We start from the raw sequence: 56,726 nt of genomic DNA, 5'->3' as shown, positions 1-56,726 counted from the left end.
GCTGGTGCTGCACGGCGGTCCGGCATCGCCGGACATGCCGCAGGCCTGGACGTTCGAGTCGCCGTGGCAGGACTACTTCACCGTGGTCGAGTGGGATCAGCGCGGCGCAGGCAAGACCTATGCCGCCAATACCGAAGCGCAGATGGCGCCGGGCATGAGCATCGAGGGCATGACCGACGATGCGGCCCAGGTCGTGGACTACCTGCGCCAGCGCTTCCACAAACAGAAGATCTTCGTGATGGGGCACTCCTGGGGCAGCGTGCTGGGCGTGGAACTGGCGCAGCGCCACCCGGACTGGTTCTACGCCTATATCAGCGTGGGCCAGGTCGTGAACATGCGCCGGAACGAAGAGGACGGTTACGCCTTCGCCATGCGCGAAGCCAAGGCGCACGGCAATGCCGCTGCCGTGCGCGAGCTGGAATCGATCGCACCCTATCCGGGTCCGAAGGACATCACGCTCGACCAGATCAGCGTGCGCGACAAATGGGAGATGTACTACGGCGGCCTCGCCTGGGGACGCCAGGATTACCAGTTCGCGGCGGATACCTGGGACCTGTCGCCCGACTACAGCGCAAGCGACGTCAGCGCCATCGGCAAAGGCAGCGTCTTCTCGCTGAAGCACCTGCTCAAGCCGCTGCTGTCGGTCGATCTCGACCACACCACCCAGTTCGGTTGCCCCGTGGTGATGTTCGTCGGCGCGCACGACAACACCACCTCGCACACGTTGGCCGAGCAGTGGTTCGACAAACTGCAGGCGCCGTCCAAGCGGCTGGTGGTGTTCGCCGATTCGGCGCACATGATCATGCTGGAGCAGCCTGGCCGCTTCCTGGTGCATCTGGTGGACGACGTGCTGCCGTATGCGCAGAAGGCGGGCGATGCGGCGCCCGCCGAAACGGAGCGTGACCACTGACCCTTGGAGAGGCCTCGCGACGCCTAGGCATCGCGGACAGCTGCCTCGGAAGGCCGCAGTACACACGTACATGGAGAAGAAGATGTTCGGCTATTACCTCGACATGGCATGGCGCAGCCTCAAGCGCACCCCCGTCCTCACCGGCCTGATGGTGCTGGCGATCGGCCTGGGCATCGGTGCCTCGATGACCATGCTGACGGTGCTGCACGTGATGACGGACGACCCGATGCCGGGACGCAGTGCACAGCTGTACACGCCGCATCTCGATCCGTTGCCGCTGAACCACAAGCAGGGCGGCGACAGTCCCGACGCCAGCGCCAACCTCACCTGGCCGGATGCGATGGCCCTGCTGCAGTCGCATCGCGCCACGCGGCAAGCGGCGATGGCGGGCGGTACCCTGCTGGTGCATCCGGCGCAGCCCGGACAGCAGCCGTTTTATGTGGATGGCCGCTACACCACGGCGGATTTCTTCACGATGTTCGGCGTGCCGTTCCAGCGCGGCGGCGGCTGGCGCGCTACGGACGATGCGGCCAGCGCGCACGTGGTGGTGTTGGCCGCGTCGCTGGCGCGCAAGCTGTTCGGCAGCGCGGATGCCGTGGGCAGGATGGTGCAACTGGGCGACAACGACTACCGCGTGCTCGGCGTGGTGGACGATTGGGCGCCCAAGCCGATGTTCTACGCCGACGCCACTGCCAAGCACTACAGCGATGCGGATCTGTTTTTCCTGCCGCTGTCGGTGGCGGTGGACAAGGACCTCCAGCTCAACGGCAATCAATCGAGCTGGAGCAAGGAAGCCTTGGGCAAGCACAGCGGCAGCATGAGCTGGCTGCAGTTCTGGATGCAATTGGACACGTCCGCGCAGGTGTCGGCATATCGGCAATATCTCGTGGACTACTCCGCGCAGCAGAAAGCGCTGGGCCGCTTCCAGCGCCCGCCCACCAACGCGAAGCTATATACCTTGATGGGTTGGTTGGCACACCAGAACCTGGTGCCCAACGACGTGCGCCTGCAGCTGTGGCTGGCGCTCGGTTTCCTGTTCGTGTGCATGCTCAACATCGTGGCACTGCTGCTGGCGAAGTTCCTGCGGCGCGGCGGCGAGATCAGCGTGCGCCGCGCGTTGGGTGCACGGCAGCGCGACATCTTCGTGCAGTTGGGTATCGAGTCCGCCTTGATCGGCATGGCCGGCGGCGCCCTGGGCGTGCTGATTGCGCAACTCGGTCTGTGGAGCATTCGCCAGCGTCCGGACGACTACGCGCATCTGGCGCAAATGGACGGGGCGATGTTGTTAGGCACCCTGGCGCTGGCCGTCGTTGCAAGTGTGCTGGCGGGCTTGTTGCCTGCGTGGCGTGCATGCCGCGTGGCGCCCGCGCTGCAGTTGAAAACCATGTAGGAGCGCGCCCTGCGCGCGATGGAGCCGGTGTTGACGGCTCCTGTCACTGGAGAAGGCAAAGCCATGCAGATCCGACCCATCCTTTCCACCCTGAGCCACCACAAGCTCACGGCCGTCCTGCTGACCCTGCAGGTGGCCTTCACCTGCGCCATCGTCTGCAACGTGGTGTTCATGGTGGCCAACCGCATCAACCGCATCAGCGTACCCACCGGCATTGCCGAGAACGAGCTGTCCGCGATCGTGAGCGTCGGCATCGAAAAGGGCGAGAACGCGCAGGCGCGGCACGCCGCCGACCTGGCGGCGCTGCGCGCGATTCCCGGCGTGAAGTCCGCGGCGGCGACGAGCTATTCGCTGCCGTTGAACCAGAGCGAGGATTCCAGCGGCATCTGCCCCAGCAAACAGGCGCTGGATCGGGCGATACAGCTCAATTCGATAGAAGGCAGCGGTTGCGTGCAACCGAGCGATTACGACGGCACACCCGGTCTGCTCGGCACGCTGGGGCTACGCCTGGTCGAGGGGCGCGATTTCCAGCCGGACGAGTACGTGAGCACGGGCAAACCAGCCGTTGCCATCGTTACCCGTGCGCTGGCACAGCATCTATATCCAGGCAAACAGGCGCTGGGACAGAGCATGTACGACGGCGACAACTACATACGCGTCGTCGGCATCGTCGACACGTTGCTGCGTCCCAACCTGCGCCAGCCCGGTGTGGACGGCGACAGCTTGATCTGGCCGAAGCTGCCTGGCGATTCCTACGTCACCTACGTGCTGCGCAGCGCACCGCAGGATCGCCAGCGCGTGCTGGCCGCGGCGCGGGATGCGCTGCTGAAGGCCAACCCCAATCGCGTCATCAACCCGAAGTCGACGCAGACCTACGCACAGATCCGCGCCGCCTATTTCCAGCGCGACACCACCATGATCGGCCTGCTGGTCGCCTCCGCGCTGGGCCTGCTGTTCGTCACCGCACTGGGCATTGCCGGGCTGGCGAATTTCTGGGTGCAGCAGCGTACGCGCACCATCGGCATCCGGCGCGCGATCGGCGCGACGCGTGGCGACATCCTGCGCTATTTCCAGGCCGAGAACTTCCTGATCGTCGGCGCCGGCGTGGTGGTGGGCGTGCTACTGGCCATCGGCCTGAATCTTCTGCTGATGACGCACTACGAGCTGCCGCGCCTGCCGCTGTGGTATCTGCCGATCGGCGCGCTGGTGCTGTGGGCACTGGGCCAGCTTTCGGTGTTGTCGCCTGCGTTGCGGGCGGCGGCGGTGCCGCCAGTGGTGGCGACGCGCAGCGTGTGAGTTCCGTTGCGGAATCCCCGATGGGAGGCTGGGGAAGACTTTAGATTACACATGTAATATCTTTGCCGGGCGCCTGGGTGGCGGCGCGTCGCAAACCGGAGAGGGATGGCATGCTTCGCTACAGTTTCGAACTGGCCGCGCTGGGCCTGCGGCGCTTTCCGAAAAGCACCGTGCTGGTGGTGCTGACGGCGGCGCTGGGCCTGGCGGCATGCATGACCACGCTGACCTTGCTGCATGTGCTGTCGGCCGATCCGCTGCCCGGACGCAGCCAGAATCTCTACCTGGCGTGGGTGGATACCGTGCTGGCGAAACCGTCGAATGCCGGCGCCGACATCATGGCGATGAACGGATTCAAGACGAACAACTATCACACCATCAAGCTGGCGGATGCGCAGGCCTTGCTCGCGGCGCATCGCGCGGCGCAGCAGTCGGTGGTGGTCGACGTGGTTGCGGACGAGGTGTCGGACGACGGCCGGCATGCGCAGAACCAGCAAATGGTCTTGGCCACCACCTCGGACTTCATCCCGATGTTCGGCGTGGCGTTGCGCTACGGACGTGACTGGACGCCGGCCGAGGATGCCGCCCGCGCACCGGTGGCGGTGATCGACACCGACCTGGCGCAGAAGCTGTTCGGCACGCCCAACGCGGTAGGGAAAAGCGTGCGGCTGAAGAAGACATTGTTCCGCGTGGTGGGCGTGATCCAGCCCTATGTGCTGCAGCCGCATTTCTATGCCTTGAGCGGCGGCGACTACAGCAGCGACGGCGGGGAAAACCTCTATGTGCCCTATGCCGCCGCGCTGGACGCGGGCTTGGCACCCTACACCACGGACGGCTGTGACGATGCCCGTCACGGCAAATTCGGCGATGCTCCCGATCCCGCGCACTGCGCCGTGCTGGGCCTGTGGGTGCAGCTCGATACGCCGCAACAGGTGGCGGCCTACCGCACCTACCTGCAGAACTACGTGGAGCAGCAAAAAGACCTGGGGAGCTTCGGCAAGCCGCCACGCTCGGAGCTCACCGGCGTGGCCGAGTGGATGAAGCAGAACAACGTGGTGCCCGACAGCGTGCGACTGAACGTGTGGCTGGCCGCCTCGTTCCTGCTGTTGTGCATGGTCAACGTGGCCGGGCTGCTGGCGGCGCGTTTCCTGCGCCGCAGCGGCGATGTCGGCGTACGCCGCGCGCTGGGTGCGCCGCGGCGCGCGGTGTTCCTGCAGCACGTGCTGGAGTCGGGCCTGGCATGCCTGGTGGGCGGTGTGCTGGCCTTGCCGCTGACATGGCTGGGCCTGTGGATACTGCGCCAGCAGAGCAGCGACTTCGCCGGGCTGGCGCATCTCGATCCGGCGATGTTCGGCTCGTTGTTCGCATTGGCGCTGGCCGTAGGCGTGCTGGTGGGGCTGCTGCCTGCGTGGCGGATGTCGCGGGTCGAGCCGGGCCTGCAGGTCAAGGGCGAATAGGGAGCCAGCCATGTCGATCCGGATTCTCTTTTCCAGCCTGCGCCGCAACAGCCTGATGCCTTCGCTGGTATTGCTGCAGGTGGCCCTGGCCTGCGCCATCCTGTGCAACGTGCTGTTCCTCGCGTGGCAGCAGATGGAGCCCATGCTGGCGCCCAGCGGCGTGGACGGGAATGACCTGATCCTGGTCGACGGGCTGGACGCGCCCGATCGTGCCTGGACGGCAGCGGAGGTGCAGGCCGGCACCGATGCCCTGCGGACGGTACCGGGCGTACGTGCGGCAAGCGCCGCGCTCGGTCTGCCGATGGTCGTCAGCTTCGTGAACATGCGGGCGTTCCGCGGGCCGACCGGCGCCGCGGTGGGCGTGAATGTCTACGAGGGTTACGACCTGCTCGATACCTTGGGGCTGCAGCTGGTGAGCGGCAGGAACTTCCTGCCCGGCGAATACCGCGACCTCAACAGCGAGCAGGGCAAGGGCGTGCCGGAACCGGTCATCATCACGCAGTCGCTGGCGCGGCAGCTGTTCGGCGATGCCTCGCCGCTGGGGCAGGTGCTGCATTCCCCCGAGGAAACGAAGGGGCCGGGGTCCGTCGTGGTGGGTGTGGTGCGCCACCTGCTGCGCAACCGGATGAACGTGGCCACGGACGGTCGCGCGGACGATACGGTGCTCACGCCGGAGCGCGTGGCTACGTCGCCGTGGCTGGCCTATGCGGTGCGGGTCGATCCCGCCATGCGCGAAGCGGCGCTCCGTGGCGTGCGCAAGGCCATCGAGAGCCAGTTCGACTCCCTGCTGCCGGTGGGCTCGAAGCCCAAGGCGGAATCCTATGCCGCCCGTCGCGACAAGGTCTTCAAAAGCCGCCGCGCCACGCTGGAACTGTTCGCCGGCGTGGCGCTGACCGTGGTGATCGTCACCGTGATCGGCATCATGGGCCTCACGGGCTTCTGGGTGCAGAAGCGCACGCGGCAGATCGGCATCCGGCGGGCGCTGGGCGCGCGGCGCATCGACATCCTGCGCTACTTTCTCGCCGAGAATGCGTTGATCGTGGGCATCGGCGTGGTGCTGGGCATGACCCTGGCCTACTTCGGCAATGCGTGGCTGATGCGCTATTACGAACTGCCGCGCCTGCCGTGGACCTGGCTGCCCCTGGGGGCGCTGCTGATGCTGCTGCTCGGCCAGCTCGCCGTATTGTCGCCCGCGCTGCGCGCGGCACGGGTGCCGCCGGTGGTGGCGACGCGGAGTGTGTGACGTGTGCAACTTTTCGTGTACGTAGGTCGGTAGTCATGGCAACCTTTTCGTCCGGAGCCGCATCCAAGCGGACATGTGCAGGAACAAGATGCGTACCGTACTGATCATCGACGACAACCCCGCCGTGGGTGAGGCGCTGTCGCTGCTGCTGTCGCTGCATGACATCCGCCCGCTGGTGGCGCTGAACCAGGCCGAGGGCCTGGCCGCGCTGGAGCGCGAACGGGTGGATGTGGTGATCCAGGACATGAACTTCACCGCCGACACCACCTCGGGCGAAGAGGGTGTGGAGCTGTTCCGCGCGATCCGCGAGCGGCATCCCGACTTGCCGGTGATCCTGCTCACTGCGTGGACCCACCTGGAAACCGCGGTGGAGCTGGTGAAGGCCGGCGCCGCCGACTACCTCGCCAAGCCGTGGGACGACCACAAGCTGCTGGCCACGGTGGAGAACCTGCTGGAGCTGTCCGAATCCACGCGCGAGGTGAGCCGCGCACGCCGCGAGCGCCGCCGCCGCCGCGAAGTGCTGCAGAACACCTACGAGCTGGACGGCCTGGTGTTCGCCTCCGAGGCGATGGCGCGCACGCTGGACCTGGCCTGCCAGGTGGCGCGCGCCGAGGTGCCCATCCTCATCACCGGGCCGAACGGCGCGGGCAAGGAGCGCATCGCGGCGATCGTGCATGCGAACTCGCTGGTGAAGAAGGGCCCCTTCGTGGCGGTGAACTGCGGTGCGCTGCCGGGCGAGCTGATCGAGGCGGAACTGTTCGGCGCCGACGCGGGTGCGTACACCGGTGCGAACAAGGCGCGCGAAGGCCGCTTCGAGCTGGCCGACGGCGGCACGCTGTTCCTCGACGAGATCGGCAACCTGCCGCTGCCGGGCCAGATGAAGCTGTTGCGCGTGTTGGAAACCGGCCAGTTCGAACGTCTCGGCTCCGGCCGCACGCGGCAGGCGAAGGTGCGCGTGCTCAGCGCCACCAACGCCGACCTCAAGGCGATGATCCGCGCCGGCACGTTCCGCGAGGATCTCTATTACCGCCTCAACGTGATCGAGGTGAGCCTGCCGCCGCTGTCCGAGCGCGTGGATGACGTGCTGCCGCTGGCCGAGCACTTCCTCGCCGGCCGCGCCACCCTGGGCGACGCCGCGCGCGACGCGTTGCTGGCCTATCCGTGGCCGGGCAACGTGCGCGAGCTGAAGAACGCCATCGAACGCGCCGCGCTGCTGGCCGGCGGCAAGCCGATCACGCCGGAGCTGCTCAACCTGCCGCAATTCGCGGCGGCTGCCGCGCGCAATCTCGACGAGCCCAGCCGCGAAGCGGTGGAGGGTGCGCTGCACCAGGCCGATGGCGTGGTGAGCCGCGCCGCGCAGTCGCTGGGCCTGTCGCGCCAGGCGCTGTACCGTCGCATGGAGCGTTACGGGCTGATAGCGCCGGCCTGAGCTTGTGGCCGCCGTGGGTTGCGACGAAACTGCACGTGGGGATGCGCGTGCATGCGAATGTCCGTTCCGGTCGACGTATGGACGACGCATGCCGGGCGGGTTGTATTCCGATAGGCCACTTGGAGCACGTCATGCATATCCGACTGTTCGCTGCATTGCCGCTCTGCCTGTTCGCCTTCGCGGTATCGGCCCAGACGACGACGGCTTCCGACCAGTGGGCTCCGGTCGCGCCGGCAACCCACTATGCGTCCCAAGACAACCAGGCCGCGCGCGGCAACGAAGCCGCGGCCACGCCCTCGCCGTTCAAGTTCAAGGAACCGCGCAAGACATGGGAGCCGGAACCTCCGCCGCCGCGCGCCAACGACCAGCAGACCGTGATGGGCACCCAGCACGCCTGGATGGATGGCCAACCGCCGGTCGTCTGCGCGCAGACGCCGCGCGATCCCTCATGTCACTGAGTAGGCTTCTATGTGGCGCCACCTGAGCTCGCTGCAATTCCGGCTGACCATACTGCTCGCGGTGGCCGCGGTGGCCGGCGCGCTGGTCTACGTGGGCCTGACCCAGTGGCCGCTGCCGCAGTTGATCGGCTTGCTGCACAGAGACCTGTCGGTGTCGCTGCGCACGCCGGCGCAGATGGGCGTGTATGGCGCCCTCGTGGTCAGCGTGCTGGTTCTGCTGCCGCTGGCGTGGGGGCTGGCCTATCAGGTGATGGCGCCGCTGAGCCGGATGCTGCGCGCGCTGGAAGGCGCGGTGGCGAGCTATCGCGACGGCGACTTCAGTTTCTCCATCGCCACGCGACGCAGCGACGAGCTCGGCGAGCTGATCCGCATGCACAACGCCCTGGGCCAGACGCTGCGCGATCAGCGCCAGCACCTGGTGCAGCGTGAATTGCTGCTGGAGACGGTGGTGCAGAACACGCCGGTGGCGCTGGTGCTCGCCGATGTCAGCGGCCGCGTGGTGTATTCCAACATCGCTTCGCGCCACCTGTTCAACGACGGCAAGAGCCTCAACGGCTTGGATTTCGCCGAGGTGCTGACCTCCGCGCCGGAAGCCTTGTCGCGCGCCGTGGAAAGCGGCGAGGACGCGCTGCTGAGCGTGGAGCTGGACGGCAACGAGGAGACCTTCCACCTTTCGCAGCGGGCGTTCCGGCTGCAGGGCAGGCCGCACCGGCTGCACCTGTTCCGGCGCATGACGCGCGAACTGTCGCGCCAGGAAGTGGCGACATGGAAGCGGGTGATCCGCGTCATCAGCCACGAGCTCAACAATTCGCTGGCGCCGATCTCCTCGCTGGCGCATTCCGGCGCGGAGCTGGCGCGTCGGGGCAATCTGGAACGCCTGCCCGGCGTGTTCGCCACCATCGGCGAGCGCGCCAAACACCTGCATGGTTTCATTGCCGGCTACGCCAGCTTCGCCAAGCTGCCTGCACCGCAGCCGCAACTGGTGGAGTGGGAACCTTTCCTCGCCTCGCTGGCGTTGCATTGCCACTACAAGCTCGCCACGTCCGTCCCTGCGGAACCGGCGCGTTTCGATCCGGTGCAGATCGAGCAGGTGCTGATCAACCTCATCAAGAACGCGCACGAATCGGGCAGTGCGGAGGACGACGTGAGTCTCGGCATCCTCGACGTCGGCAACGAGCTGCGCATCGAAGTGGGCGACCGCGGTCCCGGCATGAGCGAGACCGTGCTGGCCCAGGCGCTGCTGCCGTTCTATTCCACCAAGCGTTCCGGTACCGGTCTCGGCCTTGCGTTGACACGCGAAATCGCCGAGGCGCACGGTGGGCGCGTGCTGCTCGCCAACCGCGAAGGCGGCGGGTTGAGCGTGAGTCTGCGGCTGCCGCAATACGGCGCGCGGTGAACGCGCATCGTGCAAATGCAATTGTCTAACACGCGTCGTATTGCCTAGCATGGGCGGATGCCTCGCTCCGCCAGACCACTGTTGATCCGCCTGCGCCACCATCGCGGCCTGTGGCTGATGGTGTGTGCGGTGCTGCTCATCAAGCTGGCGACCAGTTCCATTTGCCTGGGCGACGCGTCCGGCAAGCGCTTTGCCGTGACGCAGGCTCCGACGGTTGCGGCAGCCCTGACGGCGGATGCCGACACCGACGACGGTTGCCTGCTGGGCGAGGCCGGCGATTGCCATTGCGCTTGTGCCCACACGCTGACCCTGGTCAGCCGCGGCTTGGCGCTCGTACTCTCGCCGCAACCTGCGCGACTGGAAGCCGCCAGCGCTGCCGCAGACCGTTTGCCGACTCTCGTCGGCTCCTTGTTGCGCCCACCCATCGCCTGAAGACGCCGAGCCCCGGCGACGTCGCCGCCATGCGGCGCGTCGCTTCGTGACCGTTTTCAGGAGATTCGTATATGTCTTTGTTGCGATCGGTGCCTGTCGGCGCCGTGTGTTTGTTGTGGGCGACGTGGCTGGGTGCCACGCCGTCCGTTGAGTCGCCCGCGGCGCCCGTCGCGTTGCGCGAGGCCGTGCAGATGGTTTGGCAGGCCAGCCCCGAGGTAGCCGCGGCGCAGGCAGGGCGGGATGCGGCGCTAGCCCGGGCGCAAGCGGCGGGGCGCCCCCTGTACAACCCCGAATTGCAGTTCGAGGCCGAAAACGCCGACGTGGACAGGCGTGTGGCCGGACTTGGCCTGACGCTCGACCTCTCCGGCAAGCGCAGCGCCCGTGCCGCCCAGGGCGAAGCCGTCGCACAGGCGAGCGAGGCAGCCTATGCGCTGGCACGTCGGGACGTCGCTGCGCGCTGGCTCAAGGCGTGGGCCGCGCAGGCGCAGCTCGCACGCCAGGTGGCATTGGGTCGCGAGCGAGTGGAGCTGATGCGCCGCTTCGATGCGCTGGCGGCCGAACGCCTGCGCGTGGGCGACCTGGGTAGCCCGGAGCGCTATCTTGCCGCGCTGGCGCTGAGCGAAGCACAGATGCAGCAGGCCGTGTTGCAGGGGCAGGAGGCTGCTGCACGCGCCGCGCTTTCGGCCATCGCCGGTGCTGCACAAGCGCGCGAGTCTGCGGTACTGCCGCCGATGCCGGCCGAGCTGCCGACCACCGCGGATGGCGTGGCGCCACGTCATCCCGATGCATTGCCCGAATGGGCGCAAATGCGCGCGGAACAGCGGGCCGCTGCAGCGGGAGTACGGGTGGCCAGGCGTGCGCGAGTGCCCGATCCCACGGTGAGCCTCACGGGCGGCACCGTGCGCAGCGGTGCACGCCGCGATCGCGTGGCGGGCATCAGCGTGTCGATTCCGTTGCCGCTGCTCAATTCCGGTAGCGCGGAAGTGGCTGCGGCGCTGGCCGAGGAAAACGCCGCCGATGCGCGGCTTCGGGCCCGCGAGTTCGCCCAGCGCGCGGGCCTGCTGGAGAGCAAGGCGCGCTACGCCGCGCTGCGCGATGCCGCCAGCGCGTTCCGCGCGGGCCGTGCCGGTGCGCTGAACGAGCGCGCCATGTTGCTGGAAAAACTCTGGCGCGCCAGCGAGATCGGCACCGCCGACTACCTGACGCAACTCAAACAAAGCCTGGACACCGCGCTGTCCGGGCAGGAACTGGAAGCCCAGGTCTGGCAGGCCTGGTTCGATTACCTCGCTGCCGCAGGTCGCCTTCAGGACTGGCTGGCCGGCAGCCTTGCGGAGAACGCCCCATGAAGAACCGCTTTTTTGTCCGCGGCCTGTTGATGCTCGCGACGACCGTTGCCATTCCCGTGCCGATGCCGACGTTTGCCGCCGAGGCCGGACGCGCAGGCGAAGCCGACCCGTTGCTGCTCGACGCCGCTGCGATCCGCGAGGCCGGCATCGCGGTGGATACGCTCGCTGCGCGCAGGCTGGCCGACGAAATCAAGGCACCCGGCGACGTGCGCGCCGATGCGTATTCCACCGTACTGGTGGCACCGCGCGTGGAAGCGCAAGTAGTGGGGCGCATGGCGAAGCTGGGCGACGAAGTGAAAGCGGGCCAGCCCTTGCTTCGCCTGTCCAGCGTGCCGGTAGCCGAAGCGCAGGGCGCGCTGATCGTGGCCGAGCAGGACTGGCAGCGCATCGCCGCCTTGGGGCCGCAAGCGGTGTCGGGTCGCCGCTATGCCGAAGCGAAAGTGGCGCGCGATCAAGCGCGCGCGAAGCTGCGCGCCTATGGGCTTGCCGACGACCAGATCGCCGCATTGTTGCGCAAGGGTTCGGCCGCGGCGGATGGCAGCTTCGCGCTGCTAGCGCCGGTGGCGGCGCGCGTGGTCAGCGACGATTTCCTGGTGGGGCAGCGCGTGGAAGCGGGCAGCACCCTGTTCACGCTGGTGGAAGAGGGCACGGTGTGGGTGGTGGCGCACATGTCGCCGCGCGACGCCGAACGCGTGACGGGTGACGCCGTCGCGCGCATCGATGCGCACGGCCAGGTGGCGAGCGGCAAGGTGATCGGCCGCGCCCATGCCACCGACGAGCGCACGCGCACGGTGCCGGTGCGCATCGCGGTGGACAACCGCCGGGATCTGCTGCATCCGGGCGAGATGGTGGAGGCGCGCATCGTCACGGGCAGCGGCGACGACGCACTGGCCGTGCCCGCGGAGGCCATCGTGCTGCTGCAGGGCCAGACAACGGTGTTCGTGGATCGTGGCCAGGGCCGCTTCGCCCCGATGGCGGTTCTGGCGGGCGACACGCGCGATGGCTGGACGGTGGTCCGGCAGGGCCTGCCCGCCGGATCGCGCTACGTGCGCTCCGGCGCGTTCGCGCTCAAGGCGCGCCTGCTGCGTTCGCAATTGGGAGAGGAATGATGCTGGAACGACTCGTCGCGCTCTCGCTGCGCAACAAGCTGCTGGTATTGGTCGCTTTCGTCGTCATCGCCCTGCTCGGCGTGAAAGCCGTGCGCCAGCTGCCCATCGATGCCTTTCCCGATGTCACGCCGGTGCAGGTGAATGTCTACACCGAAGCACCGGGTCTCGCCGCCGAAGACGTGGAGCAATTGCTCACCACACCGGTGGAATCGGCGCTGGGAGGCTTGCCCGGCGTGGAGGAGGTGCGTTCCACCAGCCTGTTCGGCTTGTCCTACGTGTCGGTGAATTTCACCGATCGAACGGACGTCTATTTCGCACGCCAGATCGTCAACGAACGCCTGCAGCAGGTGGCGGAACGCCTGCCTGCCGGCTATGGCAAGCCGGAAATGGGGCCGAACGCCTCCGGGCTCGGCCAGGTGCTGTGGTACACGGTGGAGCGTAGCGACGACGGAGCGGCCACTCCCTCGGACATGGATCTGCGCACGCTGCAGGACTGGAACCTGCGCCTGGCCCTGCGCACCGCGCCGGGCGTGGACGACATCACGTCGTGGGGCGGCCAGGAGCAGCAATACCAGGTACGGGTGGATCCGCTGAAACTGGTCGCGCACCGGCTCGGCTTCAAGGACCTGATCGACGCCTTGCAGGCCAACAATGCGCAGGTCGGGGGCGGTTTCGTCGACGGCGGACACGAGCAGTATCTGGTGCGCGGGCTGGGCCTGGTGCGCAATGCCGGCGACATCGGCAACATCGTGTTGAAGACCGAGGACGGCACGCCGGTGTACGTACGCGACGTGGCCAGCGTGACGGTGGCAGGCGCGCCGCGCACCGGCGCGGTGACCCGCGACGGCAGGGAAGTGGTGCTGGGCATGGCGCTGGCGCGCATCGGCGAAAACGCCAAGGGCGTGGTCGATGCGGTGAAGACGCGGTTGGGCAAGCTGGCTGCGAGCCTGCCGGCAGGTGTGTCGCTCAAGACCGTGTACGAGCGCACCGATCTGGTTAACGCCGCGGTGGGCACTGCCGAGCGTGCGTTGGTGGAGGGAGCGCTGCTGGTGGCCTTGGTCCTGTTCCTGTTCCTCGGCGAACTGCGCAGCGCCCTGGTCGTGGTGATCGCGCTGCCGCTGGCCATGCTGATCGCCTTCGTCTGCATGCAGCAGGCAGGGTTGTCGGCCAACCTGATGTCGCTGGCGGGTCTGGCCATCGGCATCGGCATGATGGTCGACGGCGCGCTGGTGGTGGTGGAGAACGCGTACCGCACGATGGCCGAGCGCAAGGCGCACGGCCTGCCGGTGGACCGCACCGGCGCCGTGCTGGACGCCGTGCGCGAGGTGGCGCGGCCGGTCGCGTTCGCCATCGCCATCATCATCGTGGTGTTCCTGCCGCTGTTCGGTCTCGAAGGGCTGGAAGGGAAGCTGTTCAAGCCGATGGCATTCAACATCGCTTTCGCGATGGCGGGCTCGCTGCTGCTGGCGCTTACGCTGGTACCGGTGCTGGCCGCGCTGGTGCTGAAGCCCGGCGAGGAGAAGGACACGCGCCTGGTGGGTTGGCTCAGGCGTCGCTACGGCGGCCTGCTGGCATGGTCGCTGGCGCATCGCCGGCGGGTGCTGGGCATCGCGATGGGGGCCTTGCTGGCCAGCCTTGCGCTGTTTCCTTTTCTCGGCAAGGAATTCATGCCCGACCTGAAAGAGGGCGCCATCATGTGGCGCATCACCTCGGTGCCGTCCGCCTCGCTGGACGAATCCATCGCGCTTTCGAAGCAGGTGTCCGCGCTGGTCAAGCAGCGGTTTCCCGAAGTGGAAACCACGCTGGCGATGATCGGCCGCGCCGAGAAGGGCGAAACGGCGGATGTGAACTACATGGAGGTTTACACGCCGCTGAAGCCGAAGCCGCAATGGCGCAAGGGCGTGACGCTGGAAAGCCTGGAAGGGGAGATGCAGCAGGCACTCTCCGCCACGCTGCCCACGGCGGTGGTCAGCTACACCCAGCCCATCCAGATGCGCATCGAGGAGCTGGTCTCCGGCGTGCGCGCCACGCTGGCGCTGAAGCTCTACGGCGACGATCTCGGCGAGCTGGACCGCCTGGGCGGTCAGCTCAAGAACGCCATCGCCACGGTGCCCGGCGTGGCCGATCTCGCGCTGGAAGCGAACCTCGGCAAGCCGCAGATCCGCATCACGGTGGATCGCGGTGCGCTGGCGCGTTACGGCATCAATGCCGACGACGTGCTCACCGTGGTGAAGAACGGCATCGGCGGCGAGGCGGTGGGCAGCCTGCTCGACGGCGTGAGGCGCTTCGACATCGCGGTGCGGCTGGACGATGCGGACAAGGCTTCGGCCGATGCGGTGAGACGCATCCCGATCCTTTCGCCGTCGGGCGCGCTGGTGCAGTTGTCGCAGGTGGCGCAGGTGGATGTGGCCGAGGGTTATTCGTTCATTCGCCGCGAAGGCTTGCGGCGCCAGGCGGTGATCCAGATGGACGTGCGCGGACGCGATATCGACGGTTTCGTGCAGGAGGCGAACGCGAAGATCGCGCAGGTCGTGAAGCTGCCTCCCGGCTACACCCTCGAATGGGGCGGTGCGTTCGAGAACCAGCGGCGCGCCTTGGCGCGTCTGGCGTTGATCGTGCCGCTCACCATCGCCTTCATCTTCCTGCTGCTCTACACCGCGTTCGGCTCGCTGCGGCAAGCCGCGCTGATTCTTGCCAACGTGCCGTTTGCCGCGGTGGGCGGCGTGCTGGCGTTGGCGTTCACCGGGCAATACCTGTCGGTACCTTCGGCGATCGGTTTCATCGCGGTGTTCGGGGTGGCGATGCTCAACGGCATCGTGCTGGTGGGCTTTCTCAACGATCGCCGCAGGCAGGGCGCCAGCGTGCGCGATGCCGTGCTGCACGGTGCGGTGCTGCGTTTGCGCCCGGTGCTGATGACCGCCAGCGTGGCGATCCTGGGCCTGTTGCCGATGCTGCTTTCCAGCGGCGTGGGCGCGGAAACGCAGCGTCCGCTGGCCACCGTTGTGGTGGGCGGCCTGGTCACCTCGACCTTGCTGACCCTGCTGCTGTTGCCGCTGCTGTACGACTGGCTGGAGGGCAGGGCGGACCGTCGGTCCTGACGGCGAGCGGGCGAGCCGCGAACCGGCTCGCCCGCCTATACTGCAGGCCTCACCGGAAAGAGGGGCAAGTCATGGGATCGATTCTTGCGTTGGTCATCGTGGTGCTGGTGGTCGTCACCCTGCTCAAGATGGTGCGCATCGTGCCGCAGGGCTACGAATGGACGGTGGAAACCTTCGGCAAATACACGCGCACGCTCGAGCCCGGGTTGCACCTGCTCATTCCGGTGTACCAGACGGTCGGGCGCAAGATGAACCTGATGGAGCAGGTGCTGGACGTGCCTTCGCAGGATGTCATCACCAAGGACAACGCCGTGGTGCGCGTGGACGGCGTGGTGTTCTACCAGGTGCTGGATGCCGCCAAGGCGGCGTATGAAGTGGCCCAGCTGGAGCAGGCGGCGCTGGCGCTGGTGATGACCAACATCCGCACCGTGCTCGGCTCGCTGGACCTGGACGAATCGCTCAGCAAGCGCGACGAGATCAACGCACGTCTGCTCAAGGTGGTGGACGAGGCGACGCACCCGTGGGGCGTGAAGGTCAACCGCATCGAGATCAAGGACATCGCCCCGCCGCGCGACCTGGTGGATGCGATGGCGCGGCAGATGAAGGCCGAGCGCGAGAAGCGCGCCAACATCCTCGATGCCGAAGGCCTGCGCCAGGCAGCGATCCTCAAGGCGGAAGGCGCCAAGCAGTCGGTGATCCTTGCCGCGGAAGGCGAGAAGGAGGCGGCGTTCCGGGCCGCCGAGGCGCGCGAGCGCACCGCCGAAGCCGAGGCCAAGGCCACGACGATGGTGTCCGATGCCATCGCCGGCGGCAACGTCAACGCGCTCAACTATTTCGTCGCCAACAACTACATCGAGGCGCTGAAGGCGATGGCCGCTTCGCCCAACCAGAAGATGCTGTTGCTGCCCATCGAGGCCACCGGTGTGATCGGTGCCATGGCGGGCATCGCCGAGCTCGCCAAGGAGTCGCTGGGGCAGCAGCAGGCAGCGGTCAAGGCGGTGCCGCCGCCGCGTTGAGGCATGGCCCCTTCCTCGTTCGCTGGGGAAGGAGCTCCTCTCAAGCTCCCGGGCGACTGCCAAGACTTCGCTGCCTTCGCAAAGGTAAGGTCGACTCTTCCGCTGGTGCGCGACATGGGTACCGACCGGGAAAGAGCGGCTCCACGAAGCATCCATCGCCGCCCCATCAATCTGGCCTATGATCATTCGCGGTCGGGACAAACGCCCCTTTCTTCTCCGGCAGGCATATCGGAGAAAGAATCCTTCACCTGGATGCTCCCCATGCTCGGACAGATCGCAACGCATTACCTGTGGTGGATCCTCGCCCTGCTGCTGATCGCGGGCGAGGTGATGGTGCCCGGCTATTTCCTGCTGTGGATCGGCATTGCCGCCGCGGCGATGGGCGTGCTGCTGTGGCTGTTCCCGGGGCTGGGCCTGCTGACCCAGGCGGTGCTGTTCGCTGTGCTGGCGCTGGCAGCGTGCCTTGCCTACGCGCGTTGGCTGAGGCCGCGCATCGAGCGTCGTGTGCCGGGTCGCGAGCGGCTCAATCGCCGCGGCGAGCAGATGGTCGGCCAGCGCTACGTGTTGATCGACCCCATCGTCAACGGCCGCGGCAAGGTGCGCGTGGGCGACGGCCAATGGTTGGTGAGCGGACCCGATCTGCCGTTGGGCAGCACGGTGGAGGTGACGGCGGTGGACGGCACCACGCTCAAGGTACGCGCGGCTCCATGAGTGCTACGGTCGCGGCCGCCCAACCACCGATCACCGCAGCGCTGAATACGCGCATCGCCTTCCTGCTGGAGCTGGCGCGGCGACTGCATCAGTACGGTACCTCGGCGCCGCGGCTGGAGATGGCGGTCGATCGTTCCGCGCGGCGGCTGGGCCTGCAGGCCGACGTGTGGTCCAGCCCCACCGCGATCATCATTTCCTTCTCCGACCTGGGGCAGGGCGACGAAGGCGTGGCCCAAACCACCCAGGTAATGCGGCTCGCCCCCGGCGACGTGAACCTGGCGCGCTTGTGCGAGGCGGACGACATCGCCGACCGGGTGATCGCGGGCGAGCTGGACCTGCGCGAGGGTTTCCGCCTGTTGCGCGCGCTGGGTGCGCCGGACACGCGCCGGGCGAAGATCAATACCGTCGCCAGCTATGGGCTGTCCGCCGCCAGCATTGCCGCGCTGTTCCTGCACAGCTCGTGGGTGGACCTGGTGGTGGCCGCCGTGATCGGCGTACTGATCGGCTGCATCACCATCCTCTCCGCCACGCGGCCGCGGCTGGCGGTGGCCAGCGACGCGATCAGCGCGATCGTGGCGACCACGGTGGCGATCCTGGTCAGCGCCTTCGTGGTGCCGCTGGCGATCAAGTCGGTGGTGTTGGCGGCGCTGATCATCTTGGTGCCGGGCATGTCGCTCACGACCGCGGTGCGCGAAGTGTCCAGCGGGCATCTGGTCTCCGGCATGGCGCGCATGGGCGGTGCCACGGCGACCCTGCTCAAGCTCGTCTTCGGTACGGTGGCGGCCACCGAGGTCTGCGCCGCGTTCGGCATTTATGCGCGCGATTTCGCGCTGCCGCCGCTGCCGGGATGGACGGATTGGGTGGCGCTGCTGGTGGCGGCGGTGGCGTTCGCCATGCTGTTCCGCGCCGCGCGGCGCGACTGGCCGGCAGTCATCGTCGCGGTGATCGCCGGCTACCTCGCCACACGCTGGGGCGGCGAATTCTCCGGGCACCTGCCCAGCGCGCCGTTCGGCGTGTTCATCGGCGGCCTCTTGGTCAGCGCGCTGGCCAACCTGTATGCGCGGCTATGGCACCGGCCCGGCGCAGTGATCCGCGAGCCGGGCATCCTGCTGCTGGTGCCGGGCAGCGTCGGATTCCGCAGCATGTCCTTCCTGCTGGAGCGCGACACCACGCTGGGCATGGATACGGCCCTCCTGCTGATCACCCTGCTGGTGTCGCTGGTGGCGGGGCTGCTGTTTGGCGAACTGCTGGTATCGCCCCGCCGGTCGCTTTGAAGCGGAGCGATTACCAAGGTTCCAGGACCGGGTTGCAGCGCTCATAAAAGCGGCGGGTCCGGGCGACACCGTTGCACCGTTCTTTTCCGAGAGCGGGCTGGAACGAGAGAGCAATCCCGCGGGACTCCGGTTTCCCGTTACCCATAAAAAACGCCGGCGCAGAGGCCGGCGTTTTGGCAACTCGGAAAATGCCGGCAATCAGACCAGCAGATCCTTTTCCTTCTTGCCGGCCTTCAGCGCATCGTTGAACCAGCGCGGGCGCTTGCCGCGGCCGGACCAGGTCTGCTCGGCATCCGCCGGATTGCGATACTTCGGGGGAACCACGCCGCCAGTGCGGCGCTTGCCGCGCGTGCCGCCGAAAATGTCATCGAAGCTATAACCCTCGGCCTTGATCAGCGCGTGGATCTTTTCGCGCAGCTTGGTGACCTTTTCCTTCTTCATTTCGTGCTGGCGCGACTGCGCCTTGTTGATAAGGTCGTTGAGCTGGTTGTGGTTGAGGTTCTTGATATCGATGGCCATCGGAAACTCCAGTGACAATGAAAATGACGGTGGCACGGATGCGTTTGGTGGAATGGCATTGCCGGCGCGGGCGTTATTCTTACCCGAATAAATCGCATTTTGCAAAAAGATGCGGTGTCGAAAATGCCCAGTGTGCGCGTTTTGGCAATTAGCCCGGATAATCCCCGATGGGCTCCCGAAAGCAAACGGCCGCGCATGGCGGCCGTTTATCGTTGCATTTGAAACCGATTTCAGCCCAGCATGGCCAGCAATTCGTCGCGGGTCACCGCACGGCTTTCGGCCTCGTGGCGGGCGCGATATTCCAGCGTGCCGGCGGCGAGACCGCGTTCGCTGACCACGACTCGATGCGGAATGCCGATCAATTCCATGTCGGCGAACATGGCGCCGGGGCGCAGGCCGCGGTCGTCCAGCACGGTTTCGACGCCGCGCGCGGCCAGCTCCTGATAGAGCGACTGGGCGGCGGCCGCGATGTCCGGGTTGCCCTTGGGATTGATGACGCACACGGCCACGCGCCACGGCGCCATGGCCTCCGGCCATACGATGCCGGCTTCGTCGTGGCGCTGCTCGATGGCGGCCGCCACGATGCGGCTGATGCCGATGCCGTAGCAGCCCATCAGCATCACCTGCGCCTTGCCCTGGTCGTCCAGCACGGTGGCGCCCAGCGCTTCGGCGTACTTGTTGCCGAGCTGGAACACGTGGCCCACCTCGATGCCGCGCGCGAGGTGCAGGGTGCCCTTGCCATCGGGCGAAGGGTCGCCTTCGACCACCTGGCGGATGTCCTCGACGCGGGTGATGCGCGCATCGCGCTCCCAGTTGGCGCCGGTGTGGTGCGTGCCGTCGGTGTTGCCGCCGCAGACGAAATCCGCCAGCACGGCGGCACTGCGGTCCACGATCACCGGGATCGCGCCGGGCAGGCCGGCCGGTCCGATGAAGCCGGGCCGCACGCCGGTGGCGGCGAGGATTTCCGCTTCGCTGGCGAGTTCGACTTCGTCCGGCATTTCGGCCAGCTTGCCGGCCTTGATTTCGTTCAATTCGTGGTCGCCGCGCAGGCACAGTGCGACCAGGCCATCGCGGCCTTTCACCAGCAGCGTTTTCACGCATTGCGCGGGAGCGACCTTGAGGAAGGCGCTGACCTCGTCGATGGTTTTCTGGGCAGGCGTCTCTACGCGCTTCAGTTCCGCGACCGGGGCCGGGCGAGTGGCGACCGGTGCCAATGCCTCGGCCTTCTCCACATTGGCCGCGTAATCGGAGCCGTCGGAAAACACGATGGCGTCTTCGCCCGAATCGGCCAGCACCTGGAATTCGTGGCTGGCATTGCCGCCAATGGCGCCGGTATCCGCCTGTACCGCACGGAATTCCAAACCGAGCCGGGTGAAAATGCGCGAATAGGCGTCGTACATCGCCTGATAGGTTTCGCTCAGCGATTCCTGTCCGAGATGGAAGGAATAAGCGTCCTTCATCAGGAATTCGCGGGCACGCATCACGCCGAAACGCGGGCGGATCTCGTCGCGGAACTTGGTCTGGATCTGATAGAAGTTGACCGGCAACTGCTTGTAGCTGTTGAGCTCATTGCGCGCGTAATCGGTGATGACTTCCTCGGCCGTGGGCGCATAACAGAATTCCTGTTCCTTGCGGTCCTTGATCTTCAGCAGTTGCGGGCCGAATTTCGCCCAGCGGGCGGTTTCTTCCCACAGTTCTTTCGGCTGAATCGTGGGCATCAGCATTTCGATGGCGCCGGCGCGGTTCATTTCCTCGCGCACCACGTTTTCCACCTTGCGCAGCACGCGCAGGCCCAGCGGCGACCAGGTGTAAAGGCCGGAAGCCAGTTTGCGGATCATGCCCGCGCGCAGCATCAGCTTGTGGCTGGCGATCTCCGCGTCGGCAGGTATTTCCTTGACGGTGGCCAGGTGGAATTGGCTGAGGCGCATGCAGGGGATTCCGGCGTTGAAAGAGCCGGATTATAGCGGTGCAGGACCATCTCGACGGTTCTGCCATAGGCACGGCTTGCGTGAATCGCCAGCGATCCGCGCAGTAGCCTGCGCTCAGGAGCAGCCTAGTCCGGTCCCGTCATTTTTCCGCGCAATACTGTTGGTACTGGGTGTTCGCCGAATCGACCTGCTGCTTGCGCTGGCTGGCATCCAGCACCGAGGGCTTGCCGTTCTGCTGCATTACCACCGGGGCACTCCCCTGCAGCGTTGCGAGATTGGATTTCAGCGTGGCGCACATTTTGGCGCGATTGGCGGGCGTGTCCGCCATCGGGGCCGCAGGGGGCGGGGTAGGGGCATCGGTCGGTGCTGGCGTACTGTCGTCGCTCGGCTGCGGCGCCGCCTGGTCGGAGGATTCCACGCCGCCAGCCAGCGTCACCTGCTTGTACTTGGTGCCCTGGGGCGGCGCCGACTGCGAGTAATGGACCGTCCCCTGGGCATCGGTCCACTTGTAGATCTGCTGGGCGGTGGCCAGCGGGGCGAGCAGCAGCAACGCCACGGCAATCAGCGAACGGGACATGAGGTTCTCCGGAAGGCTCGGTTGGCCGGGGCTCCCCACCCCGGTGCAGGACACTAGTAGAACTCCCGCACCGTCCGGACTCAAGCGGGCGATGGTTTACACTTTCTGCACTCTGTCACGGATAGCTCCATGAGCGACTCGCTGCCCGCCCGCCAGCCCCGGCATCGCGGCATCTACCTGCTGCCGAACCTGTTCACCACCGGGGCGATGTTCGCTGGCTTCTACGCCATCCTCGCCAGCATCGGCGGCCATTACGCCGATGCGGCGGTGGCGGTGTTCGTCGCCGCGCTGCTGGACGGCCTGGACGGCCGCGTGGCGCGGCTCACCGGCACCCAGAGCGAGTTCGGCGTGCAGTACGACTCGCTGTCGGACCTGGTGAGCTTCGGCCTGGCGCCCTCGCTGGTGATGTACACGTGGTCGCTGTCCACGCTGCACGATTTCGGTCCGCTGTGGGGCAAGCTGGGTTGGGCCACCGCCTTCATCTATGCCGCCTGTGCTGCGCTGCGGCTGGCCCGTTTCAATACCCAGGTGGGCGTGGCGGACAAGCGCTATTTCCAGGGTCTGGCCAGTCCGGCGGCGGCGGCGGTGTGCATGTCCTTCGTATGGACGATGGACAAGTTCGGGATTCCCGGCGCCGAACTGTGCTTCATCACGCCGTGGATCGCCGCGATCACCGGCCTGCTGATGGTCAGCCGGATCCGCTATTTCAGCTTCAAGTCGCTGCCGCTGGGGGATCGCCAGCACGTGCCGTTCGGGTGGATCGTGGCGGCGCTGCTGATCCTGGTGCTGCTGTATCTCGACCCGCCGCGCGTGCTGTTTGCCGGCTTCACCATCTACCTGCTATCCGGTCCGGCGATGACGCTGTGGGGGCTGGCCGCGCATCGCCGGCGCGCACGTCGGGGCGGCGGCTGATGCCGGCGGTCGCGCATCGCGAGCGTGTGCTGCACGCACTGGGCTTGGTGCCCTGGCAGCGTCGGCAGGCCGCTGGCGCCGCGCCGGGCGCCATGGATGAAACGCCGCAACCGGTCGCCACCCATGCCGACTGCGTGGTGCTGCTGCCGGCGACCTGCGGTGCGCGCGAGCTGGACCTGCTGGGCCGCGCCTTGACCAGTGGCGGGGCATTGCTGGCGCGTGCCGCGCGCGTGCAGGTACGGGCCGGCGATGCCGACATCGCGGTACCGCAGGCGCGCACTTACCTGGCCTGCGGCGAAGCGCAGGCGCACGCGCTGGGGCGCAGCCTGCCGATGCAGGCGATGGCGCAGGCGCAAATCGTGCTGGTGGACGAACCGGCGCGCCTGCTGGGCGACGCCGCGGCCAAGCGGCGTTTCTGGATCGCGCTGCGCACCTTGCGCCGCAGTCTCGGGGCGGGACGGTAGGCGCGATGGCCGCGGTGGCCAAACCGGCCAGCCACATGCGCCTGATGCGCATGGATGACCTCGATGCGGTCGCAGCGATCGAGCAGGCCTCCTACGACTTCCCGTGGACACGCGGCATCTTCGCCGACTGCATCAAGGCAGGGCATCCGTGCTGGGTGCTCTGCATCGGCGAGGAAGTGGCCGGTTACGGCATCCTCTCCGTCGCCGCGGGCGAGGCGCACGTGCTCAACATCTGTATCTCCGCCGAGCATAGGGGCCTTGGCCTTGGCCGGCATCTGCTGGGGCGGCTGCTGGACGTGGCGCGCTGGAGCGGCGCGCAGCACGTGTTCCTGGAAGTACGGCCTTCGAATCCGCTGGCCAAAGTGCTGTACGAATCGGTCGGTTTCCACGAGATCGGACGCAGGCCGCGCTATTACCCCGCGAGGGAAGGGCGGGAGGATGCGATCGTGATGGAGCTTCGCCACATGGCCGGCGATATGGCCAAGGGCCATATCGCGAAATAGGCGAGGATGCTTTTGCCTGACGCGGAAGCGTTTCCTTCCCGGCCCGTTCCCGTCAAACGGGAACGGGCGGCCGCTCAGCCCTTCAGCTTCTCCGCCTGTTCCCGCATCGCCGCCAGCTGGGTGTTCCAATCCACGATGCGCTGCCGCTCCTGCGCCACCACTTCCGCCGGCGCGTTGGCGACGAAGTTCGCGTTGCCGAGCTTGCCTTCGCACTTCTTGATCTCGCTCTCGACGCGGGCGATTTCCTTGGCGAGGCGCGCCTGCTCGGCGCCGAGATCGATCAGGCCGGCCAGCGGAATCAGCACACGCAGCGAACCGACCACGGCGGCGGCCGCGGCAGGCTCCGTCGCGCCCGGCTCGATCCATGCCGGCGCTTCGGTGCGGGCGAGGAAGGCGATCTGCGCGGCGAATTTCGCGGCGCGCGTGCGATCCGCGGCCTCGCCACCGGCGAGCAGCAACGGAATGGTCTTGCCCGGCGCGATGTTCATTTCCGAGCGGATCCTGCGGATGCCGGAGAGCACCGCCTTGAACCACTCGATCTCGGCCGTGGCCGCATCGTCGGACGCGAAATCCGCCGCGTGCGGATAGGGGCGCGCGTAGACGCTGGATTCGGCGAGCCCCAGGCGCGGAGCCGCTTCCTGGTAAATCTCCTCGGTGATGAACGGGATCACCGGATGCAGCGCGCGAAGCACCGCTTCCAGCACCACCAGCAGCGTATGGCGGGTGGACGCGGCGGCCTGCGCATCGTCGCCGTTTAAGGCGGGCTTGGAGAGTTCGAGGAACCAGTCGCAGTACTCGTTCCACACGAACTCGTACAGGGCCTGCGCCAGATGGTCGAAGCGGTACGAGACGAAGTGCTGCTCCACCTCCGCCAGGGTCTGCCCGAGGCGCGTGAGGATCCAGCGCTCGGCTTCGGTGGCGGGTGCGCCGGCGGCCGCGGTCATCCCGCCCTCCGGCAGGTTCATCAGCACGAAGCGCGCGGCATTCCACAGCTTGTTGCAGAACGCCTTGTAGCCTTCGGCGCGCTTGATGTCGAAGTTGATGGTGCGGCTGTAGCTGGCCAGCGCGGCGAAGGTGAAGCGCAGCGCGTCGGTGCCGATGGCCTTGATGCCGTCGGGGTATTCCTTGCGGATGCGCTTTTCCACCTTCTCGCGCACCTGCGGGATGAGCAGCGATTTGGTGGATTTCTCCACCAGCGGTTCCAGCTCGATGCCGTCGATCAGGTCCAGCGGGTCCAGCGTGTTGCCCTTGGACTTGGACATCTTCTGGCCTTCGGCATCGCGCACGATGGCGTTGATGTACACCTCGCGGAACGGCACCTGGCCGGTGAAGTACTTGGTCGCCATCACCATGCGCGCGACCCAGAAGAAGATGATGTCGAAGCCGGTGACCAGCACCGCGCTGGGCAGGAAGATCTTGTCGGCCTGCCAGTCGGTGACGACTTCGCCGCGCTCGTTCTTCACCGGGCCGTTGGCCGGCCAGCCCAGCGTGGAGAACGGCCACAGCGCAGAGGAGAACCAGGTGTCGAGCACGTCCTCGTCCTGCTTCAGTGTACCCACCGGCGGAATCGCGGCATGCGCGCGTGCGTCGACCTCATCCTCGCCCACGAAAATGTTGCCCGCTTCGTCGTACCACGCCGGGATGCGGTGGCCCCACCAGAGCTGGCGGCTGATGCACCAGTCCTGGATGTTGTCCAGCCACTGCGTGTAGGTGGTGGTCCAGTTCTCGGGCACGAACCGGATTTCGCCCGAGCGCACGGCGTCCAGCGCCGGCTCGGTGATCGCCTTGCGGCCGCCCGGGCGGCCATCACTCTGGACGTCCGAAGTGAGGTCGACGAACCATTGGTCGGTGAGCATGGGTTCGATCACCGCATCCGAACGCTGGCTCACCGGCACCTGCAGCTTGTGCGCCTTGGTCTCGACCAGCAGGCCGGCGGCCTCCAGGTCGGCCAGCACGCGCTTGCGCGCGTCGTAGCGGTCGAGGCCGCGATAGGCTTCCGGCGCGTTGTCGCTGACCTTGGCATCCAGCGTGAAGATGGTGATCGGCGGGAGTTTGTGGCGCTGGCCGATGGCGTAGTCGTTGAAGTCGTGCGCCGGGGTGATCTTCACGCAGCCGGTGCCGAACTCGCGGTCCACGTAGTCGTCGGCGATCACCGGGATCTGGCGGTTCGACAGCGGCAGCGTGAGCGTCCTGCCGACGAGGTGCGCGTAGCGCTCGTCCTCCGGATGCACGGCCACGGCCACGTCGCCCAGCATGGTTTCCGGACGGGTGGTGGCCACCACCAGCGATTCGTCGCTGCCGGTGACCGGATAACGGATGGACCACAGGTGGCCGTCGCGCTCCACGTTGTTCACTTCGAGGTCGGAGACCGCGGTGCCCAGTGCGGGGTCCCAGTTCACCAGGCGGTTGCCGCGGTAGATCAGGCCGGCGCGGTACCACTCCACGAACACCTTGCGCACGGCGTCGGACAAGCCTTCGTCCATGGTGAAGCGCTCGCGCGACCAGTCGGCGGCGGCGCCGATACGGCGCATCTGGTTGGTGATGGTGGAGCCGGACTCCTCCTTCCATTGCCACACGCGCTCCACGAACGGCTCGCGGCCGAGGTCGTGGCGGGTCTTGCCCTGGGCGGCCAGCTGGTTTTCCACGATCTTCTGCGTGGCGATGCCGGCGTGGTCGGTACCCACCTGCCACAGCACGTTCATGCCGCGCATGCGCCGGTGGCGTACCAGCATGTCCATCACGGTCTGCTGGAAGGCATGGCCCATGTGCAGGGTGCCGGTGACATTGGGCGGCGGCAGCAGGATGCAGTAGGGCTCGCCCTGGCCGGACGGTTTGAACGCGCCGCTGGCTTCCCAGCGGGCGTACCACGTCGACTCGATCTGGGCGGGTTCGAAGCTCTTATCCATGGGGACTCGCAATGGCACACCGCCGGCAGTGGCGGGGTGCGGGGGAATGGCGTCAAAGCCCCGAATTGTACGGGTGCGGGCCTAGGCTGACAAAAACGCCACCCCCGCGGCGGACGAGGCGGCCTCAGCCTTCGACCAGCTCGCCACCCCAGCTGGCCGGGTCCGCGTCGGCGATCGTCTGCGTGAATACCCACCGGTGGCCACCGATGTCCATGGCCGAGTACTGGCGTTCGCCATAGGGCCAGTCGGTCAGCTCGCGGACGATGCGGGCCCCTGCTGCGAGCGCCACCGCATGGTGCGCGTTGGCGTCGTCCACCCGCACCATCACGGATTGCCGCGGGGGCTGGTCGCTGTTTTCCGGGCCGGCATCGCTGACCACCATGGCGCCGGCGCCGAAGGTGAGCTGGATGCGATGGTCGCCGATGCGCAGCCTGGGCCGGAACCCGAAGGCCCGGCACAGCCATTCGGCCGCCTCGTGCACGTCGGCGTAGCCCAGCACCGGGATGATGGTGGCGTCGGGAATGGATCGGTTGGTGCGCATGCGTGGATCTCCATGCGGGGAGCCTGACGTCGCGGCGAAGCAATCCAGGAGGCGCATCGCCGGTTGCCGCGATGCGGCGACGTCCACGCGGCAAATCATTCCAGTTTTCGCGCGATGGCGTAAGTGGCGATGGCGCAGGCGCTGGCGACATTCATGGAAGAGTTTTCGCCGCGCATGGGGATGTGCACGGTGGCGTCCGACACATCCAGCAGGGCCTGGCAGACGCCGGCGCTCTCGTTGCCGATGACCAGGCAGATGCGCTCGCCGGACGCGATGGAGAGCTCGGCCAGGTCGATGCTGGTCGAGCTGATTTCCAGGCTGACGATGCGGTAGCCGGCCTGCCGCAAGGCGGCCACGACGGGCAATGGATCGTCTATCTGCGCGAACGGCACGCGCTGCTCAGTGGTCCGTGCGGCTTTCCTGGCCTTGGGATGCGCCGGCGTGCAGCTGCGGCCGGTGAGGAAGATCTTTTCCACGCCCAGCGCGTCGGCGATGCGGAACAGGCTGCCCACGTTCGCGGGGCGCCGCACGTCGTGCGCGAGCAGGCAGAACGCGTGCTTCGCAGGCGTGGATTGGTGGGCGCGATGGTCGAGCTGGGTGTTCGACATGCCTTGGGGCGGGTGGTGGTCTTCCGGAGTCATCCGCGTAGCGGTGGGGCCTGCGTCGATTTCAGCAAATGCCCAACGGTTTTCCAGTCTTGCGGGACGTCGTTGTCGGAGTTACGTGGCGATCAACGGCGATGGCGATTGATGTCGTCGCGCAACGCCTGTGCGGCGGCGCGCGCGGCTTGCGCGAAATCCTCGCCGCTGCCGGCATAGAGGATGGCGCGCGAGGAGGAAATCATCAGGCCGTCGCCGCCGGCGGCGAGGCCGTGCCGGAGCACGGCTGCCACATCGCCGCCCTGTGCACCGATGCCGGGCACCAGCAGGGGCATGTCGCCGACGACGGTGCGTACCTTGCCCAGTTCCTCCGGCCAGGTGGCGCCGGTGACCAGCGCGCAGTTGCCGTGCGCGTTCCAGTCACGGGCGATGGTTTCGGCCACGCGCAGGTAGAGCGGGGCGCCGCCGCAGTCCAGCGCCTGGAAGTCGGCGCCGCCGGGGTTGGAGGTGCGGCACAGCAGGATCACGCCCTTGTCGGCGCGCTCGAGGAAGGGTGCGATGGAGTCGCGGCCCAGGTACGGGTTCAGCGTCACGGCGTCCGCCCGGTAGCGCTCGAATGCCTCGCTGGCGTAGTGCTGCGCGGTGCTGCCGATGTCGCCACGCTTGGCGTCGAGGATCACCGGCACGCCGGGGTGCTTGTCATGGATGTGCGCGATCAGCCGTTCGAGCGCATCCTCGGCGCGCAGCGCGGCGAAGTGGGCGATCTGCGGCTTGAAGGTGCAGACGAGGTCGGCGGTGGCGTCGACGATGTCGCGGCAGAACTCGAACACCGCGTCACGGCGGCCCTGCAGTTGCGCTGGGAATTTCGCGGGTTCGGGGTCGAGGCCGACGCAGACCAGTGACTGGTTGCGGTTCCATGCGTTTTGCAGGGATTGCATGAAGTGCATCGGAATCTCCTCGTCGCGTTTTTGCTCCCTCTCCCCTCCGGGGAGTGGGTCGGGGTGAGGGGACAATCTTGCGTTGTCGCCTTGATGATGGTGCTGTTCTTCTGGAGATCGGGGCCAGCCGTGGCCCCTCACCTCAATCCTCTTCCTCGCTCCTCAGAGCAGGGCCATCCATGGCCCTTCCCCGCGTCCCGGAGGGGAGAGGAGGCAGACGCAAAGAGCCGTGCTTAAGCCAGCTTCTTGTACTTCACGCGATGCGGCCTGGCCGCTTCGTCGCCGAGGCGGCGCTTCTTGTCCGCTTCGTACTCGTTGTAGTTGCCGGGGAAGAACTCCACGTGCGAGTCGCCTTCGAACGCGATGATGTGCGTGGCGATGCGGTCGAGGAACCAGCGGTCATGCGAGATCACGATGGCCGCGCCCGGGAATTCCAGCAGCGCGTCTTCCAGCGCGCGCAGGGTTTCCACGTCGAGGTCGTTGGACGGTTCGTCGAGCAGCAGCACGTTGCCGCCCTGCAGCAGGGTCTTGGCCATGTGCAGGCGGCCGCGTTCGCCGCCGGACAGGCTGCCGACGATCTTCTGCTGGTCGGTGCCCTTGAAGTTGAAGCGGCCGATGTAGGCGCGCGACTGGATCTCGAAGTTGCCGATGGTGAGGATGTCCGAACCGCCGGAGACTTCCTGCCACACGTTGTTCTTCGGGTCCAGCGCGTCGCGCGACTGGTCGACGTAGGCCAGCTTGGTAGTGTGGCCCAGCTTCACCTCGCCCGAGTCCGGCGACTCCTTGCCCATGATCATCTTCATCAGGGTGGATTTGCCGGCGCCGTTGGGGCCGATCACGCCGATGATCGCGCCCGGCGGCACCTTGAATGACAGGTCCTCGATCAGCACGCGGTCGCCGAACGATTTGGTGACGTTCTTGAACTCGATCACCTCCTGGCCCAGGCGCTCGCCCGGCGGGATGAAGATCTCGTTGGTCTCGTTGCGGCGCTGGTAGTCGACCGAGTTCAGCTCCTCGAAGCGGGCCAGGCGCGCCTTGCCCTTGGACTGGCGTCCCTTGGCAGCCGAACGCACCCACTCCAGTTCCTTCTCGATCGCCTTCTGGCGCGACTTCTCCTGGTTGGCTTCCTGCTTCAGGCGCGCGTCCTTCTGCTCCAGCCATTCGGTGTAGTTGCCCTTCCACGGGATGCCGCGGCCGCGGTCGAGTTCGAGGATCCACTCGGCGGCGTTGTCGAGGAAGTAGCGGTCATGGGTGACCGCCACCACGGTGCCGGGGTAGTCGTGCAGGAACTGCTCCAGCCAGTCGACGGACTCGGCGTCGAGATGGTTGGTGGGCTCGTCCAGCAGCAGCATGTCCGGCTTGGACAGCAGCAGGCGGCACAGCGCCACGCGGCGCTTTTCGCCGCCGGACAGCGGGCCGACCTTGGCGTCCCACGGCGGCAGGCGCAGCGCGTCGGCGGCCACCTCGAGCTGGCGTTCCAGCGCGTGGGCGTCGTTCGCGGCCAGGATGCCTTCCAGCTGTTCCTGCTCCTTGGCGAGCGCGTCGAAGTCGGCGCCGTCCTCGGCGTAGGCGGCATAGACCTCCTCCAGCCGCTTCTGCGCATCGAGGATCACCGACACGCCTTCCTCGACCACTTCGCGCACGGTCTTTTCCGGGTTCAGATCCGGCTCCTGCGCCAGGTAGCCGACCTTGGTGCCGGGTTGCGCACGCGCCTCGCCCTGGAAGTCGGTATCCACGCCGGCCATGATTTTCAGCACGGTGGACTTGCCCGCGCCATTGACGCCGAGCAGGCCGATCTTCGCGCCGGGGAAGAAGCTCAGCGAGATGTCCTTGATGATCTGTCGCTTCGGCGGGACGATCTTGCTGACCCCGTTCATGGTGTAGATGTATTGCATGGGTGCTCCTCAGGGCAGCCCGCAGGCCGCGAAGGCGGTCTGGGCAGGCAGGGGAAAACAAAGACCGCCAATTATCGCCGATAGCCCCTTTTCCCGCCATGGCGGGCGCGCCGCGCTGGCAGAATGGCGTCTCGTTGCCTATGGACCCGATGCCGATGCCCGCCGCCTGGTCGCTGCCCCTGCTCATCCTCGTCTCGTTCGCCGCCGGCGTGCAGAACGCGCTGGCGGGCGGCGGTTCGTTCATGACGTTCCCGGCGCTGCTGTTCGCCGGCCTCGACCCGCGGGCGGCGAACATCGCCTCGACTATCGCGCTGTTCCCGGGGCAGGTGACCACCGGGCTGGCCGGGCGCAAGCAGGTTTCCGGCGCCGAGGGGCTGTCGTTCCGCACGCTGTTCTGGATCAGTCTCGCCGGCGGCGCGGCGGGCGCGGTGCTGCTGCTGGTGACGCCGGTCAGCCTGTTCACCCGGCTGGTGCCGTTCCTGGTGCTGTTTGCCACCGTGGTATTTGCCTGGGGCAGTTTCTTCCGCAAGCCGCGCAAGGAAGGCGAGCCGCCTGCGCTGGGGCGGAAGGCCGCGCTGGCCGCCCAGATCGGCATTGCCATCTACGGGGGCTATTTCGGCGCCGGCATCGGCATCCTGATGCTGGCGGCACTGACGGCGGCGGGGCTGGCCGTGCGCGTGGCCGGAGCCACCAAGAACGTGCTGGCGGCCGTGATGAACGCGGCGGCGGTGGTGATCTTCATGCTGCAGGCGCATACGCTGCCGTGGCTGCTGATCGCCTGCGTGGCGGTGCCGGCCATCGTCGGCGGCCAGATCGGCGCCTACCTGCTGCGCCGGGTCAACGAAAAGGTGCTGCGCGTGATCGTGGTGTGCATCGGCATCGCGCTGACCGTGGGGCTGTTCGTCAAGCAGTGAACCGCGTCCGGACGGCTATTCGCAGCCGGGTGCACCGGCTGCGCTATCATGGGCGGCCCCTTTTCCCATCCCCGGATCCACGAGGTTCGAATGTTCCCGAAGGACTGCACCATCGCCGGCTACGACCCCGAGCTGGCCAAGGCCATTGCTGACGAAGGTCGCCGCCAGGAAGACCATGTCGAATTGATCGCCTCCGAGAACTACGCCAGCCCGCGGGTGATGGAAGCGCAGGGCTCCAAGCTCACCAACAAATATGCCGAAGGCTATCCGGGCAAGCGCTACTACGGCGGCTGCGAGTACGTGGACGTGGCCGAGAAGCTGGCCATCGACCGCGTGAAGCAGCTGTTCGGCGCCGACTACGCCAACGTGCAGCCGCACTCCGGTTCGCAGGCCAACCAGGCGGTGTACTTCGCCCTGCTGCAGCCGGGCGACACCATCCTCGGCATGTCGCTGGCGCACGGCGGTCACCTCACCCACGGCGCCAAGGTCAACCTGTCGGGCAAGATCCTCAATGCCGTGCAGTACGGCGTGGACGCCAACGGCATCGTCGACATGGACGAGGTCGAGCGCCTCGCCGTCGAGCACAAGCCGAAGATGATCGTGGGCGGCTTCAGCGCCTATTCGCAGGTGATGGACTGGGCGCGCTTCCGCGCCATCGCCGACAAGGTTGGCGCCTACCTGTTCGTGGACATGGCGCACGTCGCCGGCCTGATCGCCGCCGGCGTGTACCCCAGCCCGCTGCCGCATGCGCACGTGGTCACCTCCACCACCCACAAGACCCTGCGCGGCCCGCGCGGCGGCATCATCGTCGCCAGCAAGCAGGGTATGGGCGAGGGCGCCGAGGAGATCGAGAAGAAGCTGCAGTCCATCGTGTTCCCCGGCATCCAGGGCGGCCCGCTGATGCACGTGATCGCCGCCAAGGCGGTGGCCTTCAAGGAAGCGCTGGAGCCGGCCTTCAAGGACTACCAGGCGCAGGTGGTGAAGAACGCCAAGGCGATGGCCAAGACCATCATCGCGCGCGGCTACAAGATCGTTTCCGGTGGTACCGAGAATCACCTGATGCTGATCGACATGATCGGCAAGGGCGTCACCGGCAAGGACGCGGAAGCGGCGCTGGGCAAGGCCCACATCACGGTCAACAAGAACGCCGTGCCGAACGATCCGCAGAAGCCTTTCGTCACCTCCGGCCTGCGCGTGGGTACGCCCGCCGTCACCACCCGCGGCTACCAGGAGGCCGACTGCGTGGATCTGGCCAACTGGATCTGCGACGTGCTCGACGCGCCGAGCGACGAGGCGGTGATCGCCGCCGTGCGCGCCAAGGTCGAGGCGCAGTGCAGGAAGTTCCCGGTCTACGGCTGAGCGCCCCGGCATGCCAGCCCTGCAGGTCGGACTGATCGGCGATCGCAACGATGGGGTGATCGCCCATCGCGCCATCCCGCTGGCGCTGCAGCTGGCGGCCGAGGCTTGCGAGGCGACGATCGAGCCGGTGTGGTTGCCGACCGATGCGATCGGCAACGGCGCTGCGCTGGCGGAGTTCGACGGGCTCTGGTGCGTGCCGGCCAGCCCTTACCGCGACATGGATGGCGCGCTGGCGGCCATCCGCATGGCGCGCGAACGGCACGTACCCTTCCTGGGTACGTGCGGCGGTTTCCAACACGCGGTGATCGAATACGCGCGCAACGTGCTGGACTGGCACGACGCCGAGCATGCCGAGACCGCGCCGGATGCGCAGCGCCAGGTCATCGTGCCGCTCTCGTGCTCGCTGGTCGAGGTGACCGACGACCTGCGGCTGGTCGAGGGCTCCCGCCTGGCGAAAGCCTATGGCGTCACCGAGATCGCCGAGGGCTACCACTGCAACTACGGGTTGAATCCCGAATTCCGCGCCGTGCTGGCCGATGGCCCGCTGCGCATCAGCGCGATGGATCGCGCCGGTGACGTGCGCGGCCTGGAATTGGACGGCCATCCGTTTTTCGTCGTTACGCTGTTCCAGCACGAGCGTGGTGCGCTGCAAGATCGGCTCCCGCCGCCGGTACGTGCATTCGTGCAGGCAATGATCGACACTCGCTGACATGCACTGTCCCTTCTGCCAGCACGAAGACACCCGCGTGATCGACTCGCGCCTCACCGACGACGGCTCCACCGTGCGCCGTCGCCGCGAGTGTCCGCAGTGCGGCGAACGCTTCAACACCTTCGAGACGGCGGAGCTCAAGCTGCCGGCCATCGTGAAGAGCGGCGAGCGGCGCGAGGCCTTCGACGAGCGCAAGCTCAGGGTGAGCTTCGAGCGCGCGCTGCAGAAGCGCCCGGTGGCCAGCCACAACGTGGACAGCGCGGTGCGCGAGATCATCAACGACCTGCGCCGCAGCGGCGAACGCGAGATACCCTCGCGCCAGGTCGGCGAACTGGTGATGCGCGAGCTGAAGAAGCTCGACCAGGTGGCCTACGTGCGTTTCGCTTCGGTCTACCGCAAGTTCGAGGACGTGCAGGCCTTCCTCGAGGAAATCGCGCGGCTGGAGCACGACCTGCCCGAGCTGGAGAAGCTGCAGCTGTCGCTGCTGGGCGGCGGCGAAGGCGCAGAGCCGCGCCGTCCCCGCAAGAGCTGACCCCTCTTTCTCCCTCTTCCCTCCGGGCGGAGGGCTGGGGTGAGGTGCCAATCTTGCCTCTAGCAGCCTTCGAAGCGCACTCCGATGCGACACTATCGGCAGCCCCGTCCCCTCACCTCGCTCCTCTCCCCGGAGAGGAGAGGAAGACAGGCATGACTCCCCGGAGGGGAGAGGAAGACAAGCATGACCTTTACTGCCGTCGATCACCTGCACATGGCGCAAGCCCTGCGCCTTGCCGCGCGCGGCTTGAACACCACGCAGCCCAACCCGCGCGTGGGCTGCGTGATCGCGCATGGCGCCGACGTGGTGGGCAGCGGCTGGCACCAGCGCGCAGGCGGCCCGCATGCCGAGGTGCATGCGCTGCGCGAGGCCGGCGAACGTGCGCGCGGTGCTACTGCTTACGTGACGCTGGAGCCCTGCGCCCACCACGGCCGCACGCCGCCCTGCGCGGACGCGCTGATTGCCGCGGGAGTGGCGCGCGTGGTGGTCGCGGCGGAGGACCCGTTTCCGCAGGTGGCGGGTCGCGGCATCGCAAAGCTGCGTGCCGCCGGCATCGCCGTCGACACCGGGCTGCTGCGCGACGAGGCGCGCGAACTCAACGTCGGTTTCTTCAGCCGCATCGAGCGCGGCCGTCCCTTCGTACGGGTAAAGCTGGCGATGAGTCTGGATGGCCGCACCGCCTTGGCCAACGGCGAATCGAAATGGATCACCGGCGAAGCCGCCCGTGCCGATGTGCAACGCTGGCGGGCGCGCAGCAGCGCCATCCTCACCGGCAGCGGCACCGTGCTGGCGGACGACCCGCATCTCACCGTGCGCCTGCCGCCGGACGAAGCCTTCACGCCGCCGTTGCGGGTGGTGCTGGACCGCGACCTGCGCGTGCCGGCGCACTTCCACGTGATGGACGCCGCTGCGCCCACCCTGTGTATCCACGATGCGCGACGGGCACCGCCGCCCGATGCGCCGGAGGGCGTGCGCCATGCCGGCGTGCCACTGGACGGAAACGGGCGGCTCGACCTGGACGCCGTGCTGGCGCTGCTGGCGACTCTCGACGTCAACGAACTCCACGTGGAAGCCGGCTCCCGGCTGAGCGGCGCCCTGCTGGGCGCCGGCCGCGTGGACGAGCTGCTGCTCTATATCGCCCCGGTCCTGCTCGGCGACCATGCGCACGCGTTGCTGGAACTTCCGCCGCTGGCGTCGATGGCCGAGCGCTGGCGGCTCACGGTGACGGACCAGCGCTCGCTTGGTGCGGACTGGCGGCTGCGCCTGCGGCCGCAGGCGGCACAGCCCCAAGCTGCGTTGCCCGACTGAACGGCACCCAACGTCCGGAGCGGCGGAGACAACGCTGAAACATTCGCGGCGTTGGATGAACCGAGAGTCTCCGATACTGCCGTCCGCCATGCCGTCGATATACGCCGATACTGCCTTGCGCCCCCCGTTGCCCTCGTTCGTGGGGGAGCGACGGCCCGTGGCGGGCGGAGCCGGCTGGTCCATTCGCGACTGGGCGTGGTTGGTGTTGCTGTCGCTGCTGGCCTTGGCCGCCCGCTGCATCCGGCTGGGCCATCAGCCGTTCTGGCTGGACGAGGTGTTCACCTACCAGCGCATCCACCTGGATACCGCGGCGCTGATCGCCGACAGCTTCGCCAACCGACACATGCCCAATTATTTCCTTCTGCTGCGCTCGTTGATGCCGCCGCAGCCGGATTTTGCCGCGCTGCGCCTGCCGTCGGCGCTGTTCGGCGCGCTGTCGGTCGGCGTGGTGTTCGCGATCGGGCGACGCGTTGCCGGGCGTTTCGCCGGCGGCGTGGCCGCGCTGCTGATGGCGCTTGCGCCGACCCAGGTGCAGTACGGCCAGGAGGCGCGTTCGTACACACTGCTGCTGTTGCTGATCGCGATCGCACTGTGGGGCCTGGCTGGGCTGGCGCGGCAGCCGGCACGCGCCGCCCTGGGCTGGCGCCGTCCGGGCGGCCTGAGACTGGAATGGACGGCCTGGCTTGCCGGGACCATCGGCGCGCTGGACCTGCTGGGCGACGCGATGCCGTGGCTGCTGGCGTCCAATGCGGTGCTGTTTTGCATCTGGAGGTACCTGCGCGCGGCGCACCCGCCTGCCGCAGCGCATGGATTCCGCCGCATCTGGCTATGGACGCAGGCACTCGTGCTGGCGTGTTGCCTGCCGTTCTACCTGGCGATCTATGTGGCCAGCAGCGCGCGCATGCTCGATGTCTTCGACTGGGTACCTGCGTTGAGCTGGCACGGGCTGTGGGTGGTGGCCGGCAGCACCTATCTGATGCGTCCCGCCGAGGTGGTGCAGTTCGGCCTGATGCCGGCCGGGGTGGCCGTGCTTTCGCCCTGCGTGGCGGCGCTCTGCGGGCTGGGGCTGTTCCGTCTGCGCGGGCACCTGGAAGGGCGTGTGCTGGGCCTGGCCTTCGCCGTGCTCCCCCTGTCGCTACTGGCGGTATCGCTGGTCAAGCCGATGCTGGTGCCGCGCTACCTGCTGTGGAGCGCGGTGCCGTTCTTCGTGCTGGCCGGCATAGGTGCCGCCGCGCTGCCGCGCCGGTGGCGGCCGCTCGCGGCGGTGGCGTTGTCGCTGCTGTGTCTGCTCAACCTGTGGCCGGTCTATCGCGTCGAGGCCAAGCCGCGCTGGGATCGCACGGCTGCCATGCTGGCGACGGTGGCGCAGCCCGGCGACACGATCTACGTGGACGATCCGAACGCCCCCACGATGCTGGCTACCCTGCAGCCGCGCGGCCAGCCGCCGCTGGACAGCAAGGCCCTGGTGACCGGTCAGCTGGATCTGGCCGTGGCGCGCTGGAAACAGGGCAGCCGGGTATGGGCGGTGAACGGACGCTCGGCGCTGGGGCAGCGTGAAAGTCTGGCAGGTTTCGAGGCGAAGCTTGTGGAGCTAGGCCGGCCGCAGCAGACGACGGCGCTGGGACGCGAGATCACCGTGCTGGAATTCGCACCGCCTCCGGCAGGCTGATCGTGGCGTCGTGCGCCAGCGGAAACGCTGCGTCGCGCTGTCGCCCGGGGTGGCCTCGAAGGCATTGATGCTAGACTTCCGCCGTCGGCCGTCGAGGCCGGCGTGATGTTCAACGTCTTCAGGGCGGGGTGGAATTCCCCACCGGCGGTAGGTGTCCACTAGGACACGAGCCCGCGAGCGCCTTCGCCGCACGGCGAAGGGTCAGCAGATCCGGTCCGATGCCGGAGCCGACGGTCAGGCCATTCCGGTTCGCCGGGGCGGCACACAGTCCGGATGAAAGAAGACGGTTCGACGCGCGGCCCTGCCGTGCGGCGGCCTCATGCCTTGGGGCGTTCTCGCTCGTTTGCACGGAGAACGTTTCATGATCCTGCTTGTACCCCATGCCGTGGCGGTCTTCTCCGGGAGGCTGCGCTGATGTTCACCGGCATCATCCAGACCGTGGGCCGCATCGCGCGGCTCGAACCGCGCGGCGGCGACCTGCGCCTGCACGTCGATACCGCCGACCTCGACCTTGCCGATGTGCAGCTCGGCGATTCCATCGCCGTCTCCGGCGTGTGCCTCACCGCAGTGACGCTGGAAGCGCGTGGTTTCGCCGCCGACGTCTCCAACGAAACGCTGTCGCTCACCACGCTGGGCGGGCTCAAGGCCGGTGACCCGGTGAACCTGGAAAAGGCGCTCCGCCTGGCCGACCGCCTGGGCGGCCACCTCGTTTCCGGCCACGTCGATGGCCTGGGCAAGGTGGCGGCGGTGACGCCCGACGGGCGCTCGCAGCGCTGGACCTTCGAAGTGCCGGCCAACCTGGCGCGCTACATCGCCGCGAAAGGCTCGGTGTGCATCGACGGCACCAGCCTCACCGTGAACGAGGTGGGCGGCAACCGCTTCGGCGTGAACCTGATTCCGCACACCGTCGAGCGCACCACCTTCCACGCGAAGCGCGCGGGCGATGCGGTGAACATCGAGGTGGACGTGATTGCGCGCTACGTCGAACGGCTGATCGGCGGCGGCGAAGCGCCCAAGCTCGACGAGGCCTTCCTCAAGCAGCACGGCTTCGCCTGACTTCGAAGGCCCTCTCCCGCCGGGAGAGGGGTTGGGGTGAGGGTCCGGGCGAAGTGTCACGCTTCGCTCTGCCCGCACCCTCATCCGCCCCTGCGGGGCACCTTCTCCCGAGGGGAGAAGGGACACACCACGGACATACCCATGAGCTTCAACACTATCCCCGAAATCCTCGACGACCTGCGCGCCGGCCGCATGGTGGTGATCCTCGACGACGAGGACCGCGAGAACGAAGGCGACATCGTGATGGCCGCGCAGATGGTGCGGCCGGAGGACGTCAACTTCATGGTGCGCGAGGCGCGCGGCCTGCTCTGCCTCACGCTCACCGAGCAGCGCACGCGGCAGCTCGGCCTGCGTCCCATGGTCAGCGACAACACCTCGCCGTACCACACCAACTTCACCGTCTCGATCGAGGCGGCCGAAGGCGTCACCACCGGCATCTCCGCGCACGACCGCGCGCGCACCATCCAGGTGGCGGTGAAGAGCGACGCGAAGCCGCAGGACCTCTCCCAACCGGGCCACATCTTCCCGCTCACCGCGCAGCCTGGCGGCGTGCTGACCCGCGCCGGCCACACCGAGGCGGGTTGCGACCTCGCAGCGCTGGCGGGACTGGAACCGGCCGCGGTGCTGATCGAGATCCTGCACGAGGACGGCTCGATGGCGCGGCGTCCGGAACTGGAGACGTTCGCGCAGAAGCACGGCCTCAAGATCGGCACCATCGCGGACCTGATTCGCTACCGGCTGGAAACCGAGAAAACCATCCAGCGCGTGCACGAGGAGGACGTTGATACCGAGTTCGGTCCGTTCCGGCTCGTCGCCTGGCGCGACGCGATCCGCCACGGCCTGCACTACGCCCTGGTGCGCGGCGCGGTGGACGACGGTGTGCCGGTACTCAGTCGCGTGCACGTGCGCAATACCTTGTCCGACGTGCTGCACCTCAGGCGCGACGACCTCGGCCTCACCGTCACCAGCGCACTGCGCCGCATCGCCGACGAAGGGCGTGGCGTGCTGCTGGTGCTTTCCGGCGAGGACACGCCGGACGCGCTGCTGGCCCGGCTCAAGCGCCAGCCCACGACGTTGGAGCCGGAGGCGGCGCAGCAGCAGGAGTGGCGCCAGCTCGGTCTGGGCGCGCAGATGCTGGCCGACCTCGGCGTGCACAAGCTGTGCGTGCTGGGCACGCCGCGCAAGCTGGTGGGGCTGGGCGGCTTCGGCCTCGAAGTGGTCGAGTACGTGTAGCGGTAGCGATTTTGCGCGATGGCCCGGGCCTGGTTCAGGCGGCCCGAGCCATCGCGCACAGGGCACGCTGCTGCGGAATGGGCCGCAGTGCGCCACAGGGTGGCCATGTCTTGCGCCCCGCCTGCCCGCATAATCCGGGAACTCCCGTAGCCCGACCGTTGCCATGCCTGCGACCCGCGTCCGATTGATCGCCCCTTCCGGTTACCCGCGCGACCGCGCCGCCATTGCACGCGGCGTGGCACGCCTGCGCGAGGCCGATGGCGCGCTGGACGGCCTGGACGTGCTGGATCGTGTCGAGCAGCGCTATGCCGGCAGCGATGCCGAGCGTGCCGCCGACATCAACGCGCTTGCCACGCTGGATGCGTTGCCCGACATCGCCCTGGCACTGCGTGGCGGCTACGGGGCCACGCGCCTGCTGCAACATCTCCAATACGACGCATTGCGCGAGCGACTGGCCGGTACGAATACCGTGCTGGTGGGGCACAGCGATTTCACCGCGATCCAGCTGGCGCTGCATGCGAAGTGCGGTCTGGTCACCTTCGGCGGCCCGATGTTCGACCCCGATTTCGATGCCGAGACCCTCAGCGAGCTGACCCTGCCGCACTTTTGGCGCACCGTTCGCGCAGCGCAAGGCCGTGCCGAATGGAACAGCAGCGGCGAGCATGCGCTGGATATCGAAGGCCCGTTGTGGGGTGGCAATCTCGCGATGCTGTGCAGCCTGCTCGGCACGCCGTACTTCCCGCGCATCGATGACGGCATCCTGTTCGTGGAGGACGTGGGCGAGCCGCCTTTCCGCATCGAGCGGCTGCTGTACCAGTTGCACCTTTCCGGCGTACTGGGGCGGCAGCGTGCGCTGATCCTCGGCGATTTCACCGATTGCCGATCTGGTGTCAATGACAACGGTTACGGCCTGGCGGCGGCCTTCGCGCAGATCCGCGGCGTGGTGGATATTCCAGTGCTGGATGGACTGCCGTTCGGCCATGTCCCGGACAAGTTCACTCTGCCGTTTGGCGTGCCGGCACGCTTGCGTGCGGAAGGGAGCGGAGTGCGGTTGGATTTCTCCGGGTATCCGCACCTGGCATAGCAGTCTCTTCAGAGGCACATGGCCGGCCGATTTTGTTCGCCACTCCTGTAGGCGGAGTAAAGGCGGGGCTACGTGTACCGGGCGATCAAAAGGCAGCCCCGGAAATAAGGGCGTCCGCCTGGTGTCTCCGTCCTCTGGATTGGCAGGTGCAGGACTGCAACTGGCCCATCGCGGTCTGTTGAAAAGCGTTTCCCCAGAATGGGGGTAAATCGGGAACCTTTAGCGATTCGCCGCCAAATCCAGGTAACGCCGATGCAGGGCGGCCACTTGCGCATCCAGCAGGGCCTCATCGCCGCTGTTGTCGATCACGTCGTGGGCCAGCATGAGGCGCTGCTCGCGACTGGCCTGTTGCGCCAGCATGCGCCGGGCCAACGCTTCGTCGATGCCGTCGCGGGCCATCAGCCGGGCCAATTGCAGCTCGACAGGGGCATCGACCAGCAGCACGCGGTCGATCCAGCGGTAATGATCGAGGTTCTCGGCCAGCAGCGGGATCGCCAACAGGCAGTACGGCGCCGTGGCGGCCAGCACGCGATCGTGCAGCCACTGGCGCACGCGGGGATGGACGATGGCTTCCAGCGTCTTTCGTGCGGAGGGATCGGCAAACACGCGGCGGCGCATTGCAGCGCGGTCCAACTGGCCCGCGGCGTCCAACGCTTCAGCGCCGAAGGCAGCTGCCACGGCGGCCAATCCTTCGCTGCCCGGCGCGACCACTTCACGCGCAGCCACATCGGCGTCGTAGATCGGCACACCCAATGCAGCGAAGCGTCCTGTCACCGCGCTCTTGCCGGCGGCGATGCCACCGGTGAGCGCGACCACGTAACTGTTCATCGTATACCCGTGAACTGCAGGTAGGCGTGCAGCAAGGTGTTGCCTGCCACGAACCACACCCAGCCCGCCATCGCGATGAAGGGGCCGAACGGCATCGGCACGCCGCTCTCATGGCGCTTCAGCGCGATCAGGCTGCCGCCCACGATGGCGCCGATCAGGGAGGAAAGCAGGATGACCGGCAGCAGCGCCATCGGCCCCATCCATGCCCCCAGCGCGGCCAGCAGCTTGAAGTCGCCGTGGCCCATGCCTTCCTTGCCGGTGAGCAGTTTGAACAGCCAATACACGCTCCACAGGCTGAGGTAGCCGATGGCTGCGCCGATGATGGCGGAAGGTGTGGCGACGAACATCGGCAGCAGCGCCAGCAGCAGGCCCAGCCACAGCAGGGGCAGGGTGAGCTGATCAGGCAACAGTTGTGTGCGGAAGTCGATGCCGGCGAGTGCGATCAAGGTCCAGGTGAATGCCAGGCCGGCCAGCGCAAGCCAGGTCGGGCCGAACTTCCACACCACGATGGCGCTGAGTACGCCGCTCAAGAATTCCACCAGCGGGTACTGGATCGAGATCTTCGTCTTGCAGTAGCGGCAGCGCCCGCGCAGCATCAGCCAGCCGAACAGCGGGATATTGTCCGCCGCCGACAACGGGTGTTTGCAATGCGGGCAGTGCGAAGGTTCGCGCACGATGCCGGGTGGCAGGGCTTCGTCGGCCGCCTCAAGCTCCAGCACGTCGCGGGCTTCACGCCGCCACTCGGCCGCCATGCGTTCGGGCAGGCGCAGGATCACCACGTTGAGGAAGCTGCCGACCAGCAAACCGAGTATGGCGGCGAGGGCGATCCAGGCGGAAAGGGGCAAATCGGGCATGCGCGTCGGACGTGGCTACGGGGTGTTCAAAGCTTACGGTGTGTTCCTACGCCAGGCGATCAGCCGCCCACCGTGCCGGCAAGCTTGAAGATGGGCAGGTATAGCGAGACCACCATGCCGCCCACCACGACGCCGAGGATCACCATGATCATGGGCTCCAGCAGAGTAGACAGGGTGTCGACCGCGTTCTCGACTTCCTCTTCATAGAACTCGGCAACCTTAAACAGCATATGATCCAGCGCGCCGGACTCTTCGCCGATGGCGGTCATCTGCACCACCATGTTCGGAAACAGGCCGGTCTGCTTCATCGCTAGCTGCAACTGGTGGCCGACGGAGATGTCGTCCCGCATCTGTTTCACCGCGTCGCCGTAGACCACGCTGCCGGTGGCGCCGGATACCGAGTCCAGCGCCTCCACCAGCGGCACGCCGGCGTGGAAGGTCACGCCAAGAGTGCGGGCGAAACGAGCGATGGCCGATTCGCGCATGATCTTGCCAAACACCGGAAGCTTCAGCGTGACGCGGTCGAGAAAGTGAGCGAACTTGACCGAGCGGCTCTTGGCCATCACCAACCCCACCACGCTGCCGATGATGATGACGAGCACCAGCCACCACCAGCTCTTCATGAATTCCGAAGCGCTAATCACGACCTGGGTGGGTGCAGGCAGGGCCGCACCCGCGTCCTTGAAGGTCTGCGCGAATACAGGCACTACGAACAGCAGCATGATCATGCTGACCAGGAACGCCACCGCCACCACCATGATGGGGTAGAACAGCGCCTTCTTGATCTTCTTCTTCAGCGCCTCGGTGCGTTCCTTGTAGGTGGCCACGGTGTCCAGCACCGTATCCAGCACGCCCGAAGCTTCGCCGGCGCGCACCAGGTTGCGGTAAAGCTCGTCGAACTGCACCGGGTAGCGGCCGAGTGCCTCGTGCAACGACTGACCGCCTTCCAGGCCCTGTTTTACGTCCGTCAGCATGTTCTTGAAGCGGACGTTCTTCTGTCCGTCGGCGATGATGTCGAAGGACTGCACCATCGGCACGCCGGAGGTCATCATGGTGGCGATCTGGCGGCTGAATACCGCTACGTCGCGTGGCGTCACCCGCTTGCCGGCGGAGCCGAACAACGGCTTGGAACGTTCGCGCACAGACTGCGGGTTCATGCCCTGGCGGCGCAGCTCGGCCTTCACCAGCGAGGCGTTCTTCGCCTGCATGTCGCCTTTCATGATCTTGCCGCGCTTGTCCAGCGCCACCCATTCGTAGGTAGTCAGCTGGCTGACCGCGGAGCGCTCGGCGCCGAGTGCGCGCGCGTCTTTCTTAGCGGTTGCGGAAGCCGTGGCCATGCGTTGATCCCCCTGGTGGTGCGTTCCGGCAGGTCACTTGAGGGCCTGCGGATCGGTTCTGATGCCGAAGCTTACGTCATTTCCAGCCGCCGAACCGTGGCGGACGCCCCAGCTTCGCAGCAAAGTCCGGCAATCAATCCTTGGTCACACGGTCGATCTCGGAAAGGCTGGTCAGACCCTGCTTCACCTTGAGCAGGGCCGAGGCGCGCAGGTCGTTGATGCCGGCGGCCTTGGCTACCTCGCTGATCTGCAGCGCATTGCCGCCCTGCAGCACGATTTTCTGGATTTCCTCCAGCATCGGCATTACCTGGTAGACACCCACGCGGCCTTTGTAGCCCTCGTTGCATTCGTCGCAGCCCGTTGCCTCGTAGAGGGTGAGGCCTTCGTCGATTTCCTGCTGGGTGAAACCGGCCGCCAGCAGCACCTGCGGCGGAAGATCCTGCTGCTTCTTGCAGCTGTGCAGCCGGCGCGCCAGGCGCTGGGCGATGATGAGGGTGACCGACGAGGTGATGTTGTACGGCGCGATACCCATGTTCATCAGGCGCGCGATGGTCTGCGCCGCGTCGTTGGTGTGCAGGGTGGAGAGCACCATGTGGCCGGTCTGTGCGGCCTTGATCGCGATTTCGGCGGTTTCCAGGTCGCGGATCTCGCCCACCATGATCACGTCCGGATCCTGGCGGAGGAAGGAGCGCAGCGCGCTGGCGAAGGTCATGCCCCGCTTGGCGTTCTGCTGCACCTGGTTGATGCCTTCCACGCGGATTTCCACCGGGTCTTCCACCGTGGAGATATTGCGTTCCGCGGTGTTCAGCATGTTGAGGCCGGTGTACAGCGACACCGTCTTGCCCGAGCCGGTGGGGCCGGTAACCAGCACCATGCCGTAGGGCTTGTGGATGGCGTCGATGTAGAGCTTCTGCTGTTCCGGCTCGTAGCCCAGTTTCTCGATGCCGATCCGCGCTGCCGAGCCGTCCAGGATGCGCAGCACGATCTTCTCGCCGAACAGCGTGGGCAACGTGCTGACGCGGAAGTCCACCGCGCGGTTCTTGCTGAGGTTGAGCTTGATGCGGCCGTCCTGCGGCACGCGTTTTTCCGCGATATCCAACTGCGCCATCACCTTTACACGGGAGGCGATGCGGCTGGCCATCTTCAGCGGGGGGCTGGCCACTGCGCGCAGCATGCCGTCCATGCGCAGGCGCACCCGGTATTGCGTTTCGAACGGCTCGAAGTGGATGTCCGAGGCGCCGCGGCGGATCGCATCCACCAGGATCTTGTTGACAAACTTCACCACCGGGGCGTCGTCATTGGCGTTGGCGTCGATACCGGTCGAGGTTTCCTCGCCATCGCCGCCTTCGGCGCCCAGGTCGCCGAAGTCATCGCTGCCCATGTCGGGCATGACGTCGTGCATGCTGCTCATCAAGACATCGATCGCCCGGTTGAGCTGGGAACGCTCGACCAGGATCGGGTCCACCATGCAGCCGGTATGGAACTTGATCTCCTCCAGCGCGTTCAGCAGCATGGGGTCGGCGATGCCCACGAACAGGCGCTTGCCGCGCTTGAACAGCGGCAGCGCGCGGTGCTTGCCGAGCAGCTCCTCACTGATGAGGTTGGACGGGAACTGCGCCGGGTTCATCGCCGCCACGTCGAGTATCGGCATGCCGAATTCCTGCGAGGCTAGCCGCAGCAGGCGCAGGCCATCCGTCAGGCCCTGGTCCAGCAGCCACGAGGTGAGGGTCACGCGCTGCTGGCTGCTTTCCAGCACGGCGCGGCGCGCGTCCGCTTCCGGCAGCAGCCCCTCGGTCACCAGCCGACGGGCCAGCCCGGTCAGCCCTGCGAGCGGAATTTGCGTTGCAGACATGTGCGATGGCCCCCGAGCCACGAATCATTGCGGGAACGAATCTACCCCAGTCCGTCCTACAGGTCATCCGTGCGGCCCGGTTTTTGGGGCGCAGTCGCGACATCTCCTTCACGTTATGATTTGCGGAGACTCCGGGAAATCGCCATTGAACCGCCTAAGCATCATCCTTCCCGCCAAGAACGAAGCCCCGGCGTTGGCCGATCTGTTGCCGCGCCTGCGTGCTGCCCAGCCGGATGCCGAAATCATCGTGGTGGACGACGGTTCCACCGACGACACGCGCCGGGTCTGCGTGGAGGCCGGCGCTTCCTGTCTTTCTTCGCCGTATTCGATGGGCAACGGCGCGGCAATCAAGCGTGGCGCCCGGGCGGCCCGTGGCGAGGTGCTGGTGTTCATGGATGGCGACGGCCAGCACGACCCGGCCGACGTGGCGCGCCTGATGGCCAGGCTCGACGAAGGCTACGACATGGCGGTCGGCGCCCGCGACTGGGGTAGTCAGGCCGGTGTGGGCCGCGGGGTCGCCAACACCCTCTACAACTGGCTGGCGACCCGTATGACGGGCCACGAGGTTGCCGACCTCACTTCCGGCTTCCGCGCCGTGCGTGCGGACCGGTTCCGCGAATTCCTGTATCTCTTGCCCAACGGCTTCAGCTATCCCACCACCAGCACCATGGCATTCTTTCGGAGTGCCTACCCGGTGGCCTACGTGCCGATCAAGGCGGCGCAGCGGGTGGGCAAGAGCCATATCAAGCCGATCAAGGATGGCGTACGTTTCCTGCTGATCATCTTCAAGATCGCCACGCTGTATTCGCCGTTGAAGTTGTTCGTTCCGGCGAGCCTGGTGTTCTTCCTGCTGGGCTGTGCCAACTATGCGTGGACCTACGCGCATTACGGGCGGCTGACGAACATGAGCACGCTGCTGTGGAGCGCGGCGGTGATCGTGTTCCTGATTGGGCTGGTGTCGGAGCAGATCACGGCGTTGACGTACCGACGCCATGAGTGAACCGACAGATCGTCAGCCCCATGCCAACCTGGATCCCGCAAGCCGCCAAGGCAAGGCCGAGAAGATCGAGCGCTTGCTGGGGAAGGTGGGTTTGCCGGCGCGTACGCCTCTTCGTTTGCTCGAAATAGGCACAGGAGGCGGTGGGATCGCCACCTATTTCGGCAGTCATGCCTCCCGTGCCTACGAGGTTACCGCCGTTGACACGGTCGATCAGCGCATTCGGACGGAAGGCTACCGTTTCCTGCAGGTTTCGGGAGTGGAATTGCCATTTCCCGATGGTTCGTTCGATGTTGTCGTCAGCAATCACGTCATCGAGCACGTGGGTGACGCCAGGAATCAAAAGGGGCACCTCAAGGAGATGTCGCGCGTGCTCAGTCATGACGGCGTGATCTACCTGGCATGCCCGAATCGCTGGCAATGGGTGGAACCCCACTATCACCTTGCCCTGTTGAGCTGGTGGCCGCGGAGTTGGCGCAGTTTCTATCTTGCACTGCGCGGCAAAGGGAGCTTCTACGACTGCGAGCCTCTATCCAAGAGAGCGCTGGAGCGGTTGCTCGGGGCCGTGCCGTTGGCGTTCCGCAACGCATGTCCCGAGGCGATGTCCGATGTCCTGGAGCATGAACTTGCCGGGCGGCCGGTGGCAGGAATACTGCGCTGGATGCCTGCCTGGGGGTGGCGCATCCTGGCGGGCGTCTGTCCCACCCATGTCTATTTGCTGGGCAAGCAGCCAGGATGAACGCTGTTTCATCGCCCCGGCCAGTGCTGTTGGTGCTGGCTTCCACTTACCCGCGCTGGCGTGATGACCATGAGCCGGCATTCGTGCACGAGTTGTGCCGACGTTTGGCACAGCGCTTCCGGGTGATTGCTTTGGTGCCCGATGCGCCGGGTGCCGATCCGTCGGGCGAGTTCCAGGGCGTGGAGGTGCGGCGCTTTTGCTATGCGCCGAGAAGATTCCAGACCCTTGTGAACAATGGCGGTGTCGCGGCCAATTTGCGCCGTTCGCCCTGGAAGTGGGGCTTGTTGCCGGGCTTCGTTATCGCCCAATATCTGGCGGCGCGCCGCATACTCCGTAGTGAACGGGTGGATGCGATTCACGCGCACTGGTTGTTGCCGCAGGGCTTGCTTGCGCGTCGATTGTCGGCGACCCGTGGCGTTCCGTTCGTGGTGACGTCGCACGGCGGAGACCTCTACGGGTTGCGTTCGCCGGCGCTAATTAGGCTCAAGCAGAAGGTCGCCGCCCACAGCACGGCCATGAGTGTGGTCAGCGCGGCGATGCTCGAGGAGGCTCATGTCCAGGGCATCCATGCACGGAGCATGGTCGTATTGCCCATGGGCGTTGACCTCGCTTCGCGCTTTTGCCCTGATCTTTTGGTGCGGCGCGACAATGATCGCCTGTTGTTCGTCGGTCGTCTGGTGCCTAAGAAGGGCGTGCGGTATCTGCTTGACGCGATGCCTGCAGTAATTGCGCAACGTCCTTCGGTAAGGCTCGGCATCGCCGGCTTTGGCCCCGAAGAAAGTGCTTTGCGCAGGCAGGCAGAAGAGCTCGGCATCCTAGGGCACGTGGATTTTCTTGGAGCCAAGCGTCAGGCCAGCCTGCCGGAGCTCTATCGGAGTGCCGCGCTGTTTGTAGCACCTTTCGTGCGCGATGCTTCAGGCGACCAGGAGGGGCTGCCCGTGGCATTGATGGAGGCGATCGGTTGCGGCTGTCCGGTGCTGGCCGGAAACGTAGCGGGTATCCACGAGCTTTTGGGATCATCTGCCGACGAAGTAGCGGTGACTCCGGAAGAAACCGGGCCGCTGGCATTGCGCATCCTCGACGTGTTGGCGCAGCCGGAGCGGGCCCGCGAACAGGCCGAGCGGCGGCGATTGGCGCTGGGTAGCAAAGTGGACTGGCAGGTTATCGCAAACGGATATGCTGACTGGATCGAGGCTTCGTGCTTAGGGTCCCGGGGGGGCTGTGCTTGAATATCCTGGTTTGTGGTGGTGCCGGCTATATCGGCGCCCACATGGTTAAGCGGCTGCTGCAGGAAGGCCACGAGGTTGTCGTGCTGGACAACTTGTCGACCGGGCATCGCGAAGCAGTGGGTGACGCGAGCCTGGTTGTGGCAGATCTGTTGGATGCAGAAAAGGTCGAGCGGACATTACGGACGACGGCTTTCGACGCCGTGCTGCATTTTGCCGCCATGTCGATCGTGGCCGATTCGATGCGTGATCCTTACGCGTATCACCAGAACAACGTTGTCGGCACGCTCAACCTGCTGCGCGCTATGCGTACCGTGCGTGTCGACAAACTGATTTTTTCGTCCACTGCTGCGGTGTACGGCATGCCAAGGCAGCACGTGTTGGACGAGCAGCACCCGGTTGAGCCGATCAATCCCTACGGCGCCACCAAGCTGGCGGTTGAGCGCCTGTTGGAGGATGCCTCTCGTGCATATGGTCTAAGTTCGGTGTCTTTGCGCTACTTCAATGCGGCCGGAGCCGACCAAGAGGGTGAGTTGGGCGAGTCGCACCAGCCGGAGACGCACCTGATTCCGAATATCCTGCGCTCGGCGCTTGGCATGGATCCTGCGCTCAGGATCTTCGGGAGTGACTATCCAACGCCCGATGGCACCTGCGTCAGGGATTACATCCATGTGGATGATCTCGTGGATGGCCATGCCTGCGCATTACGCTATTTGGATCGCAATGCAGGAGTCTTTCGCTTCAACCTGGGCAGTGGCGAAGGCTATTCGGTGGCGCAGGTGCTGGAGGCGGCCCGCCGCGTGACGGGGCGGCCCATATCGGTTGAAGTGGAAGCCCGGCGTGCTGGTGATCCAGCTACGCTGGTGGCATCGCGTGAGCTTGCCGGAAGGGAGCTTGGTTGGGAGCCGCGCAAATCGGATCTGGACTCGATCCTGTCTTCGGCGTGGCGCTGGCACTGCAAGCCGCGCTATTGATTCTGGGTGTCGATGGCTGCCAATGCACGCAGTCTTGGTTCGATGTCGGCAACCAGTTCCTCCCAGCCCCGAATGGGGCGATCGGGACGGATGGGGTGATCCAGTTGTCGCACGATGGCTTCTGCCATGTCCTGTGCATCGGCGGTGCGGAAAAGAGCTTCCGGTATATCGGCAAACAATTCGCTGGTGACGCCAATGTCGGCGGCGGTAACGGCTAACCCGCAGGCCAGCATTTCGCTGACCTTTTGAGGAAAGCAGTAACGTCCGAAAGGGCTGTCCATTACCGACACTATGCCGACGTCCAGTGCACTGAAAAGTTCGGGTACGCGGGTATAAGGCAGGTTGCCCAGGTAATGCACGCGGTTACCCTTAGGGAGCGTAATTCCCTTTTCAACGGGCCCGGCTAACACGAGTTGCACATCGTTGCGCGTAGCGGAGATCTTTTCCCACGCCGCGCAGAGCGGCGCGAATCCCTTTTCCAGATACAGGCTGCCAGCGGTACCAATCAGCTTTGCATCCATGGGCAGGCCGAACGATGCGCGCGCGGCAGCACGATCGCGCTGGTGGAACAGGGATGTATCCAGACTGTTGCCCATGACCAGGATCGGAGCACCGGGCTGGTACTTGCCTTCGACAAATTGGCGCAGCCCCTGGCTGACGACTATCACCAGGTTCGCCTTGCGCACGGCCCATCGCAACGCGGCGTGAAAACCGGGGATGCGCGCTTGCCCGAAACTTTCGAAGTTGTCGTAGAGGTCAACAGCGCAAGGCACGCGGAGTTTTTCCGCAAGCCAAGCTGCCAGGGCGACGTGTGGGATATCCGAAGCCCCGACGATGATGTCCGGTCGAAATGCCTCGAGCTCTTTCAGGATGCGCGACGGATAGCCTAGAAGGGTGGGGAACTTCAGCTTTCCCAGTGCCTGCGATTCCCAGTGCAGTACTCCCGGAGATGCCTGGTGCGACCAGTTTCCGTAGCCTTCGCGATGGTGATAGTCCATGCAGTAACCGTGCACCGTATGGCCAATTCGAGCCAGGTGCAGGGGGATTTCGTACAGCCGGCCGTAACGATCTGAAATCACGTCATGGCCGGTGTACTGGCGCTTGCAGAGAAAAGCTATGCGCATGGTTCGATTCATCGGCGCGGGAACAGCAGACGCACAAGCTTCGGCGGTGCGAATCGGATGAACGCGCGTTCGCTGCTGTTTTTCAAGTACAGCAGGTACGTGTACAGGAAGGTGGCATGCATTTGCAGCCATCGCATGTGTCCGGCCGGCGGCGGGACTCCTGCGACGGCATCGCGGCTCAGGCGTATCGATGCAGACCACGTGCGAAGGGGTTGATAGACGATGCGGCCGCACGCCTGCTGGAATGAATAGTGAGCGACACGTTGCCAGTAGGTGGTTTTCGTTCTGGCATACATGTCCGCGGCTTCTCTTGTCGTAGCTGCTATGTCGTCGATGTCTTGGGCACGCGGGCTGGCAAGTATGCTTTCAGCACGGACGCGGTAACCAATCAGCGGAGTTCCCACGCTAAGGGATTGGCGGCTGTCCCAGTAGTACCAGGGGGTGGTTGCGCTGTCTTCATAGCGCCGTCCACTGGGAAACGGGTGCGTGCGGACAAGGGCGGTGCGAAACACGCGAGCCCAGGAATAGCAGCGGAAGACATCAATGAACTTGTCGCGAGTGATTTGCTGGACCTCTCCCTCCGGGGCGGCGGCGACCTTCCATCGATAAAGTTGCCGTCCGTCTTCGGTCATGCGTATGGCGTCGTATTCCAGGATATCGACGTCATTGTTACTGTTGAGCAAGTAGGGCAGTACGCTCTCGAGATAATTATCGAGCCAGACGTCGTCGCCATCGAGAAAAGTGACGTAGTCAGTCGTTGCGAGCAGTAATCCCGCGTTGCGGGCCGCGCTCAGGCCGCCATTCTCTTGAAACCTGACTTCGGCCCGGGTACCGAAATGGTCCAAGGTGGAATCGACCATTTCCAGTGTGGTGTCGGTGGCGCCATCTACGATGACGATGACGTCGACGTATTTGTCCAGGTCGGGCTGCTTGAAGACGGACGCCAGGCACTCGGAGATGTAAGACTCGACGTTGTACGCAGGTATGACGACGCTCAAGAGTCTTTTGCCTGTCTCCTCTTGGGAGGGAGGACTCGTCGCGGCATGCTGGGCGGAAGCGTTGGGCGCCCTGGTCTCGGTGTGCGTCTCGGTTGTCTGCGACATGGGTTGCCGGTGGCGCGAGTCTGGATGAAAATTTTGACCAGCGGCTTCAGAGCCGAGCACTGATCAAGGTCCTGGCCGAGGCAAGCGCAGCGCCCACCACTTGATCCATATTGTAATAGCGGTATTGCGCCAAGCGCCCCACGAAAGTGACGTTGGGTTCGGCTTTTGCAAGAGCCTCGTAGCGCTTGAACAGTGCTTCATTCTCCTCACGCGGTATGGGGTAGTACGGTTCACCTTCGACCTGTGGATACTCCCGCACGATGGATGTGCCCGTGTGCTTCTGCCCGGTCAGGTGCTTGAACTCGGTGATGCGCGTATAGGCGTGATCGTTGGGGTAATTAACCGTGCCGGTTTCCTGGTACTGCGCCACGCCGGCCAGATGCTCATGCTCGAAACGCAGGGAACGATAGGGGAGGGGGCCGAAGCAGTAGTTGAAGTACGCATCGATGGGGCCGGTATACACCGTATGATCCTGTTCGAAACAGCCGCGCACGCTCTCAAAATCCACGCCCAATCTCGCTGTGATGTTCGGATGCCTCAGCATGGCTTCGAACATTTTCGTATAACCATGCAGCGGCATGGCCTGGAACGTGTCGGTGAAATAGCGGTCGTCGGTATTGGTTCGAACGGGTATGCGCGCGGCCACGCCGGCCTTCAACTCGGATGGCTCCAGTCCCCATTGTTTGCGTGTGTAATTGAGGAAAAATTTGTTGTACAGGTCGCGCCCCACCGAGTTGAGTACTACATCCTCGCTCGTTCGTACCTGGTCGCGTGGCTCGCGCACACACTCGAAATACGCCTGGGCTCCTGCCTCGTCCAGATCGAGGTCGTATAGAAGATTCAACGTGTCGCGGTTGATTGGGAAGGGGTAGTGCCTGCCGTCCACCACGCTGCGCACCCGGTGCTCATAAGGCCGCCATTCCGTGAAACGCGATAAATATTCGAAGATGCGCTCGCCATTGGTGTGGAAGATATGCGGCCCATAACGGTGCACGAGCACGCCATGGATATCGGTCTCGTCGTAAGCATTGCCGGCGATATGCGGACGCTTGTCGATGATGTGGACTGTGTATCCGGCCTCGGCCAGCTCTCGGGCCACGACACAGCCGGCGAAGCCGGCGCCGACTATGAGGGCGGACAGTTTCTGTGGAGAGGGCATGTGAGGAGTCAAGTGGGCCGGGATTGGACATGCTCGATGTAGCGGCGATAGCGGAATCTGTATCCTTGGAAACATGCACCAAAGATGGCGGCCCGTAGGTGCCAGTTGCGGCGTGCTCTAGACAGGCGCGCCAGCACCTTGCCTACAAAGAGCATTCCTTCGATGATGCCGCCATTTTCAAAGTGGTAGCTGCATTGGTTGCGAACGCCATACTTGAACTTCCAGAGCGACTTTTCGTCGAGCAGGTTGAAGTCGAGTGCGTCTATATTTTCCGGAGTTTTGTGGATGGCGATGCTGTCCGTTACCAAATAGCCTGGAAGCGTAGTGGAAATACGTCGACTATATTCAACGTCGTCAAACCAGATGAAAAATTCCTTTACAGGCAATCCATGGCGTTCGATGGCGGTGCGACTGATAAGCATGGAAACGAAGGATGAGCCTGCGATACGGGAGATTCGCGGATCGATGGCGTGAGGCTCAATCCATAATGGGTGCTGAAAGGGGAGATTCATGCGGCAGGGGGTGCCGTCGGTCCATAGTACGCGTGACGCGACGAAGCCGATTTCTTTCTGGTGATCCAGCATCAAGCTTTTTGCATTTATTAGTTTTTCGAGGCAATTGGGTTGTGGGATGCAATCATCGTCCATAACCCAAACCCAATCAGCACCTGCACTGTAAGCTAGTTTGATGCCTTCGTTGAAGCCGCCGGCACCGCCAGTATTTTGTGCAAGGCGGGCTACAAAAAACAGATCCGGATATTTTTTGACCAAACCATCTAGGCAGATGCGTGTATCCTGATTCGAAGCATTGTCGACAACAATTATGTTTTGGGGCGGGAAAGTCTGCGCCTGCACGGCCGCAACGCATTCCATGAGAAGTTGGGGGCGGTTGTAGGTCACAATCACCGCATGAATGTTTTCTTTTGATTTCATGGCACTAAACGATGCGTTTATAACCATCTTTGAAGATTGTCGATTTAAGCGCTCTGTAAGCAAGGATAATTTGCCAGATAGGGACAAGCCCCCATTCGCCAATCAATGGATTCAGATGGCCATTCAAAGTAAGCATCTTCGGCAATTGGCTTGGCTTTGAATTCGGGAATGTTTGGAGAACTTCTTTCCCAATCATGCTCCAATACCATGGCTGACGAGGAAACCCTTTGTGGACACATTCCCATAGGGCGTCTGCGGTAGCATTCCGTCGCTCCGATGTGAGTTGGCTTTTCGATTGTAAGTGTCGGAAAAGCTCGAAAAGTTCGGCTGCAATAATTTTTCTTCCGATTTGAAAGCCCTTGTGCGATGAAATGCGGCCAGTCTGGTGTTGGTACCAGGCCGCTGCGGGGTGCGTCAGCGAAACCCATCGTATTTCATGCAATCGGCACAGGCGGAGCAAGAAAACAGCGTCCTCGGCGCGCTTTACGTCTAGTGGCATTCCAACGGATTTTGCCGTTTCTGTTTTGAAAACATGCGCGAGAAATAGAGGGATTCTAGAGGGCAATAGAATTGATGTGACGAAATCATTCGTATTCGGTAGCTCTCGCGTACTGATGACAACTCCATCGCTGTCAACGATGGAGACTGGCGATGAGCAAACATCGAGAGTTGGTTCGGATAAGAGCGCGTCATACTGTTTTGCAGCTTGCGACGGTATCAAGTAATCATCGTCGTCGAGAAATCTTACGTATCTGCCGCGTGCTACCGATAGTCCCTTGGCGCGTGCGAGGTTTCGATCGGCTTGTTCTTGTTCGACAACGACTAGCTGGCACATATCGGCGTACTCTGAGCAGATATCGCGCCAACCGGGTCCAGCACCATTTGGAATCAAAACTATCTCGACATCTTCCTTAGATAGACCATCGATAGCGCTCTTGATTGCTCTGGACAAAAGAGCTGCACGAGGGCCATGGGTAGGAATGATGACGCTTATAAGTGGTCTGACCATGGTGTGAACCGGGATATTCGAGAGCATCTTCGGATTAATGAGGGGAATGCGCTATGGACATATGTCCAGTGACAGCCTAACGTTTACTTGGGTCCCATATGTTGCTGCTCAATTAGGCCCGGGCGCAATGTTTGGTGTGCCTATTTGCTAATTTTTTGCGCAATGGATTGGGTCCACGCCGAGCGGCACGGTATTTTCGAGGTGTCGCAACGCGATGAGTATTTGCTGGCGATATCCCTAATTTCCTCCATCAAACCATCAGCCAGTCGAACTGGCTGCAGACCCAGATGCAGGAATCGATCATTCGATACGTGTAGATCGTTTTCGTCTGCCTCGTTCCGAGGATTTGCAATGTAGTGCACTTCGACGCCCGATTGATCAGCGATCATTTTTGCCAAGTCTCGAACCCGATGTGTTTCCGTCATCTGGTTGAAGATTTGCACGCGATCTCCGTGTTGCGGCGGATTTTCCAGCGCCAACTGGACGCATCGTACGGTATCCTGAATATGGATGAAGGCGCGGGTTTGGCCTCCTGTACCATGTATCGTGAGTGGGTAGCCGATGGCCGCCTGCATCAGGAAGCGGTTAAGCACAGTGCCATAGTCGCCGTCATAATCGAAGCGGTTGATCAGTCTCTCATCAAGCTTAGTTTCCCGTGTTTGGGTTCCCCATACGATGCCCTGATGCAAGTCGGTAATGCGTATCTTGTCATTTTTGTTGTAGTAGAAAAACAGGAGTTGATCCTGTGTTTTCGTCATGTGGTAAATGCTTCCGGGATTGACTGGATAGAGGATCTCATTTTCGGTCAATTTTCCCTCGTCGGTTTCAACTTTCACCTTCAGATAGCCTTCCGGAATCTTCATTCCGGCAGTGCCATAGCCGTATACCCCCATCGTCCCCAGATGCAACACATGTATGTCGAGTCCGCTTTCGACTACAGCGGCAAGCACGTTGTTGGTCGCATTGATGTTGTTGCTGACGGTATAACGTTTGTGCTGACTGCTCTTCATGGAGTACGGTGCCGCACGTTGCTCGGCAAAATGAATGATGGCATCCGGATGCCATCCTATGAGAAGGTCCAGCAGGCGTTGATAATTTTCCGCTACATTGAAATTGTGGAACGCGATCTCCTTGCCGCTAATTTCCTTCCATGCACGCAAGCGGGCGCCAATAGGCTTGATAGGCGTGAGAGACTCACATTCGAGTTCTATGTCGATGTTCCGTCGTGATAGGTTATCGACGAGAGCAACCTCGTGACCCGCAGCGGACAGATGCAACGCCGTAGGCCACCCGCAAAACCCATCGCCACCTAACACAAGTACACGTTTCGTGCTTGTTGGCACTGTCATTTCGAATGGCCCTTGTATGTAAGTTGTTTTGATAAATGAATGCGGCCGTCGCCCATTGTTGACATGGCCGGGTGAGTCAATATCTATTGCTGTAATGCTGGTCCAGCTGAGCTGTTGGATGCCTGGATCGATATAACAGACTGACATCCTAGAATCGATGTTTCCTTGTGTGCGATCACCAAAATGGTCTTATTGCCAGAAAGGTTACGGATGGCTTCATTCAGCGCCTCCTCTGTTTGTGAGTCCAGCGCACTGGTAGCTTCGTCCATGAATAGCACCGATGGGTCGCGATACAAGGCTCGCGCAATGCCAATACGTTGGCGCTGGCCACCCGATAGGCGGATCCCCCGATCGCCGACCCTCGTATCGTAGCCCTGCGGCAATTCACGGGTCACGAATTCATGGATCTGCGCCGTGCGCGCTGCGCGCTCCACTGCGCGCATATTGACCTTGTCGGCAGGCACGCCAAAAGCGATGTTCTCGGTGACGCTGGCATCAGCCAGAAAAATGTGCTGTGGCACGTAACCAATGGCGCGCTGCCAGGCTGCGATGTTGTTGGCGGCGATTTTGGTGCCATCGACACTGAGCATGCCTGACTCGGGTTGCAAGAGCCCCAATAGCAGATCCATCAACGTACTCTTGCCAGCACCGCTCCTCCCTACGATGCCGATTGTGGTGTTGGCGGGAATGAGCAGGTCGAATTCATCGAAGACCGGTTTCTCCGGTGCAGAGGGGTAGGCATAGCGAATGCCCTGCAATCGGATCTCTTTCTGCGGAGCAAGTGCATATGTTCCGGTTGCCTCCTGTTCGATAGGCAGAGTCAGGTCGTGATGGATGGACTGCAACGCCGCTGAGGAAACCTTCAGTTTGGCGAAGCCCCGGTACATGATCTGCGCTGCAGGAAGCATCCGGTAGGCCGCGAAGCCGTACAGGCCAAGCGCTGGCAGTACATGAGCGACGTCGTTCGACCGCAGCAGGAGGGCGAGCGCGATCACGATCAGCATGCTGTATCCGGTGGCTTCCACCAGATAGAGC

At 65.1% G+C, this 56,726-nt stretch carries 50 protein-coding genes and 1 riboswitch (2 of these 51 cut by a window edge); of the genes, 31 read left to right on the top strand and 19 right to left on the bottom strand.

Going from position 1 to position 56,726, the window contains the following annotated elements; all coding sequences use genetic code 11:
- The 15 genes from IHE46_RS10210 to IHE46_RS10140 all read left to right on the top strand — a co-directional run.
- A protein-coding gene (locus tag IHE46_RS10210; RefSeq protein WP_192164519.1) for an alpha/beta hydrolase crosses the window boundary here: on the top strand, positions 1 to 910 show its 3' portion. Its footprint begins 251 nt before the window's first position; only the last 910 of its 1,161 coding nucleotides appear in the window; the start codon falls outside the window, past its left edge; the stop codon is at positions 908 to 910.
- Positions 911 to 992: 82 nt separating this feature from the next.
- A complete protein-coding gene (locus IHE46_RS10205) occupies positions 993 to 2,300 on the top strand; it encodes an ABC transporter permease (protein ID WP_192164614.1) in 1,308 nt (435 codons plus the stop codon).
- Positions 2,301 to 2,363: 63 nt separating this feature from the next.
- Complete coding sequence (locus IHE46_RS10200) at positions 2,364 to 3,596, top strand: FtsX-like permease family protein (protein ID WP_192164518.1); 1,233 nt, start codon at positions 2,364 to 2,366, stop codon at positions 3,594 to 3,596.
- Between the two features lie 110 nt (positions 3,597 to 3,706).
- Positions 3,707 to 5,050: an ABC transporter permease gene (locus IHE46_RS10195; RefSeq protein WP_192164517.1), complete on the top strand. Its 1,344-nt coding sequence runs from the start codon at positions 3,707 to 3,709 to the stop codon at positions 5,048 to 5,050.
- A 10-nt stretch (positions 5,051 to 5,060) separates the two neighbouring features.
- Positions 5,061 to 6,293, top strand: coding sequence for an FtsX-like permease family protein (locus IHE46_RS10190; RefSeq protein WP_192164516.1), 1,233 nt, complete (start codon positions 5,061 to 5,063; stop codon positions 6,291 to 6,293).
- An 88-nt stretch (positions 6,294 to 6,381) separates the two neighbouring features.
- Positions 6,382 to 7,722, top strand: a complete 1,341-nt coding sequence (locus IHE46_RS10185; protein ID WP_192164515.1) for a sigma-54 dependent transcriptional regulator — start codon at positions 6,382 to 6,384, stop codon at positions 7,720 to 7,722.
- Positions 7,723 to 7,853: 131 nt separating this feature from the next.
- Entirely contained in the window at positions 7,854 to 8,180 is a 327-nt protein-coding gene (locus IHE46_RS10180) for a hypothetical protein (protein WP_192164514.1), read from the top strand.
- Between the two features lie 10 nt (positions 8,181 to 8,190).
- Positions 8,191 to 9,576 carry an ATP-binding protein gene (locus IHE46_RS10175; protein ID WP_192164513.1) on the top strand — a complete coding sequence of 462 codons (1,386 nt, stop codon included), beginning with the start codon at positions 8,191 to 8,193 and terminating at the stop codon, positions 9,574 to 9,576.
- Positions 9,577 to 9,633: 57 nt separating this feature from the next.
- Complete coding sequence (locus tag IHE46_RS10170; protein ID WP_192164512.1) at positions 9,634 to 10,008, top strand: hypothetical protein; 375 nt, start codon at positions 9,634 to 9,636, stop codon at positions 10,006 to 10,008.
- A 71-nt stretch (positions 10,009 to 10,079) separates the two neighbouring features.
- Positions 10,080 to 11,354, top strand: a complete 1,275-nt coding sequence (locus IHE46_RS10165; protein WP_192164511.1) for a TolC family protein — start codon at positions 10,080 to 10,082, stop codon at positions 11,352 to 11,354.
- 62 nt (positions 11,355 to 11,416) lie between these two features.
- Positions 11,417 to 12,463, top strand: a complete 1,047-nt coding sequence (locus tag IHE46_RS10160; RefSeq protein WP_225562984.1) for an efflux RND transporter periplasmic adaptor subunit — start codon at positions 11,417 to 11,419, stop codon at positions 12,461 to 12,463.
- Positions 12,463 to 15,561, top strand: coding sequence for a CusA/CzcA family heavy metal efflux RND transporter (locus IHE46_RS10155; RefSeq protein ID WP_192164510.1), 3,099 nt, complete (start codon positions 12,463 to 12,465; stop codon positions 15,559 to 15,561). Before IHE46_RS10160 ends, IHE46_RS10155 begins: the two co-directional genes overlap by 1 nt.
- Positions 15,562 to 15,632: 71 nt before the next feature.
- Complete coding sequence (locus IHE46_RS10150; protein ID WP_192164509.1) at positions 15,633 to 16,577, top strand: SPFH domain-containing protein; 945 nt, start codon at positions 15,633 to 15,635, stop codon at positions 16,575 to 16,577.
- Positions 16,578 to 16,838: 261 nt separating this feature from the next.
- Positions 16,839 to 17,288, top strand: a complete 450-nt coding sequence (locus tag IHE46_RS10145; protein ID WP_192164508.1) for an NfeD family protein — start codon at positions 16,839 to 16,841, stop codon at positions 17,286 to 17,288.
- A complete protein-coding gene (locus IHE46_RS10140; protein WP_192164507.1) occupies positions 17,285 to 18,562 on the top strand; it encodes a threonine/serine exporter family protein in 1,278 nt (425 codons plus the stop codon). The genes IHE46_RS10145 and IHE46_RS10140 overlap by 4 nt, the downstream gene beginning before the upstream one ends.
- 198 nt (positions 18,563 to 18,760) lie before the next feature.
- Here the strand turns inward: IHE46_RS10140 and IHE46_RS10135 are convergent, their stop codons facing one another.
- From IHE46_RS10135 to IHE46_RS10125, 3 genes are all read right to left on the bottom strand, one after another.
- Positions 18,761 to 19,081 carry an H-NS histone family protein gene (locus IHE46_RS10135; RefSeq protein WP_192164506.1) on the bottom strand — a complete coding sequence of 107 codons (321 nt, stop codon included), beginning with the start codon at positions 19,079 to 19,081 and terminating at the stop codon, positions 18,761 to 18,763.
- A gap of 230 nt (positions 19,082 to 19,311) precedes the next feature.
- Positions 19,312 to 21,009, bottom strand: a complete 1,698-nt coding sequence (locus IHE46_RS10130; RefSeq protein WP_192164505.1) for a proline--tRNA ligase — start codon at positions 21,007 to 21,009, stop codon at positions 19,312 to 19,314.
- Positions 21,010 to 21,148: 139 nt separating this feature from the next.
- Complete coding sequence (locus IHE46_RS10125) at positions 21,149 to 21,586, bottom strand: DUF4124 domain-containing protein (protein WP_192164504.1); 438 nt, start codon at positions 21,584 to 21,586, stop codon at positions 21,149 to 21,151.
- Positions 21,587 to 21,715: 129 nt separating this feature from the next.
- Here IHE46_RS10125 and pssA point away from each other — a divergent pair, with 129 nt between their 5' ends.
- The 3 genes from pssA to rimI are packed head-to-tail and all read left to right on the top strand — an operon-like array spanning position 21,716 to position 23,465.
- A complete protein-coding gene (pssA, locus tag IHE46_RS10120) occupies positions 21,716 to 22,498 on the top strand; it encodes a CDP-diacylglycerol--serine O-phosphatidyltransferase (protein ID WP_192164503.1) in 783 nt (260 codons plus the stop codon).
- Positions 22,498 to 22,962 (top strand): hypothetical protein, encoded by a 465-nt coding sequence (locus IHE46_RS10115; protein ID WP_192164502.1) that lies wholly within the window; start codon positions 22,498 to 22,500, stop codon positions 22,960 to 22,962. The genes pssA and IHE46_RS10115 overlap by 1 nt, the downstream gene beginning before the upstream one ends.
- Positions 22,963 to 22,967: 5 nt before the next feature.
- Positions 22,968 to 23,465 carry a ribosomal protein S18-alanine N-acetyltransferase gene (gene rimI, locus IHE46_RS10110; protein ID WP_192164501.1) on the top strand — a complete coding sequence of 166 codons (498 nt, stop codon included), beginning with the start codon at positions 22,968 to 22,970 and terminating at the stop codon, positions 23,463 to 23,465.
- Positions 23,466 to 23,539: 74 nt separating this feature from the next.
- On the opposite strand, the gene IHE46_RS10105 is transcribed toward rimI, so the two are convergent.
- The 5 genes from IHE46_RS10105 to ettA all read right to left on the bottom strand — a co-directional run bounded on the left by IHE46_RS10105 (position 23,540) and on the right by ettA (position 30,344).
- Positions 23,540 to 26,371 (bottom strand): valine--tRNA ligase, encoded by a 2,832-nt coding sequence (locus tag IHE46_RS10105; protein WP_192164500.1) that lies wholly within the window; start codon positions 26,369 to 26,371, stop codon positions 23,540 to 23,542.
- A 124-nt stretch (positions 26,372 to 26,495) separates the two neighbouring features.
- Positions 26,496 to 26,912 carry a VOC family protein gene (locus tag IHE46_RS10100; protein ID WP_192164499.1) on the bottom strand — a complete coding sequence of 139 codons (417 nt, stop codon included), beginning with the start codon at positions 26,910 to 26,912 and terminating at the stop codon, positions 26,496 to 26,498.
- A gap of 95 nt (positions 26,913 to 27,007) precedes the next feature.
- Positions 27,008 to 27,520 (bottom strand): TrmH family RNA methyltransferase, encoded by a 513-nt coding sequence (locus IHE46_RS10095; RefSeq protein ID WP_192164498.1) that lies wholly within the window; start codon positions 27,518 to 27,520, stop codon positions 27,008 to 27,010.
- Positions 27,521 to 27,642: 122 nt separating this feature from the next.
- Positions 27,643 to 28,458 carry an orotidine-5'-phosphate decarboxylase gene (gene pyrF, locus IHE46_RS10090; RefSeq protein ID WP_192164497.1) on the bottom strand — a complete coding sequence of 272 codons (816 nt, stop codon included), beginning with the start codon at positions 28,456 to 28,458 and terminating at the stop codon, positions 27,643 to 27,645.
- Between the two features lie 224 nt (positions 28,459 to 28,682).
- A complete protein-coding gene (gene ettA, locus IHE46_RS10085; protein ID WP_192164496.1) occupies positions 28,683 to 30,344 on the bottom strand; it encodes an energy-dependent translational throttle protein EttA in 1,662 nt (553 codons plus the stop codon).
- 155 nt (positions 30,345 to 30,499) lie between these two features.
- Between ettA and IHE46_RS10080 the strand changes: the two genes are divergently transcribed.
- The 9 genes from IHE46_RS10080 to ldcA all read left to right on the top strand — a co-directional run bounded on the left by IHE46_RS10080 (position 30,500) and on the right by ldcA (position 40,208).
- On the top strand, positions 30,500 to 31,258 hold the full coding sequence (locus IHE46_RS10080; protein ID WP_192164495.1) for a sulfite exporter TauE/SafE family protein: 759 nt from the start codon (positions 30,500 to 30,502) through the stop codon (positions 31,256 to 31,258).
- A 90-nt stretch (positions 31,259 to 31,348) separates the two neighbouring features.
- The gene (gene glyA / locus IHE46_RS10075) at positions 31,349 to 32,617 is read left to right on the top strand and encodes a serine hydroxymethyltransferase (RefSeq protein ID WP_192164494.1); all 1,269 of its coding nucleotides are present in this window, start codon (positions 31,349 to 31,351) and stop codon (positions 32,615 to 32,617) included.
- Between the two features lie 10 nt (positions 32,618 to 32,627).
- Positions 32,628 to 33,326 carry a CTP synthase gene (locus tag IHE46_RS10070; protein ID WP_192164493.1) on the top strand — a complete coding sequence of 233 codons (699 nt, stop codon included), beginning with the start codon at positions 32,628 to 32,630 and terminating at the stop codon, positions 33,324 to 33,326.
- Position 33,327: 1 nt separating this feature from the next.
- Positions 33,328 to 33,858 carry a transcriptional regulator NrdR gene (gene nrdR, locus IHE46_RS10065; protein ID WP_192164492.1) on the top strand — a complete coding sequence of 177 codons (531 nt, stop codon included), beginning with the start codon at positions 33,328 to 33,330 and terminating at the stop codon, positions 33,856 to 33,858.
- Between the two features lie 183 nt (positions 33,859 to 34,041).
- On the top strand, positions 34,042 to 35,166 hold the full coding sequence (gene ribD, locus IHE46_RS10060; RefSeq protein WP_225562938.1) for a bifunctional diaminohydroxyphosphoribosylaminopyrimidine deaminase/5-amino-6-(5-phosphoribosylamino)uracil reductase RibD: 1,125 nt from the start codon (positions 34,042 to 34,044) through the stop codon (positions 35,164 to 35,166).
- Between the two features lie 157 nt (positions 35,167 to 35,323).
- Positions 35,324 to 36,835, top strand: coding sequence for a glycosyltransferase family 39 protein (locus IHE46_RS10055; RefSeq protein WP_192164491.1), 1,512 nt, complete (start codon positions 35,324 to 35,326; stop codon positions 36,833 to 36,835).
- Positions 36,836 to 36,945: 110 nt separating this feature from the next.
- Positions 36,946 to 37,124, top strand: a riboswitch (FMN riboswitch).
- Positions 37,125 to 37,249: 125 nt separating this feature from the next.
- Complete coding sequence (locus IHE46_RS10050; RefSeq protein ID WP_192164490.1) at positions 37,250 to 37,891, top strand: riboflavin synthase; 642 nt, start codon at positions 37,250 to 37,252, stop codon at positions 37,889 to 37,891.
- Between the two features lie 141 nt (positions 37,892 to 38,032).
- Positions 38,033 to 39,124, top strand: a complete 1,092-nt coding sequence (ribB, locus tag IHE46_RS10045; protein ID WP_192164489.1) for a 3,4-dihydroxy-2-butanone-4-phosphate synthase — start codon at positions 38,033 to 38,035, stop codon at positions 39,122 to 39,124.
- A 163-nt stretch (positions 39,125 to 39,287) separates the two neighbouring features.
- Positions 39,288 to 40,208, top strand: coding sequence for a muramoyltetrapeptide carboxypeptidase (ldcA, locus tag IHE46_RS10040; protein WP_192164488.1), 921 nt, complete (start codon positions 39,288 to 39,290; stop codon positions 40,206 to 40,208).
- 219 nt (positions 40,209 to 40,427) lie between these two features.
- Here the strand turns inward: ldcA and coaE are convergent, their stop codons facing one another.
- The 4 genes from coaE to pilB form a co-directional block, all read right to left on the bottom strand.
- Positions 40,428 to 41,036: a dephospho-CoA kinase gene (coaE, locus tag IHE46_RS10035; protein WP_192164487.1), complete on the bottom strand. Its 609-nt coding sequence runs from the start codon at positions 41,034 to 41,036 to the stop codon at positions 40,428 to 40,430.
- Positions 41,033 to 41,890, bottom strand: coding sequence for an A24 family peptidase (locus IHE46_RS10030; RefSeq protein ID WP_192164486.1), 858 nt, complete (start codon positions 41,888 to 41,890; stop codon positions 41,033 to 41,035). Before IHE46_RS10030 ends, coaE begins: the two co-directional genes overlap by 4 nt.
- Before the next feature lie 59 nt (positions 41,891 to 41,949).
- Positions 41,950 to 43,227: a type II secretion system F family protein gene (locus tag IHE46_RS10025; RefSeq protein WP_192164485.1), complete on the bottom strand. Its 1,278-nt coding sequence runs from the start codon at positions 43,225 to 43,227 to the stop codon at positions 41,950 to 41,952.
- 133 nt (positions 43,228 to 43,360) lie between these two features.
- Positions 43,361 to 45,079 (bottom strand): type IV-A pilus assembly ATPase PilB, encoded by a 1,719-nt coding sequence (gene pilB / locus IHE46_RS10020; protein ID WP_192164484.1) that lies wholly within the window; start codon positions 45,077 to 45,079, stop codon positions 43,361 to 43,363.
- Positions 45,080 to 45,224: 145 nt separating this feature from the next.
- Between pilB and IHE46_RS10015 the strand changes: the two genes are divergently transcribed.
- The 4 genes from IHE46_RS10015 to galE are packed head-to-tail and all read left to right on the top strand — an operon-like array spanning position 45,225 to position 49,015.
- Positions 45,225 to 46,079, top strand: coding sequence for a glycosyltransferase family 2 protein (locus IHE46_RS10015; RefSeq protein WP_192164483.1), 855 nt, complete (start codon positions 45,225 to 45,227; stop codon positions 46,077 to 46,079).
- On the top strand, positions 46,072 to 46,815 hold the full coding sequence (locus IHE46_RS10010; RefSeq protein WP_192164482.1) for a class I SAM-dependent methyltransferase: 744 nt from the start codon (positions 46,072 to 46,074) through the stop codon (positions 46,813 to 46,815). Before IHE46_RS10015 ends, IHE46_RS10010 begins: the two co-directional genes overlap by 8 nt.
- The gene (locus IHE46_RS10005) at positions 46,812 to 48,044 is read left to right on the top strand and encodes a glycosyltransferase (RefSeq protein ID WP_192164481.1); all 1,233 of its coding nucleotides are present in this window, start codon (positions 46,812 to 46,814) and stop codon (positions 48,042 to 48,044) included. Before IHE46_RS10010 ends, IHE46_RS10005 begins: the two co-directional genes overlap by 4 nt.
- Positions 48,041 to 49,015, top strand: a complete 975-nt coding sequence (gene galE, locus IHE46_RS10000; RefSeq protein WP_192164480.1) for a UDP-glucose 4-epimerase GalE — start codon at positions 48,041 to 48,043, stop codon at positions 49,013 to 49,015. Before IHE46_RS10005 ends, galE begins: the two co-directional genes overlap by 4 nt.
- Here the strand turns inward: galE and IHE46_RS09995 are convergent.
- The 7 genes from IHE46_RS09995 to IHE46_RS09965 form a co-directional block, all read right to left on the bottom strand.
- Positions 49,009 to 50,139 (bottom strand): glycosyltransferase family 4 protein, encoded by a 1,131-nt coding sequence (locus IHE46_RS09995; RefSeq protein ID WP_192164479.1) that lies wholly within the window; start codon positions 50,137 to 50,139, stop codon positions 49,009 to 49,011. The genes galE and IHE46_RS09995 overlap by 7 nt on opposite strands.
- A gap of 8 nt (positions 50,140 to 50,147) precedes the next feature.
- Entirely contained in the window at positions 50,148 to 51,242 is a 1,095-nt protein-coding gene (locus tag IHE46_RS09990; protein WP_192164478.1) for a glycosyltransferase family A protein, read from the bottom strand.
- A 46-nt stretch (positions 51,243 to 51,288) separates the two neighbouring features.
- On the bottom strand, positions 51,289 to 52,401 hold the full coding sequence (gene glf, locus IHE46_RS09985; RefSeq protein ID WP_192164477.1) for a UDP-galactopyranose mutase: 1,113 nt from the start codon (positions 52,399 to 52,401) through the stop codon (positions 51,289 to 51,291).
- Between the two features lie 8 nt (positions 52,402 to 52,409).
- Positions 52,410 to 53,333: a glycosyltransferase family 2 protein gene (locus IHE46_RS09980; RefSeq protein ID WP_192164476.1), complete on the bottom strand. Its 924-nt coding sequence runs from the start codon at positions 53,331 to 53,333 to the stop codon at positions 52,410 to 52,412.
- 4 nt (positions 53,334 to 53,337) lie between these two features.
- Complete coding sequence (locus IHE46_RS09975; RefSeq protein WP_192164475.1) at positions 53,338 to 54,369, bottom strand: glycosyltransferase family 2 protein; 1,032 nt, start codon at positions 54,367 to 54,369, stop codon at positions 53,338 to 53,340.
- A gap of 113 nt (positions 54,370 to 54,482) precedes the next feature.
- Positions 54,483 to 55,838 carry an NAD-dependent epimerase/dehydratase family protein gene (locus IHE46_RS09970; protein ID WP_225562937.1) on the bottom strand — a complete coding sequence of 452 codons (1,356 nt, stop codon included), beginning with the start codon at positions 55,836 to 55,838 and terminating at the stop codon, positions 54,483 to 54,485.
- Positions 55,775 to 56,726: the 3' portion of an ABC transporter ATP-binding protein gene (locus IHE46_RS09965; protein ID WP_192164474.1), read on the bottom strand. It continues 791 nt past the right edge of the window; the window shows 952 of its 1,743 coding nt (coding positions 792-1,743); its start codon lies beyond the right edge, outside the window; its stop codon occupies positions 55,775 to 55,777. Before IHE46_RS09965 ends, IHE46_RS09970 begins: the two co-directional genes overlap by 64 nt.

Origin of the sequence: Rhodanobacter sp. DHG33 (assembly GCF_014843005.1) — a bacterium.
Lineage (GTDB): Bacteria > Pseudomonadota > Gammaproteobacteria > Xanthomonadales > Rhodanobacteraceae > Rhodanobacter_A.
Note: the sequence above shows the minus strand (reverse complement) of the source record. Positions and strands in the feature narration are given on the sequence as shown.

Bases quoted from the DNA above. Each gene is read 5' to 3' on its own strand.
- IHE46_RS10205 (WP_192164614.1), top strand. From the start codon at position 993: ATGTTCGGCTATTACCTCGACATGGCATGGCGCAGCCTCAAGCGCACC.
- IHE46_RS10200 (WP_192164518.1), top strand. From the start codon at position 2,364: ATGCAGATCCGACCCATCCTTTCCACCCTGAGCCACCACAAGCTCACG.
- IHE46_RS10195 (WP_192164517.1), top strand. From the start codon at position 3,707: ATGCTTCGCTACAGTTTCGAACTGGCCGCGCTGGGCCTGCGGCGCTTT.
- IHE46_RS10190 (WP_192164516.1), top strand. From the start codon at position 5,061: ATGTCGATCCGGATTCTCTTTTCCAGCCTGCGCCGCAACAGCCTGATG.
- IHE46_RS10185 (WP_192164515.1), top strand. From the start codon at position 6,382: ATGCGTACCGTACTGATCATCGACGACAACCCCGCCGTGGGTGAGGCG.
- IHE46_RS10180 (WP_192164514.1), top strand. From the start codon at position 7,854: ATGCATATCCGACTGTTCGCTGCATTGCCGCTCTGCCTGTTCGCCTTC.
- IHE46_RS10175 (WP_192164513.1), top strand. From the start codon at position 8,191: ATGTGGCGCCACCTGAGCTCGCTGCAATTCCGGCTGACCATACTGCTC.
- IHE46_RS10170 (WP_192164512.1), top strand. From the start codon at position 9,634: ATGCCTCGCTCCGCCAGACCACTGTTGATCCGCCTGCGCCACCATCGC.
- IHE46_RS10165 (WP_192164511.1), top strand. From the start codon at position 10,080: ATGTCTTTGTTGCGATCGGTGCCTGTCGGCGCCGTGTGTTTGTTGTGG.
- IHE46_RS10160 (WP_225562984.1), top strand. From the start codon at position 11,417: ATGCCGACGTTTGCCGCCGAGGCCGGACGCGCAGGCGAAGCCGACCCG.
- IHE46_RS10155 (WP_192164510.1), top strand. From the start codon at position 12,463: ATGCTGGAACGACTCGTCGCGCTCTCGCTGCGCAACAAGCTGCTGGTA.
- IHE46_RS10150 (WP_192164509.1), top strand. From the start codon at position 15,633: ATGGGATCGATTCTTGCGTTGGTCATCGTGGTGCTGGTGGTCGTCACC.
- IHE46_RS10145 (WP_192164508.1), top strand. From the start codon at position 16,839: ATGCTCGGACAGATCGCAACGCATTACCTGTGGTGGATCCTCGCCCTG.
- IHE46_RS10140 (WP_192164507.1), top strand. From the start codon at position 17,285: ATGAGTGCTACGGTCGCGGCCGCCCAACCACCGATCACCGCAGCGCTG.
- IHE46_RS10135 (WP_192164506.1), bottom strand. From the start codon at position 19,081: ATGGCCATCGATATCAAGAACCTCAACCACAACCAGCTCAACGACCTT.
- IHE46_RS10130 (WP_192164505.1), bottom strand. From the start codon at position 21,009: ATGCGCCTCAGCCAATTCCACCTGGCCACCGTCAAGGAAATACCTGCC.
- IHE46_RS10125 (WP_192164504.1), bottom strand. From the start codon at position 21,586: ATGTCCCGTTCGCTGATTGCCGTGGCGTTGCTGCTGCTCGCCCCGCTG.
- pssA (WP_192164503.1), top strand. From the start codon at position 21,716: ATGAGCGACTCGCTGCCCGCCCGCCAGCCCCGGCATCGCGGCATCTAC.
- IHE46_RS10115 (WP_192164502.1), top strand. From the start codon at position 22,498: ATGCCGGCGGTCGCGCATCGCGAGCGTGTGCTGCACGCACTGGGCTTG.
- rimI (WP_192164501.1), top strand. From the start codon at position 22,968: ATGGCCGCGGTGGCCAAACCGGCCAGCCACATGCGCCTGATGCGCATG.
- IHE46_RS10105 (WP_192164500.1), bottom strand. From the start codon at position 26,371: ATGGATAAGAGCTTCGAACCCGCCCAGATCGAGTCGACGTGGTACGCC.
- IHE46_RS10100 (WP_192164499.1), bottom strand. From the start codon at position 26,912: ATGCGCACCAACCGATCCATTCCCGACGCCACCATCATCCCGGTGCTG.
- IHE46_RS10095 (WP_192164498.1), bottom strand. From the start codon at position 27,520: ATGTCGAACACCCAGCTCGACCATCGCGCCCACCAATCCACGCCTGCG.
- pyrF (WP_192164497.1), bottom strand. From the start codon at position 28,458: ATGCACTTCATGCAATCCCTGCAAAACGCATGGAACCGCAACCAGTCA.
- ettA (WP_192164496.1), bottom strand. From the start codon at position 30,344: ATGCAATACATCTACACCATGAACGGGGTCAGCAAGATCGTCCCGCCG.
- IHE46_RS10080 (WP_192164495.1), top strand. From the start codon at position 30,500: ATGCCCGCCGCCTGGTCGCTGCCCCTGCTCATCCTCGTCTCGTTCGCC.
- glyA (WP_192164494.1), top strand. From the start codon at position 31,349: ATGTTCCCGAAGGACTGCACCATCGCCGGCTACGACCCCGAGCTGGCC.
- IHE46_RS10070 (WP_192164493.1), top strand. From the start codon at position 32,628: ATGCCAGCCCTGCAGGTCGGACTGATCGGCGATCGCAACGATGGGGTG.
- nrdR (WP_192164492.1), top strand. From the start codon at position 33,328: ATGCACTGTCCCTTCTGCCAGCACGAAGACACCCGCGTGATCGACTCG.
- ribD (WP_225562938.1), top strand. From the start codon at position 34,042: ATGACCTTTACTGCCGTCGATCACCTGCACATGGCGCAAGCCCTGCGC.
- IHE46_RS10050 (WP_192164490.1), top strand. From the start codon at position 37,250: ATGTTCACCGGCATCATCCAGACCGTGGGCCGCATCGCGCGGCTCGAA.
- ribB (WP_192164489.1), top strand. From the start codon at position 38,033: ATGAGCTTCAACACTATCCCCGAAATCCTCGACGACCTGCGCGCCGGC.
- ldcA (WP_192164488.1), top strand. From the start codon at position 39,288: ATGCCTGCGACCCGCGTCCGATTGATCGCCCCTTCCGGTTACCCGCGC.
- coaE (WP_192164487.1), bottom strand. From the start codon at position 41,036: ATGAACAGTTACGTGGTCGCGCTCACCGGTGGCATCGCCGCCGGCAAG.
- IHE46_RS10030 (WP_192164486.1), bottom strand. From the start codon at position 41,890: ATGCCCGATTTGCCCCTTTCCGCCTGGATCGCCCTCGCCGCCATACTC.
- IHE46_RS10025 (WP_192164485.1), bottom strand. From the start codon at position 43,227: ATGGCCACGGCTTCCGCAACCGCTAAGAAAGACGCGCGCGCACTCGGC.
- pilB (WP_192164484.1), bottom strand. From the start codon at position 45,079: ATGTCTGCAACGCAAATTCCGCTCGCAGGGCTGACCGGGCTGGCCCGT.
- IHE46_RS10010 (WP_192164482.1), top strand. From the start codon at position 46,072: ATGAGTGAACCGACAGATCGTCAGCCCCATGCCAACCTGGATCCCGCA.
- IHE46_RS10005 (WP_192164481.1), top strand. From the start codon at position 46,812: ATGAACGCTGTTTCATCGCCCCGGCCAGTGCTGTTGGTGCTGGCTTCC.
- IHE46_RS09995 (WP_192164479.1), bottom strand. From the start codon at position 50,139: ATGCGCATAGCTTTTCTCTGCAAGCGCCAGTACACCGGCCATGACGTG.
- IHE46_RS09990 (WP_192164478.1), bottom strand. From the start codon at position 51,242: ATGTCGCAGACAACCGAGACGCACACCGAGACCAGGGCGCCCAACGCT.
- glf (WP_192164477.1), bottom strand. From the start codon at position 52,401: ATGCCCTCTCCACAGAAACTGTCCGCCCTCATAGTCGGCGCCGGCTTC.
- IHE46_RS09980 (WP_192164476.1), bottom strand. From the start codon at position 53,333: ATGAAATCAAAAGAAAACATTCATGCGGTGATTGTGACCTACAACCGC.
- IHE46_RS09975 (WP_192164475.1), bottom strand. From the start codon at position 54,369: ATGCTCTCGAATATCCCGGTTCACACCATGGTCAGACCACTTATAAGC.
- IHE46_RS09970 (WP_225562937.1), bottom strand. From the start codon at position 55,838: ATGTCAGTCTGTTATATCGATCCAGGCATCCAACAGCTCAGCTGGACC.